The 57,671-nt window shown below is 29.9% G+C and carries 51 protein-coding genes (1 of these 51 only partly in view); 25 read left to right on the forward strand and 26 right to left on the reverse strand.

The features are described from left to right. Nucleotides 1–151 precede the first annotated feature (151 nt). The 4 genes from CX675_RS03100 to CX675_RS03115 all read right to left on the reverse strand — a co-directional run bounded on the left by CX675_RS03100 (nucleotide 152) and on the right by CX675_RS03115 (nucleotide 2,730). A complete protein-coding gene (locus CX675_RS03100) occupies nucleotides 152–1,339 on the reverse strand; it encodes a cytochrome-c peroxidase (RefSeq protein WP_240723579.1) in 1,188 nt (395 codons plus the stop codon). Nucleotides 1,340–1,415: 76 nt separating this feature from the next. Then, nucleotides 1,416–1,811, reverse strand: a complete 396-nt coding sequence (locus tag CX675_RS03105) for a periplasmic heavy metal sensor (RefSeq protein ID WP_165395961.1) — start codon at nucleotides 1,809–1,811, stop codon at nucleotides 1,416–1,418. Nucleotides 1,812–1,874: 63 nt separating this feature from the next. After that, a complete protein-coding gene (locus CX675_RS03110; RefSeq protein WP_130733755.1) occupies nucleotides 1,875–2,138 on the reverse strand; it encodes a hypothetical protein in 264 nt (87 codons plus the stop codon). 55 nt (nucleotides 2,139–2,193) lie between these two features. Continuing rightward, entirely contained in the window at nucleotides 2,194–2,730 is a 537-nt protein-coding gene (locus CX675_RS03115; RefSeq protein ID WP_130733756.1) for an RNA polymerase sigma factor, read from the reverse strand. 166 nt (nucleotides 2,731–2,896) lie between these two features. Between CX675_RS03115 and fabG the strand changes: the two genes are divergently transcribed. Together fabG and CX675_RS03125 are read left to right on the forward strand one after the other, a co-directional pair. Beyond that, nucleotides 2,897–3,643: a 3-oxoacyl-[acyl-carrier-protein] reductase gene (fabG, locus tag CX675_RS03120; RefSeq protein ID WP_130733757.1), complete on the forward strand. Its 747-nt coding sequence runs from the start codon at nucleotides 2,897–2,899 to the stop codon at nucleotides 3,641–3,643. A 61-nt stretch (nucleotides 3,644–3,704) separates the two neighbouring features. Then, entirely contained in the window at nucleotides 3,705–5,732 is a 2,028-nt protein-coding gene (locus CX675_RS03125; protein ID WP_130733758.1) for a hypothetical protein, read from the forward strand. Here the strand turns inward: CX675_RS03125 and CX675_RS03130 are convergent. Then, nucleotides 5,727–7,811 (reverse strand): LTA synthase family protein, encoded by a 2,085-nt coding sequence (locus CX675_RS03130; protein WP_130733759.1) that lies wholly within the window; start codon nucleotides 7,809–7,811, stop codon nucleotides 5,727–5,729. The two genes, CX675_RS03125 and CX675_RS03130, sit on opposite strands and share 6 nt — an antisense overlap. Nucleotides 7,812–7,962: 151 nt before the next feature. On the opposite strand from CX675_RS03130, the gene CX675_RS03135 reads away from it, so the two are divergent. The 20 genes from CX675_RS03135 (at nucleotide 7,963) to CX675_RS03230 (ending at nucleotide 29,028) form a co-directional block, all read left to right on the forward strand. Next, nucleotides 7,963–8,397, forward strand: coding sequence for a thioredoxin family protein (locus CX675_RS03135; protein ID WP_130733760.1), 435 nt, complete (start codon nucleotides 7,963–7,965; stop codon nucleotides 8,395–8,397). Beyond that, nucleotides 8,397–9,377 (forward strand): FAD:protein FMN transferase, encoded by a 981-nt coding sequence (locus CX675_RS03140; RefSeq protein ID WP_130733761.1) that lies wholly within the window; start codon nucleotides 8,397–8,399, stop codon nucleotides 9,375–9,377. Before CX675_RS03135 ends, CX675_RS03140 begins: the two co-directional genes overlap by 1 nt. Before the next feature lie 47 nt (nucleotides 9,378–9,424). Further along, a complete protein-coding gene (locus CX675_RS03145) occupies nucleotides 9,425–9,634 on the forward strand; it encodes a DUF4266 domain-containing protein (RefSeq protein ID WP_130733762.1) in 210 nt (69 codons plus the stop codon). A gap of 57 nt (nucleotides 9,635–9,691) precedes the next feature. Beyond that, on the forward strand, nucleotides 9,692–11,008 hold the full coding sequence (locus tag CX675_RS03150; RefSeq protein WP_130733763.1) for a DUF3570 domain-containing protein: 1,317 nt from the start codon (nucleotides 9,692–9,694) through the stop codon (nucleotides 11,006–11,008). Nucleotides 11,009–11,018: 10 nt separating this feature from the next. Beyond that, nucleotides 11,019–11,681 carry a response regulator transcription factor gene (locus CX675_RS03155; protein ID WP_130733764.1) on the forward strand — a complete coding sequence of 221 codons (663 nt, stop codon included), beginning with the start codon at nucleotides 11,019–11,021 and terminating at the stop codon, nucleotides 11,679–11,681. Further along, on the forward strand, nucleotides 11,674–13,074 hold the full coding sequence (locus tag CX675_RS03160; protein WP_130733765.1) for a HAMP domain-containing sensor histidine kinase: 1,401 nt from the start codon (nucleotides 11,674–11,676) through the stop codon (nucleotides 13,072–13,074). The genes CX675_RS03155 and CX675_RS03160 overlap by 8 nt, the downstream gene beginning before the upstream one ends. Before the next feature lie 92 nt (nucleotides 13,075–13,166). Further along, nucleotides 13,167–13,547, forward strand: a complete 381-nt coding sequence (locus CX675_RS03165; protein ID WP_130733766.1) for a hypothetical protein — start codon at nucleotides 13,167–13,169, stop codon at nucleotides 13,545–13,547. A gap of 94 nt (nucleotides 13,548–13,641) precedes the next feature. Beyond that, on the forward strand, nucleotides 13,642–17,979 hold the full coding sequence (locus tag CX675_RS03170; protein ID WP_130733767.1) for a CusA/CzcA family heavy metal efflux RND transporter: 4,338 nt from the start codon (nucleotides 13,642–13,644) through the stop codon (nucleotides 17,977–17,979). Nucleotides 17,980–17,992: 13 nt separating this feature from the next. Next, nucleotides 17,993–19,108, forward strand: coding sequence for an efflux RND transporter periplasmic adaptor subunit (locus CX675_RS03175; protein ID WP_130733768.1), 1,116 nt, complete (start codon nucleotides 17,993–17,995; stop codon nucleotides 19,106–19,108). 12 nt (nucleotides 19,109–19,120) lie between these two features. Continuing rightward, nucleotides 19,121–19,609, forward strand: a complete 489-nt coding sequence (locus CX675_RS03180; RefSeq protein WP_130733769.1) for a hypothetical protein — start codon at nucleotides 19,121–19,123, stop codon at nucleotides 19,607–19,609. A gap of 9 nt (nucleotides 19,610–19,618) precedes the next feature. Next, nucleotides 19,619–20,326: a VIT family protein gene (locus tag CX675_RS03185; RefSeq protein WP_130733770.1), complete on the forward strand. Its 708-nt coding sequence runs from the start codon at nucleotides 19,619–19,621 to the stop codon at nucleotides 20,324–20,326. A 257-nt stretch (nucleotides 20,327–20,583) separates the two neighbouring features. Continuing rightward, on the forward strand, nucleotides 20,584–21,441 hold the full coding sequence (gene hisG, locus CX675_RS03190) for an ATP phosphoribosyltransferase (protein WP_130733771.1): 858 nt from the start codon (nucleotides 20,584–20,586) through the stop codon (nucleotides 21,439–21,441). 12 nt (nucleotides 21,442–21,453) lie between these two features. Then, the gene (gene hisD / locus CX675_RS03195) at nucleotides 21,454–22,728 is read left to right on the forward strand and encodes a histidinol dehydrogenase (RefSeq protein WP_130733772.1); all 1,275 of its coding nucleotides are present in this window, start codon (nucleotides 21,454–21,456) and stop codon (nucleotides 22,726–22,728) included. Nucleotides 22,729–22,771: 43 nt separating this feature from the next. After that, nucleotides 22,772–23,839: a histidinol-phosphate transaminase gene (hisC, locus tag CX675_RS03200; RefSeq protein ID WP_240723580.1), complete on the forward strand. Its 1,068-nt coding sequence runs from the start codon at nucleotides 22,772–22,774 to the stop codon at nucleotides 23,837–23,839. Next, nucleotides 23,832–24,968, forward strand: a complete 1,137-nt coding sequence (hisB, locus tag CX675_RS03205; protein ID WP_130733773.1) for a bifunctional histidinol-phosphatase/imidazoleglycerol-phosphate dehydratase HisB — start codon at nucleotides 23,832–23,834, stop codon at nucleotides 24,966–24,968. The genes hisC and hisB overlap by 8 nt, the downstream gene beginning before the upstream one ends. Nucleotides 24,969–25,039: 71 nt before the next feature. Further along, on the forward strand, nucleotides 25,040–25,624 hold the full coding sequence (gene hisH / locus CX675_RS03210; protein ID WP_130733774.1) for an imidazole glycerol phosphate synthase subunit HisH: 585 nt from the start codon (nucleotides 25,040–25,042) through the stop codon (nucleotides 25,622–25,624). Nucleotides 25,625–25,637: 13 nt separating this feature from the next. Next, complete coding sequence (hisA, locus tag CX675_RS03215) at nucleotides 25,638–26,372, forward strand: 1-(5-phosphoribosyl)-5-[(5-phosphoribosylamino)methylideneamino]imidazole-4-carboxamide isomerase (protein WP_130733775.1); 735 nt, start codon at nucleotides 25,638–25,640, stop codon at nucleotides 26,370–26,372. Between the two features lie 25 nt (nucleotides 26,373–26,397). Beyond that, nucleotides 26,398–27,153 (forward strand): imidazole glycerol phosphate synthase subunit HisF, encoded by a 756-nt coding sequence (gene hisF, locus CX675_RS03220; RefSeq protein ID WP_130733776.1) that lies wholly within the window; start codon nucleotides 26,398–26,400, stop codon nucleotides 27,151–27,153. 33 nt (nucleotides 27,154–27,186) lie between these two features. Next, nucleotides 27,187–27,786 (forward strand): bifunctional phosphoribosyl-AMP cyclohydrolase/phosphoribosyl-ATP diphosphatase HisIE, encoded by a 600-nt coding sequence (gene hisIE / locus CX675_RS03225; RefSeq protein WP_130733972.1) that lies wholly within the window; start codon nucleotides 27,187–27,189, stop codon nucleotides 27,784–27,786. A 96-nt stretch (nucleotides 27,787–27,882) separates the two neighbouring features. Further along, a complete protein-coding gene (locus CX675_RS03230; protein WP_130733777.1) occupies nucleotides 27,883–29,028 on the forward strand; it encodes a T9SS type A sorting domain-containing protein in 1,146 nt (381 codons plus the stop codon). Nucleotides 29,029–29,099: 71 nt separating this feature from the next. On the opposite strand, the gene CX675_RS03235 is transcribed toward CX675_RS03230, so the two are convergent. Beyond that, nucleotides 29,100–30,116, reverse strand: a complete 1,017-nt coding sequence (locus CX675_RS03235; RefSeq protein WP_130733778.1) for a T9SS type A sorting domain-containing protein — start codon at nucleotides 30,114–30,116, stop codon at nucleotides 29,100–29,102. Nucleotides 30,117–30,308: 192 nt separating this feature from the next. On the opposite strand from CX675_RS03235, the gene CX675_RS03240 reads away from it, so the two are divergent. Continuing rightward, nucleotides 30,309–30,974 (forward strand): DUF2461 domain-containing protein, encoded by a 666-nt coding sequence (locus CX675_RS03240; RefSeq protein ID WP_130733779.1) that lies wholly within the window; start codon nucleotides 30,309–30,311, stop codon nucleotides 30,972–30,974. A gap of 12 nt (nucleotides 30,975–30,986) precedes the next feature. On the opposite strand, the gene CX675_RS03245 is transcribed toward CX675_RS03240, so the two are convergent. Continuing rightward, nucleotides 30,987–31,376: a glyoxalase gene (locus CX675_RS03245; protein ID WP_130733780.1), complete on the reverse strand. Its 390-nt coding sequence runs from the start codon at nucleotides 31,374–31,376 to the stop codon at nucleotides 30,987–30,989. A gap of 89 nt (nucleotides 31,377–31,465) precedes the next feature. Continuing rightward, nucleotides 31,466–32,722, reverse strand: a complete 1,257-nt coding sequence (locus CX675_RS03250) for an OmpA family protein (protein WP_130733781.1) — start codon at nucleotides 32,720–32,722, stop codon at nucleotides 31,466–31,468. Between the two features lie 124 nt (nucleotides 32,723–32,846). Between CX675_RS03250 and CX675_RS03255 the strand changes: the two genes are divergently transcribed. Continuing rightward, nucleotides 32,847–33,242, forward strand: a complete 396-nt coding sequence (locus CX675_RS03255) for an acyl-CoA thioesterase (protein ID WP_130733782.1) — start codon at nucleotides 32,847–32,849, stop codon at nucleotides 33,240–33,242. Here the strand turns inward: CX675_RS03255 and CX675_RS03260 are convergent. From CX675_RS03260 to CX675_RS03275, 4 genes are all read right to left on the reverse strand, one after another. Further along, on the reverse strand, nucleotides 33,239–34,483 hold the full coding sequence (locus CX675_RS03260; protein ID WP_130733783.1) for a mechanosensitive ion channel family protein: 1,245 nt from the start codon (nucleotides 34,481–34,483) through the stop codon (nucleotides 33,239–33,241). The genes CX675_RS03255 and CX675_RS03260 overlap by 4 nt on opposite strands. A gap of 7 nt (nucleotides 34,484–34,490) precedes the next feature. Beyond that, nucleotides 34,491–34,760, reverse strand: a complete 270-nt coding sequence (locus tag CX675_RS03265) for a DUF3817 domain-containing protein (RefSeq protein ID WP_130733784.1) — start codon at nucleotides 34,758–34,760, stop codon at nucleotides 34,491–34,493. Continuing rightward, a complete protein-coding gene (locus tag CX675_RS03270; RefSeq protein ID WP_130733785.1) occupies nucleotides 34,757–35,365 on the reverse strand; it encodes a YqaA family protein in 609 nt (202 codons plus the stop codon). Before CX675_RS03270 ends, CX675_RS03265 begins: the two co-directional genes overlap by 4 nt. Nucleotides 35,366–35,472: 107 nt before the next feature. After that, nucleotides 35,473–35,838 carry a hypothetical protein gene (locus CX675_RS03275; protein WP_130733786.1) on the reverse strand — a complete coding sequence of 122 codons (366 nt, stop codon included), beginning with the start codon at nucleotides 35,836–35,838 and terminating at the stop codon, nucleotides 35,473–35,475. Between the two features lie 190 nt (nucleotides 35,839–36,028). Here CX675_RS03275 and CX675_RS03280 point away from each other — a divergent pair, with 190 nt between their 5' ends. Continuing rightward, nucleotides 36,029–36,973: a T9SS type A sorting domain-containing protein gene (locus tag CX675_RS03280; protein WP_130733787.1), complete on the forward strand. Its 945-nt coding sequence runs from the start codon at nucleotides 36,029–36,031 to the stop codon at nucleotides 36,971–36,973. Between the two features lie 105 nt (nucleotides 36,974–37,078). On the opposite strand, the gene msrB is transcribed toward CX675_RS03280, so the two are convergent. The 14 genes from msrB to CX675_RS03350 all read right to left on the reverse strand — a co-directional run. Then, complete coding sequence (gene msrB / locus CX675_RS03285; RefSeq protein ID WP_130733788.1) at nucleotides 37,079–37,579, reverse strand: peptide-methionine (R)-S-oxide reductase MsrB; 501 nt, start codon at nucleotides 37,577–37,579, stop codon at nucleotides 37,079–37,081. 6 nt (nucleotides 37,580–37,585) lie between these two features. Next, nucleotides 37,586–38,266 (reverse strand): peptide-methionine (S)-S-oxide reductase MsrA, encoded by a 681-nt coding sequence (gene msrA, locus CX675_RS03290; protein WP_130733789.1) that lies wholly within the window; start codon nucleotides 38,264–38,266, stop codon nucleotides 37,586–37,588. 192 nt (nucleotides 38,267–38,458) lie between these two features. Continuing rightward, nucleotides 38,459–40,597, reverse strand: coding sequence for a T9SS type A sorting domain-containing protein (locus CX675_RS03295; protein WP_130733790.1), 2,139 nt, complete (start codon nucleotides 40,595–40,597; stop codon nucleotides 38,459–38,461). A 194-nt stretch (nucleotides 40,598–40,791) separates the two neighbouring features. Further along, entirely contained in the window at nucleotides 40,792–41,703 is a 912-nt protein-coding gene (locus CX675_RS03300; RefSeq protein ID WP_130733791.1) for an alpha/beta hydrolase, read from the reverse strand. Continuing rightward, nucleotides 41,700–42,461 (reverse strand): rhamnogalacturonan acetylesterase, encoded by a 762-nt coding sequence (locus CX675_RS03305; protein ID WP_130733792.1) that lies wholly within the window; start codon nucleotides 42,459–42,461, stop codon nucleotides 41,700–41,702. Before CX675_RS03305 ends, CX675_RS03300 begins: the two co-directional genes overlap by 4 nt. After that, nucleotides 42,448–44,460 (reverse strand): pectate lyase, encoded by a 2,013-nt coding sequence (pelA, locus tag CX675_RS03310; protein WP_130733793.1) that lies wholly within the window; start codon nucleotides 44,458–44,460, stop codon nucleotides 42,448–42,450. Before pelA ends, CX675_RS03305 begins: the two co-directional genes overlap by 14 nt. A gap of 1 nt (nucleotide 44,461) precedes the next feature. Continuing rightward, nucleotides 44,462–45,697: a glycoside hydrolase family 105 protein gene (locus tag CX675_RS03315; protein ID WP_130733794.1), complete on the reverse strand. Its 1,236-nt coding sequence runs from the start codon at nucleotides 45,695–45,697 to the stop codon at nucleotides 44,462–44,464. 2 nt (nucleotides 45,698–45,699) lie between these two features. After that, nucleotides 45,700–46,701, reverse strand: coding sequence for a DUF4861 family protein (locus tag CX675_RS03320; protein WP_130733795.1), 1,002 nt, complete (start codon nucleotides 46,699–46,701; stop codon nucleotides 45,700–45,702). Nucleotide 46,702: 1 nt separating this feature from the next. Continuing rightward, the gene (locus CX675_RS03325) at nucleotides 46,703–47,647 is read right to left on the reverse strand and encodes an alpha/beta hydrolase (protein ID WP_130733796.1); all 945 of its coding nucleotides are present in this window, start codon (nucleotides 47,645–47,647) and stop codon (nucleotides 46,703–46,705) included. A gap of 12 nt (nucleotides 47,648–47,659) precedes the next feature. After that, nucleotides 47,660–48,454, reverse strand: coding sequence for a T9SS type A sorting domain-containing protein (locus tag CX675_RS03330; protein WP_130733797.1), 795 nt, complete (start codon nucleotides 48,452–48,454; stop codon nucleotides 47,660–47,662). 102 nt (nucleotides 48,455–48,556) lie between these two features. Beyond that, on the reverse strand, nucleotides 48,557–49,897 hold the full coding sequence (locus tag CX675_RS03335; RefSeq protein ID WP_130733798.1) for a T9SS type A sorting domain-containing protein: 1,341 nt from the start codon (nucleotides 49,895–49,897) through the stop codon (nucleotides 48,557–48,559). Between the two features lie 9 nt (nucleotides 49,898–49,906). Continuing rightward, entirely contained in the window at nucleotides 49,907–53,137 is a 3,231-nt protein-coding gene (locus tag CX675_RS03340; RefSeq protein WP_130733799.1) for a pectinesterase family protein, read from the reverse strand. A gap of 165 nt (nucleotides 53,138–53,302) precedes the next feature. Next, the gene (locus tag CX675_RS03345; protein WP_130733800.1) at nucleotides 53,303–55,087 is read right to left on the reverse strand and encodes a RagB/SusD family nutrient uptake outer membrane protein; all 1,785 of its coding nucleotides are present in this window, start codon (nucleotides 55,085–55,087) and stop codon (nucleotides 53,303–53,305) included. An 18-nt stretch (nucleotides 55,088–55,105) separates the two neighbouring features. After that, nucleotides 55,106–57,671: the 3' portion of a TonB-dependent receptor gene (locus CX675_RS03350; RefSeq protein WP_240723581.1), read on the reverse strand. It continues 653 nt past the right edge of the window; only the last 2,566 of its 3,219 coding nucleotides appear in the window; its start codon lies beyond the right edge, outside the window; it ends in the stop codon at nucleotides 55,106–55,108.

Genomic DNA, 57,671 nt, shown 5'->3' on the forward strand with positions numbered 1-57,671 from the left:
AAAAACGTATCATGAGAGAAAATGGAATTCATGTGGTAGATTCTCCAGCTGAAATCGGTAAAAAAGTAAAAGAAGTTTTAGGATAAAATTTCTTTCAGATATAAAAATGTCCCGAATATATTATTATTCGGGACTTTTTTTATAATATGAATTATTCAAAAGGAGTACTCCATTTGCTATCTGTGTATACATTAGATCCTGCTAAAGTGAAAAGAAAAGATTGTAATGCATTCATTTCTGCTCCTGTCATATTTAATTGCTGACCGTTTCCAGCAGGACGTAATCTTGGATCCAAATTAGTATTCCCTGGTGCAATAGTAATCGAATTATAATGTCCTATAGCGGCTTGTAGTGTAGCTATATTTCCAGTATGCATCAAAGTAGAATTGATGGTGCCATCTTGTTTTACTAAATCTCTTAATGAAGGTGCTCTAGTATTTGTTATATCAATTCCTGTATTGTTAATGGTTCCAATTATTCCATTATTTAATGTATTGGGATCAATATCGAATTCTGGAGCTCTATGACAACCAGCACATCCTACACCACCACCAATACGAGAACCATTTGGATCAAACTGGGGTGGAGCTAAAAATAAGTTTTTCCCTGTATTTTCAGTTTGCGTAAAATTTGGAAAAGGTTGATTATCATTGTTTACTAATGCTCTTCCTGTATCATATTTAGAATCAAAAGATTGAATGCTTCTAATAAATTGAGCCAAAGCATTTTGTATTTTTACTTCTGTAATTTCATCATTTCCATATACAAATGTGAATAATTCTTTATAATAATCTATATTTTCCATTCTCGTAATTAAATCTGCAAAAGATAAATCACCATTTGTTCCACTAAATCCCATTTCACCATGATCTTTAATAGGCATAGTTGTTTGAATTTCGAGACTAGCTGCTCTCTCATCCCAGAAAAATTTAGTTTCTGTGGCAAAACGAGTATTAATTAATCGCATGGAATGTCTTCCTGTAGTTCCATTAACACCATTACTTGCCATAGCAGCATTATCTCCAAAAGCATTTTCTTGTTTATGACAACTCGCACAGGCAATGGTATGGTTTGCTGATAAATTGGTGTCATAAAATAAGACTCTTCCTAATGTAGCTCCTTTATTGGTTATCGGATTTGAAATGCTATTATCTTTTGTAATATAATTTGGAATCGATTGGCTAGCATAGTTTTCTAAATTATTCAGATCTATTGTATTTCCAAATGTAGCGGATACATATGGATATACAGGAATAGATTCATAAAGATCATCTGATTCTTTATGGCAAGAAAAAAATAGTGAAATTACTAAAAGGGATAAAATTTTGTACATTTTCATTTTAATTAGGTTTTAGTTATTGTCTATTAGTTTAGACGCCACTTTTTTTTTATTCTTGCGGTAATTTTTTATTTTTTTATTTTTTGGGTGGTTTATTTGAAAAAATTTTGGCTAATTCAGCTGTTAAGTTTTCATAATCAGCTAATTGTTCTTCTTTGCATATTTTTTTTATATCTAAAAAATGATTAAAATGCACTTTTTCAATCGCCATTTGTTTTTCTGTAATGGCTTGAAATAGAGAATCTGTCTTATTGGTTGGTGTTTCGTTCTCAATTAATGTTGCATATAATTCCCTTTTTAATTTTTTGATGGTGCTATCCAATGTGTTAATTGTGTTTCTATGCGTAGCTATAAGTGCTTCATATTGAGCTATTTGTTTTGAGTCAAAATGTAATTTTTCAATAATTATTTCTTTTGGCTCTTTTCTAGGCCCTCTAAAATCTTTTGGACCGTTAGAAAGATGAAATAACATAAAAATGTTAATTAAAAACAGACATATAATTATGAGAGTTAAGAATTTGGTCTTATTCATAATCTAGTATAATTGATTGTTCGTAGTTATTTCAAATAATGGAGAAACGCTAACAGGCTTATGCTCTGTTTTTTTATTTAAGAAAAAAACATTAATCGTTAACAATATAGCCACAGAAGCTGCTACTAACCATTTTGTGTAATTATCTATAGGCTTATTTTCTTCAATTTTAGCTTGAATTTCTTGAAATAGTTTTTCATTTGGAATTGCTTTTGTTATTCCTAAGGTACTATTTAATATCTTTTCTATAAATGTATCTTGTTTCATTTTTAAATTGAATTTTGTCAATTTAGAGTTAATGTACTCTATTAGACGATTAAAATTATTTTTTCTTGCGATAAGATTCAAATTTATCTGAAATTCTTTCTTTTAATGTGGTTTTTGCTCTAAAAATTAATGATTCAATGGCTGAAATACTTGTTTCCATTATTTCGGCTATTTCAGGATTGCTTAGTCCATCAATTTTAGATAAAATAAAAGCTGTTTTTTGATGTTCTGGTAAAGTATTAATAATAGCAAACAAAAGAGCTGCATCTTCTTTCTTTTCTAAGATTATTCCAGGGTGCTCAAAATTTGAAATTTGCACTATTTCTTGTTCGTTATGACTTTTGTTACCAAAAATAAAAAGCCTTTTTTTACTTTTCTTCTTTTTCAGAAAATCCAAGGATTGATTGATTGTTATTTTATAAATCCACGTTTTTAATGAGGCCTTTCCTTGAAATGAATGCAAAGTGTAATACACCTTTACAAATACATCCTGTGTTACTTCTTCAGCATCTTGAATGTTTTGTAAATAATGTAAGGCTACATTGTAGACGAGCACTTTATATTCGTTGTATATTTTTGTAAATGGTTCTATATTTTATCTAAATTTTAATGATATGACATTTAAAATCTCAAAAAGTTTAAATTAAATACGATAAGTTAGAAAAAAATTGTTAGTACTAAATTAGAAGTATTTTCTTAATCTTTTTTTTTAACTTTAAATTATTAATATATTTGACTTCAAATTTTAAGAAACAAAAATGAAATTATTAGAAGGTAAAGTAGCTATCATTACAGGTGCTAGCCGCGGTATAGGTAAAGGAATTGCCGAAGTTTTTGCAAAAAATGGAGCAAATGTTGCATTTACATACAGTTCTTCTGTATCTTCTGCTCAAGAATTAGAAAATGAATTAAATGCATTAGGAGTTAAAGCAAAAGGATATCAATCTAATGCAGCTGATTTTGACGAATCTCAAAAATTAGTAGATAATGTACTAGCTGATTTTGGTACGATAGATATTTTAATCAATAATGCTGGTATTACTAAGGATAATTTATTAATGAGAATGAGCGAAGAGGATTTTGACAAGGTGGTTGAAATCAATTTGAAATCGGTTTTCAATATGACTAAAGCGGTTCAAAAAACAATGCTTAAAAATCGCAATGGTTCTATCATTAATATGAGTAGCGTTGTAGGTGTAAAAGGAAATGCAGGACAAGCTAATTATGCAGCTTCAAAAGCAGGTATGATAGGGTTTACGAAATCTATTGCCTTAGAATTAGGTTCAAGAAATATCCGTTGTAATGCTATTGCGCCAGGATTTATTGAAACTGAAATGACCGCTAAATTAAATGAAGATGTAGTAAAAGGATGGAGAGAAGCTATTCCGTTGAAAAGAGGTGGATCACCTGAGGATGTTGCCAATGTTTGTGTTTTCTTAGCTTCTGATATGAGTGCTTATGTAACAGGACAGGTAATCAATGTTGATGGTGGAATGTTAACATAAGAATGAGTAACAATTTAAATCATTTTTTGGTTACTAATAGATTACAACACTAAATAAATGTATGACAACGAGTACTATTTTACTTCTTATTCTATCAGTATTTATAGCTACTGGTTTATCATATTATCAATACTTTTATAAAGCTAAAAGCAAGTCTAAGATTCATTTGCTTTTAGCTTTTTTACGTTTTTTAAGTTATGTGGGCCTTTTTTTATTACTTATTAATCCTATAATTTCTAACGCATCTTACGAAATTGTAAAAACACCTTTACCTATTATTGTTGATAACTCTAAATCTATCAAAGAGTTAAGTGGTAACCATTTAGATTCTTCTTCTATTAAGCAATTAACAGAAAATAAAACACTAAATGAAAAGTATAATTTACAATTGTATACATTTGATAAAGAGTTTATCCATAATGGAAAAATAGATTATTTAGGCAAACAATCATTACTAGATAATGTTGCTAAAAATTTAAAACAATTATATCGTAACATTAATTATCCTGTAGTTCTGTTTACTGATGGTAACCAAACACAAGGAAGTGATTATGTATACAGTTTTCAAAATAACACAAAGATATATCCGGTAGTTCAAGGAGATACAACTACTGTTTTTGACTTGAAAATCAATCAAATTAACGTTAATAAATATACTTTTTTAAAAAATAAATTTCCTGTTGAAGTTTTTGTACAATATAATGGCAATCAAAACGTAACTGCTAATTTTGCAATTACAACTGGAAACCAAACCGTTTTTAAAAAGAATATTACTTTCACATCCAAAATAAAAGCACAATCTATTTCAGTTTTATTAGATGCTAATGCTATTGGGATTCAAAAATATACTGCAACTATAACTTCCGCTGAAACTGAAAAAAACAAGAGTAATAATACTCAGAATTTTGTAGTTGAAGTAATCGATCAGCGTACAGAAATAGCTTTAGTTTCAGATATGGTTCATCCCGATTTAAGTGCTTTAAAAAGAAGCATTGAAGTGAATGAACAACGTAAAGTAAGTTTGTTGAAACCAAATGAGATTACTGATTTAAAAAAATATAATTTATTTATTTTTTATCAACCAAATGCTACTTTTAAAGCGTTATTTGAGGCAAATAAGAATGCTGAAATAAATTCGTTATTAATTACAGGAACGCAGACCGACTTTAATTTTTTGAATGCTTATCAAACTGATTTTAACTTTAAAATGGGCAATCAAAAAGAAGATTATTTTGCTTCTTTTAATACAGATTTTACTGTTTTTGCTCAAGAAAATATTGGATTTGAAAATTTTTCATCTTTAGAAAATAAATTTGGTACCATTACTGTTAAAGGAAATGCAAAAACATTGCTAAATGCAAGTATTCGTAATATACAAACTGAAAACCCATTGTTTACCTTTTTTGAAGAAGGAAAAAATAGGAGAGGTTATTTGTTTGGTGAGAACATTTGGAAATGGAGAATGGAAACGAATTTAAAAAAGAAATCGTTCCAAGATTTTGATTTTTTTACTGATAAATGGGTGCAATTTCTAACTTCAAATACAACTAAAAAATCATTAGAAGTAGATTTTAAAAAATATTACAATGAGGGAGAAACGATAGAAATTACGGCTCAATATTTTGATAAAAACTATGAATTAGATCAAAATGCACAATTAAATATTGTAGTAACAAATAAAGAAACAAAATTTAAAAAAACATACAATTTCTTAAAATCAAATATTGATTATAAAGTTGAATTTGATAATTTACCAAAAGGGAATTATTCTTTTACTGTTACCGAAAATAGTTCTAAAGCTTCTTTTTCAGGAAGTTTTGAAATTTTAGAGTTTGATATCGAGAGACAATTTGTTAATCCTGATCGAATTCGTTTAGAACAATTAGCAGCAACAACTTCTGGTAAATTATTTTATCCCAATCAATTAGATCAATTAATAAAAATATTATCAGATAGCAATTCCTATTTGCCAGTTCAAAAAGAAGTGATTACTAAAAAACCTTTAATAGACTGGAAATTACTCTTGCTTTTAATTGTTTCTTTTCTGTCTTTGGAATGGTTTATTAGGAAATATAATGGACTTTTATAATTTTTGATATTTTTTATTTTTCAATAAATAAGCGGCACTTTGATAAAAAGAAATTGTTTCTGTAGCTAATGTTGTATTTATCTTTTCTTTTGGAATTTCATCATAATACAATTCAAAAGTATTTGTATTTCCTTTGCTTAATTTTAAATCAAACTGTTTTTGTTTTTTAACAGGTGATATAATCGTTAACGTATTGTTTTTAATATATCCTAAATCTTCATATGTAGCTATAAAAGCTCTAGGTTGGTAATTGTTTTTCATTATATCTTGACCAAAAAATTTGCTTTGATAATTAAAATGTAATAAACCAAAAACAGTTGGCATTAAATCGATTTGAGACATAAGTATATTTTCATTTTTGGGAGATATAAAACCAGGTGCATAAACCATAGCTGGAATTCTATATTTATCTAAAGGCAATTCCGTTTTTCCAGAACTAGATGCACAATGATCCGCAACAATAACAAAAATCGTATTTTTAAACCATGACTGTTTTTCAGCCATTACAAAAAACTGACGTAAAGCATAATCAGTATATTTTACACCACCTTCTCTAGATTTTGAATCACATGAAATCGAAATTTTTCCATCTGGATAAGTAAAGGGTCTATGATTGCTTACTGTCATCCAATGATTAAAAAATGGTTTACCAGTTTGCGCTTCCTTATTCATTATTTGTATCGCTTTTTTAGCCATATCTTCATCACAAACACCCCAAATGTTTGAGAAACTAATTTCCTCAGCTGTAAACGAATTTTTATCAATTACATCATAACCATTTCCTACAAAGAAATCGTTCATATTGTCAAAATAAGCATCACCACCATACAAATATTTTACATCATAACCTTTGGATTTAAAAATACTTCCTGTACAAAATTTGTTTTTATTGTCTTCTCTTTTAACAACACTTTCACCAGGTGTTGAAGGAATACAAAGTGTTACAGCTTCTAAACCTCTCACGGTTCGATTTCCTGTGGCATATAAATTAGAAAAATTCAAACTTTGTAAGGCCAAAGAATCTAAAAACGGAGTAAGATTTTGTTGATTGCCATACATTTTCATAAAAGAAGCACTTAAGCTTTCAATAGTAATTAAGACCACATTCTTTTTTATTTCATCTCCTTCATTGGTTATAGTATGTGTAGATGAATCTTTCTCTATTTGAGGGAGTTGTTTTTGCAATAAAGCGAAGGCTTCCTCATTTTTAATAGTGTTGTAAAATTGGTAATAATCTAATTCACTATTTTTAAATGCAAGATAAAATTTAAAAATGCCATTAGCCTGCAATTCATTGGTATACAAATTTTTAGAGTTTTCTAAATAACTTAAGCCAGGAATAATAAATAATGAAAGGATAAAAAACAGACCGTATATACCTAATATTTTAATTTTAGTTTTAAAAGAAGGTAAATTATCTAAGTATATCTTTGAATTTTTAACTATAAAATAAGTAGCAATTAATGTGAGTATACCAACACAGGTAAATAATGGAATTACGGGATAAGACTCCATAATGTTACCAATAACTGTATTAGTATAAACCAAATAATCTACAGCAATAAAATTATATTTTAAACCAAATTCATTCCAAAAAAAGAATTCGCTAACCGCATTTTGTATAATTAGTAACGAAAATAAGAAAATAGTAAATGAATAAATAAGTAATCGTATGATTTTTCTATAGTTTGGTATAAATACAAGTAATCCTATTAAAACTGTTTTTATTCCAACAAAAATAAGTCCGATTTCAGGTAAAACACCACCATACTCATTTAAAATTGATTTGCCAGAAGCAATATAAATAAATAAAAAGGCGTATATTGAAAGTAAAATATAACCCCAAGGTTGTTTTAGTTTTGAATTAGATAAGAATAATAAATAAAGCCATAGAAATGCACTAGTTACTATAAAAATAAAAAAATCGGATAGCATGCCTAATAACACTATTTTTAGTATTTCTAGAATGGTGAAACTAGATTGTGTAATAGGATGAAAAAAGAGTATGATCCGTAATAATAAATTGATAATTAAATAAAAAATAACCAGATTTTTAAAAGGGGCAAGATATTTGTTCATAAGCTAATTAATTATGAATCAAAAGTATAGTTTGTATTAGAGGCTTTGCTTAAGTTTTACTTAAAACATTCTTAAGTTTCACTTAATTTAAAAGTATGACAATACTGTTAGATTTAAAAAATCGTTTAATTTGTATTAAAATTATTTAAAAATGAAGAAAATTGTAATCCTTTTGTTTTTATTAGTAACAACTATAGGTTTTTCACAAGATTGGAAATATAATTTTGAAGAAGCAAAAGAAGTGGCAAAAAAAGAAAATAAAGATATTGTTCTTATTTTTTCAGGATCAGACTGGTGTGCGCCTTGTATAAAATTAGATAAAAATATTTGGCAATCGGAAGCTTTTAAAAAAGAATCTTCAGACAAATGGATTTTAGTAAAAGCTAATTTTCCAAGAAAAAAAGCCAATCAATTATCCGAAGAACAAACGGAACATAACAGAAATCTAGCTGAAAAATATAATATTGAAGGAAGTTTTCCATTAGTAGTCTTGTTAGATAATAATGGAAAAGTTTTAGGAAAAATGGGGTTTAAAAATGTTTCTCCTGAAGAATATATTAAAATGATTTATGCCTTAAAAAAATAATGAAATACAGCGTTTTTTTTCTTTTCTACCTATATACAGTGCTTTCTTTTGGTCAAATTATCCATAAGAAGAAGGCTTCTTTATTAGGAAGTCCTTTTGAAATAACAGTCGTGGCAGATGATACCATAAAAGGAGAACAGTTTTGTAATATAGCTATTGAAGAGGTTAAAAGAGTGGAACATTTGATTTCAGATTGGATACCTACTTCGCAAATTTCAAATGTGAATCAAAATGCAGGAATAAAACCAGTTAAAGTAGATGATGAAGTGTTTGATTTGGTAGAAAGAGCCATTAAAATTTCTAAATTAACTAATGGTGCATTTGATATAAGTTATGCATCTATGGATAAAATTTGGAAATTTGATGGCAGCATGAAAAAAATGCCAACAGAAGCTGAGATTAAAAAATCTGTGGAACGAGTAGGCTACCAAAAAATAATTTTAAATGCCGAAGAAAAAACTATTTTCTTAAAAGAAAAAGGAATGAAATTAGGCTTAGGAGGTATTGGTCAAGGTTATATCGCGGATAAAATTAAAATAGTATTACAAAGTAAAGGTTGTCAGTCAGGTATTGTAAATGTTTCTGGTGATATTAATACTTGGGGATACCAAATTGATGGCAACCCATGGACAGTAGCCATTGTGAATCCATTAAATAAAGAAAAAGTGTTTGCTTCTTTTCCGTTAGTAGATAGTGCTATTGAAACTTCTGGAAATTATGAAAAATATGTTACATTTAATGGTAAAAGATATTCGCATATAATAGATCCAAGAACGGGTTATCCAGCAACAGGAATTATTAGTGTTTCGGTTTTTGCTAAACAAACGGAAATAGCTGATGCCATAGCTACAGGTATTTTTGTACTTGGTGTAGATATTGGTTTAGATTTAATTAATCAAATAAATGGAGTAGAATGTATTATTATTGATGATAAAGGAACTATCCATTATTCTAAAAACATTGACGTTAAAACAAATTAACCATTTAGAATTTAAAATAAGTTTAAAAAAAAATACGATATAAAGAGATGAAGAAAATTATAGTAGTACTCGTTTTGGCAGGTTTTGGAACTTCTTGCAATACAGTTAAAGAATATGATAAACAATATATTAATGACCCAGATATGAAATTAGCAGCACGATTAACAGAGCGATTTGAAACTAATTTTCAAGTGTATCGTGAAGCAGCAGCTGGAGCAAATGGTGGTAAAACAGGCGGTGGTTGCGGCTGTAATTAAACTATCAAAAAAATCAATCAAACTTACTTATAGGTACCAATTAAAAATAAAGGATATATGAAATTTAGAATAGGAATACTACTCTTATTGGTAACATTTTTTTCATTTTCTCAAGAAAAAGATTCTACTGAAGTCACTTATAAAAAAAGGGTTTTAGAAAGTATAGAGGTCGATTTTTTGGCCAGCTATTATAAACAAGATGGTATTCACTCTGCTGTTTCTGGAGGAAAAGGAACAGAAGATTTAACCGATATAACGCCTACAATTGTTGTGGCAGTTCCGCTTAATGATGATGATGTACTTACGGTAGATGCTGGTATTTCCGCTTATTCTTCAGCTTCATCAAGTAATATAAATCCTTTTGATACCAATACACCAAGTCCATGGCAAGCTTCTTCAGGAGCTTCTCAATCAGATGCTTTAACGAGTTTAGTGGTAAATTATAGCCACAGTTCAAATGATAGAAATACAGTTTGGAATGCACATCTTTCAGGTTCAATAGAATATGATTATTCATCATTTGGTTTTGGAGGTGGTTTAACCAAATTATTTAATGATAAAAATTCTGAATTTAACGTTTCTGCTAATGTTTATTTAGACACTTGGAGTCCTATTTACCCTAAAGAATTACAAGATTATAAATCTAATGGTAATAACCTAAATGGAGGTATTTTTAATAATTACACCATTACAGGAAATACAGCTTATAATCCTATCCAATTTTCTTTTCATGAAAATAAGAACAGAAATTCTTTTGCGCTCTCATTGAGTTTTTCACAAATTCTAACGAAGAAATTGCAATTTTCTATTTTCTTAGATATTTTGCAACAACAAGGATTATTATCAACACCTTATCAAAGGATTTATTTTTCAGATATAGCAGATTCATTTATTAATGATTTTCAATTAGCAGATGATATAGAACGTTTGCCAGATAGTCGTTTTAAATTGCCTGTTGGCGCCCGTTTTAATTACTATGTAAACGAACGTTTGGTTGTCCGAACTTACTATAGGTATTACACTGATAATTGGGATATTTCTTCACATACTATGAATATAGAATTACCCGTTAAACTTTCCGATAAATTTACGGTGTTCCCAATGTACCGCTATTATACACAACAACAATCGAAGTACTTTGCACCTTATGAGAAACATTTATCTACAGAAGAGTATTATACTTCAGATTATGATTTATCAACATTTGATGCCAACCAATTTGGTTTTGGATTGAATTATACAGATATTTTTACCAATGCAAAAATTTGGAAATTCGGTTTAAAAAACATCGATTTACGATATAATTATTATAAAAGAAGTGATGGATTAGACGCAAATATTGTGTCTTTCGGAGTAAAATTTGTTGAACAATAATATTACAATAATGCATATTCTTATAGTTGAGGACGAAAAAGGAATAATTGATTTCCTCAAGCAAGGTTTAGAAGAAGAAGGATATACTATCTCTTATGCCACTAATGGAAAGGAAGGCCTTGAAAAAGCATTACAATTAACAATTGATTTAATATTATTAGACTGGATGTTACCTGTCTTGAGTGGCATTGAAGTATGTAAGGAAGTTAGAAAGCAAAATACAACTGTTCCAATTATTTTTTTAACGGCAAAAGATACGGTTCAAGAAACCATAGAAGGTCTAAAATCGGGAGCCAACGATTATATAAAAAAACCATTTAGTTTTGAAGAACTTTTAGAGCGAATAAAAGTACATTTTAGAACAAATAAAGAGAAAGAAAAACTAACTTTAGGAACCATAACTATAGACAGAAATACCTTTCAGGTTTTTGTAGATAAAAAAGAGATTTCTTTAACTCAGCGTGAATTTGAATTATTATCTTATTTGATTGTAAATAAAGGTAAAGTATGTACCAGAAACAAAATTATAGAAGATGTTTGGGACATTCATTTTGATTATGATACAGGTGTTATAGATGTTTTTATGAATGCTATTCGTAAAAAACTAAACATTTCCAAAGAAGAAGAACTAATTAAAACCATACGTGGAGTAGGGTATATTGCCAATGACTAATTTTTTATCTTTTTCATTCAAAAACAGAATAGCATTCAATTATATAATTAGTGGCTCTTTTTTAATAGCCATTGTTTTTATTTTTATTTATTGTATTGTTCGTTATAGTGTTAATCAACACGTAAATAGCGAAATTTCGAATGAGTTGTATAAACATTTAGATGATGTTACGACCGATAGTAATGATACCTATTTAATCCAAGTCGATCAATGGAGAGCTAGGGAACATAATTCAATAAAAGTGAATCCCGTTTTTGTTGAATTCTATGATGATAATAAACAATTGATTGATAAATCGCCTAATTTAAACGATTCTAACCTTAACCTTTTAGAAGAAACTTTTAATGAAAAATTTATTAATTCTTCTTTAAATGGAATTCCGTTACGACAAACGCAAAAAACTATTTTAAACAAAGGAAAAGTGGTAGGCTATCTAGTAGTAGCTATGTCTTTGGAAGATTTTGAAATTGTAGAAATTTTGAAAGAAACTTTACTCATTTCTTTCCCCATAATTTTAATCATTTTGTTCTTAATAGCCCGTTTTTTTGCAGGAAGAAGTATTCGACCTGTAAGTACAATTATAGAAACATCAAGTAAAATTACGAAAGATAATTTACAAACTAGAATTCCGTTACCAAATAATAAAGACGAATTATATATCTTATCTGAAAATATCAATAATTTATTAAATCGAATAGAAAACGCTATTGAACGTGAAAAACAATTTACATCAGATGCATCACATGAATTAAGAACTCCATTGGCCGTAATTAAAGGGACAATGGAGGTTTTAATTCGAAAATCAAGAAGTCAGGAAGAATATGAATCGAAAATTAATTTTTGTATTTCTGAAGTTGATCGTCTCAATCATATGGTGGATCAATTGTTGCTTTTAGCTCGTTTTGAAAACCAAAAGCAAAATAGTAAAGAAGAATCTATCTATTTAAACGCTTTAATTTTAGATAGTTTAACACGCTTTTCTGAAAAGATAGAAACGAAAAAAATTCAAGTAAAAACACAATTTCAAGATGATTATTATTTCTTTTCAGATAATTATTTAGTATCAATTATTTTTAGTAATCTTATTTCAAATGCAATTAAATATACTAAAGATAATGGTTGGGTACAACTTAGTTTGGAACAAAATCATCACCAAATACTTTTTACTATTAAAGATAATGGAGTAGGGATTTCAAACGAAAATTTAGATAAAATTTTCAACTCTTTTTATCGTTCAGATATGTCACATCATCCTGAAATTAAAGGTACAGGACTCGGGTTGTCTATTGTAAAAAGATTATGCGACTTATTAAAAATTGAAATAACTGTTACAAGTACATTACATATCGGAACAGAAGTTAAATTAAGTTTTCCCTTAGAAAATCCTAAGTAGAACTTAAGTTATCGTATACTTTTAAATATTAATTTTGTAAATATTCTTGAAAAGAAGTCATGTAGTAATGACTTTTTTACTAAATTTAAAGTATGAATAAAATAATTGCCATTTTTTTAATCTCTATCTTTTTGTGTGCTAACACATCAATAGGGCAATTATTGAAAATACCAAACCTCATTGCACATTACAATGAACACAAAACACCAGGTTTTGCTGATACTACTGTTTCATTTTTTCAATTTTTGAAAGAACACTATTCTAAGAACGCAAAAATACCACATAAAAAACACCAAGATTTACCGTTTAAGAATTTCGACACTTCAGCTAACCTTTTGTTTACGGTTACTTTTATGCCAATGCAAATTGTACTTAAAACAGTGTTTTTTGAAACAAAAAATCGTTTTTTTTATAACAAATCGTTACAATCGAATTTGTTTTTTTCCATTTGGTTACCACCAAAAATTGCCTAACATTTTATTTTAAAATTATTGAAATAATTTTCAATTGCCTAATGTATTTGTCAGTTAATAGACAAATGCTACTTCATATATTTAATTTAAGAACATGTTAGAAAAAATAATTTCCTTTAGTTTAAAGAATAAACTTATAATACTACTATTTGTTATAGGTATGGTAGGTTTTGGTTTGTATTCTTTAACCAAAATACCTATCGGTGCTGTTCCTGATATTACTAATAATCAGGTTCAGGTTATCACAACTTCACAAAATTTGTCTACACAAGACATAGAACAATATATTACCTATCCTGTAGAATTAGAGATGGCAAATTTGCCAGGTGTTGAAGAAATAAGATCAGTTTCAAAATTTGGATTATCTGTTGTTACTATAGTTTTTAATGATGAAATGGGCACTTACTTACCGAGACAGCTCATAGCTGAAAAAATAAAGTCAGCTTCAGAAAAAATTCCTCAAGGTTTTGGCACCCCAGAAATGGGACCAATAACAACTGGGTTAGGTGAAATTTATCAATATACACTTGAAGTTCAACCAAAATTTAAAGAAGAATATTCGGTTACAGATTTAAGAACCTTACAAGATTGGGTGGTAAAAAGACAACTTTCTGGCGTTAAAGGTGTGGTTGAAATTAATACTTGGGGTGGTTATTTAAAGCAATACGAAATTTCTGTTGTTCCTGCTGTATTAAAATCAATGAATCTTACAATTAATGAAATATTTACAGCTTTAGAAAAAAACAATAGCGTGGCAGGTGGAGCTTATATTGAAAAAACAAACCAAAGTTATTTTATTCGAGGAGAAGGTAAAGTAAATTCACTTGAAGACATCAATAATATTGTTATAAAAACGGTTAATGGTAATCCTATTACTATAAAAAATGTTGCTCATGTAGGTTTTGGTGCTGCTAATCGTTTTGGTGCTATAACAGGAAATGGTGAAGGAGAAAAGGTTTTGGGTCAGATTATGATGCTAAAAGGAGCTAATTCAAAACAAGTTATTGAAGATGTTAAAAATAGAATTACTGAAATCAACACTACTTTACCTAGGGGTGTTTATATTAACGGATTTCTAGAACGAAGTGAATTAGTTGCTAAAACAACTTTTACAGTAGCAGAAAATCTAATTTTAGGATGTTTAATTGTAATTTTTGTTGTTGTGTTATTATTAGGGAATTGGCGTTCTGGTTTAGTTGTAGCTTCGGTAATTCCTTTATGCCTTTTATTTGCTATTTCTTTTATGAATATATTTCATATTGATGCTAATTTAATGAGTTTAGGAGCTATCGATTTTGGAATTATAATTGATGGTGCTGTAATTATTGTTGAGTTTATTGCTTTTCAAATAACACAACAATCTGAAAAGCTTCAACATTTAAATAAAGGCAATCAACAAGAAAAAATTGATGAAATTACACAACGAAGTGCTTCAAAAATGATGAATTCAGCAGTTTTTGGACAGCTAATTATCTTAATTGTCTTTATACCTATTTTATCATTATCTGGTGTAGAAGGAAAGATGTTTCAACCGATGGCATTAACTTTTAGTTTTGCATTAGTAGGAGCTATGTTACTTTGTTTTACCTATGTACCAGTAGTTTCTTCTTTGTTTATAAAGCCATCTAAAAAAAACAAAGACCCTTTTTCTAATAAGTTAATAGATAAATTAAATAAATGGTATTTACCTTTAATCACATGGTCCTTAAAAAATACAAAAAAAGTATTATTAGGAGCGCTAGGTCTATTACTTACTGCAATTGTAATTTTTGTAACTATGGGAGGTGAATTTATTCCTACTCTAGACGAAGGTGATTTTGTAATTCAACCCGTTTTAAAAACAGGAACTTCTTTATCTAAAACGATTGAAACAACCACAAGAATTGAAAAAATTATTCTGAAAAACTTTCCAGAAGTTTCTCAGGTAGTCAGTAGAATTGGAGCAGCAGAAGTTCCTACAGATCCAATGAGTATGGAGGAAAGTGATATTATTATTAAATTAAAACCAAAGTCGGAATGGATTTCTGCAAATAATAAAGACGAATTAGCTGATAAAATTAAAATAGCAATTGAAAAGAAGATTCCCAATATAGAGATTGAGTTTACACAACCTATAGAGATGCGTTTTAACGAGCTCATTTCTGGAACTCGTTCTGATGTAGCTATTAAAGTTTTTGGAGACGATTTAAAGCTCTTAGCACAAAAAGCAGATGAAATTGCTAGCGCTATTAAAAATATACCAGGTGCTTCTGATATTATTATAGAAAAAACAGAAGGATTACCACAAATGGCAGTCACGTATAACCGTTCTAAAATAGCTCAATATGGTATGAATATTGCAGATTTAAACGAAATTTTATCCTTGGCTTTTGCTGGTAAAAACGTAGGTACTGTTTTTGAAGGTGAAAAACGCTTCGATATGGTAATACGTCTTAATAGCAATTATAGAAGAGATATTCAAGATATTGAGAATGTGTTTGTAAGTACTCCCACAGGAAATCAAATTCCTTTGCAAGAAGTAGCCCAAATAGAATATACTACAGGTCCAGCTAAAATATCGAGAGACAATACAAATAGAAGGGTAGTAGTAGGTGTAAATGTTAGAAATAGAGATTTACAAAGTGTGGTAGACGATATACAAAAGGCAATAACTTCTTCTATCAAACTGCCTACAGGTTACAGGGTTACTTATGGAGGACAATTTGAAAACCTGCAAAGTGCAAAGCAAAGACTCATGGTAGCAGTTCCTATTGCATTAATTCTCATTTTTATACTGTTGTATTTCGCGTTTCATTCTATTAAAGAAGCCATAATGGTTTATTCGGCAATTCCTTTAGCAGCTGTTGGTGGTATTTTATTGTTATGGATTCGCGATTTACCATTTAGTATTTCTGCAGGTGTCGGTTTTATTGCTCTTTTCGGAATAGCAGTTTTAAATGGGATTGTTTTAATTGAGCATTTTAAAGAATTGAAACAACAAGGATTTACTACTTATGATGAACTCATTTTAAAAGGCACAACAGATCGATTAAGACCAGTGCTATTAACGGCAGCCGCAGCCGCTTTAGGCTTTTTACCTATGGCTGTTTCATCTTCAGCTGGTGCAGAAGTACAACGTCCTTTAGCTACAGTTGTTATTGGGGGGTTAATTACAGCAACATTGTTAACTATGCTTGTATTGCCTGTTTTGTATAAAATATTGGAAACTAAGGATTTAAAAAATAGAACTTTTTCTAAAGAGAAAAGGAGTGCTTTGATTTTTTTATTAAGCTTATTCTCAACTCAAAGTTTTTCTCAAAATAATACACAAGAACTAGATTCTTTAATAGCTATAGGATTGAAAAACAATCATAATATCAAAGCATTACAACTGCATGTAGATAAGGCTGAAATAGCTATAAAAACTGCCTATGCATTGGATAAAACGATGATTTATTATAGTTATGATCAAAATAATCTGGCAGCAAATAACGAACCACTTAAAGTTTTTGGAATACAACAAAACTTTGCTTTTCCAACGGTTTATAGTGCTCAAAAGAAGCTTTTGAAAAAGGATTGGGAGAATGAAAAAGCAAAGTTGAAAATACAAGAAAATCTATTGATTAAAGAAATAACTTCAAAGTATAATCAAATAGTTTATTTACAGCACAAGCAAAAATTATATTATTATTTAGATAGTTTGTACCAAAATTTCTCAAAAGCAAGCGACAGACGTTTTGAACTAGGTGAAAGTAATTATTTGGAAAAAATAACTGCTCAAGCTAAATTTCGTCAAATTAATACCAAATTATCACAGTTGGGAAAAGAAAAAGAAAGTGTCTATGAAGCGTTACATGCAGTATTACAAACGGATAAAAAAGTTGTGATTAGGACTTCTAATTTGATAGAACAAAACGATTTAACTATTACTGTTAATAAAGGAATTTATAATTCCTATTTTCAAAGTGTTACAGATTTATATAAAAGTAAATGGAAACTTCAAAAACAACAAGCTTTGCCTGATATTCATCTGCAATATTTTCAAGGAAAAAATACTGGATTATCATCATCATTATATGGTTTTCAAATAGGGGTTTCTATTCCAATTTTCTTTAATGGGACAATTTCTAAGAATAAAATGGTAAAACTAGAGTGGCAAAGTTGGGAAATGGAAAGAATGAATAAAACGATGCAAATAGAAGCTTATGTAAATCAGAAAAACAAAGAATTGGAAAAGCAAAAAGAAAGTATAAACTATTATAATAACTATGGGAAAAAACTTTCAGAAGAAATTTTAAAAGTAGCAAACATGAGCTATAAACATGGGGAAATCGATTTCTTTCAGTTTATACAAAGTTTAGAAAATGCAACTGCTATTCAATTGGAATATCTAGATGCCTTATTAGAATACAATTTAACGCAATTACAATTGCAATATATTACTATAGAATAAAAAAACCAATAAAATGAGAAAAATCATTTATATAATTGTAACAATAATACTTTTTGTTTCTTGTAAAGAAAATACAACAGAGAAACCAAATAACTTTAAAGAGGAAAATATTTCAGTAACCAATGAACAATTTAAAGAATCACAATTTGAAGTAGGTAATCCAAAACGTCACTCTTTTAAAATTGGTGCAAAAGTTACTGGTAAAATTGATGTTCCTCCTGAAAATAGAACTAAAATCACCTCTTTTTTAGGGGGGTATGTTAAAACAACTCATTTGCTGATAGGGGATAAAGTTACTAAAGGACAAGCTTTGGTTACCCTAGAAAACACTGCTTTTATAGACCTTCAAAAAGAATATTTAGAAGTTGCTGAACAAATCCATTATTTACAATCAGAGTACGAAAGACAAAAAACACTATATACTGAAAAAATTACTTCGCAAAAGAATTATTTAAAAGCAGAAAGTGATTATAAGAGAGCAAACGGTATGTATCAAAGTCTACGAAAAAAACTAGAATTATTACATATTTCTCCAGCACAGGTTCATAAAGGTAATTTAACAGCAACGATTACAATTTATGCTCCTATTTCAGGAGATGTAACAGTAATGAATGCAAATGTAGGAATGTATATGTCTCCTTCCGATATTATTTTAGAAATTGTAGATACAAATCATTTGCATGTGGAATTAACGGTCTTTGAAAAAGATATTTTGAAAATTCATGAAGGACAACAAATTCAGTTTACAGTACCTCAAGCATCTAATGAATTATTTAAAGCTGAAGTAGTTCTCGTAGGCAAATCTATTGAAACACAAGATAGATCTATTATGGTGCACGGACACTTAGACGAAAACATTAAACAACGCCTTTTAACAGGAATGTTTGTGGACGCAACAATTATTACGGGCTCCAAAGAAGGACTAGCTGTTCCAATAGACGCGATAATTACTGAGGATGATAAAAATTATGTCTTAGTATTGAAATCAAATTCAAATGGAAATTATATCTTTGAAAAAGCAGTAGTTCAAATAGGAGAAAAAACGACTGATGCTATTGAAATTATTGCAAACAAAAAAATAAACAAAAACTCAAAACTTTTATTAAAAGGAGTTTATGATGTTTACTAATAACAAAATACGATGAATAAAGCACATTTACACATGGTTTTTAACCATTTCCCTATTATTGGTTTATTTTTTGGTATAGGGATTTTACTTTACGGAATTGTAAAAAAGCAAACCATTTTGACTAACACGGCCTATGTTATTTTTATTATTTGTATGATTATGGGTAAAGTAACTATGATGACTGGTGAAGGTGCTGAAGAAATTGTTGAAAAACTTGGAATTTCCCACCATATGATACATGAACACGAAGAAATTGCTGAGACTTTCATGAAAGTGTTATACCTTTTAGGGCTAACTTCAATTGTAGGTTTGTTTGCCAATGCGAAAAAGCATGCTAAAGCACATTTTGTGACTTATTTTGCAATTGTAGTTGCTATTGGTGCAGCTATTCTATCTAAATCTGTGGGTACTTCAGGTGGTGAAATTCGTCATACAGAAATTAGAGAAAATGTGGCAAACGATGGTATAAATATTAATCATGAAGCAATTGATGAAGACTAAAAACAAGTTATGGAAAATGAATTAGAAAATTATTTAGACAATCATTACATCCATAAAAGTAATTGGTTACGTGCTGCTGTTTTAGGTGCAAATGATGGTATTTTATCAACATCGAGTATTGCTATTGGTGTAGCAGCAGCTAGCGACTTCAGAGAACCTGTAATTCTAGCAACTTTGGCAGGTTTAGTAGCAGGAGCATTATCTATGGCTGCTGGTGAATATGTGTCGGTTAGTTCGCAAACTGATGTTGAAAAAGCAGATATTGAAAGAGAGAAACAAGAACTACAGGAAATGCCTGAAATTGAATTAGAAAGATTAGCTGCTATATATGAATCTCGAGGTTTAAAAAAAGAAACCGCACTAAGAGTTGCTAAAGAATTAACAGCTCATGATGCATTGGGAGCTCATGTAAGAGACGAATTAGGAATTACCGAAATTAATCAGGCAAAACCTTTACAAGCGGCATTGGCTTCAGGAGCTTCATTTGTTTTTGGAGGTATGTTGCCTTTTTTAGTTACCTTATTTTTTCCTGTAAAAAACTTAGAATATTACTTGTATGTTTTTGCTATTATTTTTTTAGGTTTTTTAGGAGCATTAGCCGCTAAAACTGGAGGTTCAAATATTTTGAAAGCGGTTTTAAGAGTTACATTTTGGGGTACAATTGCTATGGTTTTAACTGCAATTGTCGGTCATGTTTTTGGTGTAAATTTGGCTTAAATTAAAAAATAATTTATATATTTTTTGTTAAACAGTTGTTTTTTAAAAAACTTTGTTTTTATATTTGTACTGTTAAAAATAACACAAAACTATGTTTTTAAATCAATTACATCATCATCATTTTTTCCACGCTCAAGCGAGGCAATGATGATTTTGTAGTAATCCAAAATAATTATAAACCCGTTTGAGTAAATCAAACGGGTTTTTTCTTTTCTAAAAAAGCAATATGATTTACTCAGACATTTTAAAACAAACTAATGAGTATCTTAAAAATTGCAATTCAAAAATCTGGTAGGCTTTATGATGATAGCATCCAGTTGTTAAAAGATTCTGGTATTTCTGTTTACAATGGAAACGACCAATTAAAAGTTACCGCATCAAACTTTCCACTCGAAGTTTATTTCTTGCGAAACTCGGATATTCCACAATATTTAATTGATGGAGTAGTAGATGTTGCTATTGTAGGAGATAATTTGCTAGTTGAAAAAGGCAAAAATATAAGTGTCGCGGAACGATTAGGATTCTCAAAATGTAAAGTATCAGTGGCTGTTCCAAAATCATTTTCTTATTCTTCTTTAAAAGATTTAGATGGGTTAAGAATAGCTACCTCTTATCCCAATACGGTAACAGATTATTTTTCATCCAAAGGGATGTCTGTTGATATTCACCAAATCTCTGGATCAGTAGAAATTGCACCAAACATTGGTCTTTCAGATGCTATAGTTGATATTGTATCTAGTGGAAGTACATTGTTTAAAAACGGACTAAAAGAAGTGGAAGTCATTTTAAAAAGCGAAGCTGTTTTAGCTGTATCTCCTGAAATTACAACTGAAACCAAAGCTCTTTTAGATAAGTTACAGTTTCGCATCCAAGCAGTACTGAGATCGAGAAAATCAAAATACATACTCATGAATGTACCTAATGAAAAAATCGATAGCATCACCAAAATTTTACCAGTTTTAAAAAGCCCTACAGTAATGCCTTTGAGTGAAAAAGGATGGAGTAGTTTACATTCTGTAATTGATGAAGATACTTTTTGGGAAGTTATCGATCAATTAAAAGAAGCTGGAGCAGAAGGAATATTAGTTTGTCCAATAGAAAAAATGGTGCTTTAAAAAGTAAAAAATATGTATAAAATAGAAAATCCCTCACAAAGCGAATGGTCACAATTGTTACAAAGACCTACTGCAACTTTTACGGATATTGAAGAGACTGTAAAAGAAATTTTTAAAGAAGTGCAACAAAAAGGAAATCAAGCCATTATAAAATATACTTCTTTGTTTGATGGAATTACCCTATCCAATTTTGTAGTTACTTCTGAAGAGTTTCAACAGGCTAGTAACTTAATTTCTAATGAATTAAAAGAAGCGATTCAATTGGCAAAGAATAATATTGAAAAGTTTCATTTTGCTCAAAAAACAAATAAAATTGAAGTAACTACTACTGAGGGCGTTTTATGTTGGCAAGAAAAAAGACCGATTCAAAAAATAGGGTTGTACATACCAGGAGGTTCAGCGCCTTTATTTTCAACCGTTTTAATGCTTTCCATTCCGGCTAAAATTGCAGGCTGTAAAGAAATTATTTTATGTACACCTCCAGATAATAAAGGAAATATAAATCCAGCGATTTTATATGCAGCACAATGTTGTGGTGTTACCAAAATATATAAAATAGGAGGTATTCAAGCTATTGCAGCCATGACTTATGGTACAGAAACAGTTGAAAAAGTATATAAAATTTTTGGACCTGGAAATCAATTTGTGACAGTTGCAAAGCAATATGCATCACAATTAGGCGTTGCCATAGACATGCCAGCTGGACCGAGTGAATTGTTAGTTTTTGCCGATGAAACCGCTGTGCCAAGTTTTGTAGCATCCGATTTATTAAGTCAGGCCGAACACGGAAAAGACAGTCAAGTTATTTTAGTAACAACTTCAAAAGAAATGGTATATAAAGTAGAAGATGAAGTTGCCAAACAATTAGAATATTTACCTAGAAAAGTAATTGCTCAACAAGCAATAAATAATTCTAGATTAATTTATGTTGACTCAGAAGAAAAAGCGATGGCATTAATTAATGAATATGGTCCGGAACATTTTATCATTTGTGCAAAAAACGAAGATTTTTTTGTAAACGCTATTCAAAATGCAGGATCTGTATTTATTGGAAATTATACCCCAGAAAGTGCGGGTGATTATGCTTCCGGTACAAATCATACTTTACCTACAAACGGTTACTCTAAAAGTTATAGTGGCGTTAATTTAGATAGTTTCTTAAAAGCAATGACATTTCAGAAAATTACAGAAGCAGGTTTGCAAAAAATTGGCAAGGCAATAGAAATTATGGCAGAAGCAGAAGGATTACAAGCACACAAAAATGCAATACGTATTCGTTTACAATAATAAAAAATACTAACAGATAAACCTCTAACAAAACAAAACTTGAATGATGCGAGTCACAGAAAAGAAATTTAATCTAAATCTATTAATTCGGGATAATATAAAAGCAATGCGCCCTTATTCTTCTGCAAGAGATGAATTTAATGAATTGAATAGCAATAATATGATTTTTTTAGACGCTAATGAAAATCCTTTTGAAAATGATGTAAATCGGTATCCAGATCCACATCAAAAAGCATTAAAAGAGGTTTTAGCAACCATAAAAAACGTAAATTCAGCTAGCATTGTCATAGGTAATGGTAGCGATGAAGTATTGGATTTGTTGTTTAGAGCTTTTTGTGAACCTAATGTTGATAATATTATTACATTACCACCTACATATGGTATGTACGGTGTTTTGGCCAATTTAAACGCCATTGAAAACAAACGAATTCTTTTAACAGATGATTTTCAACCCAACGTAAGTTCGATTTTAAACCGAGCAAATGAGCATACTAAAATGATATTTCTTTGTTCACCTAATAATCCTACTGGAAATACATTTTCTGAGACCGAAATATTAAAAATATTAAAAGAATTTAAAGGGTTAGTAGTTATTGATGAAGCTTATATCGAGTTTTCAGAGAAACCTTCTTGGTTAAAACGAATCAACGAATATGAGAATCTGGTAATTGTTCAAACCCTTTCTAAAGCTTATGGAATGGCAGGCTTACGATTAGGATTACTTTTCGCTTCGCCTGAAATTATTGCTGTTTTAGAAAAAATAAAACCACCTTATAATGTAAATAGTATTTCACAAAAAATAGCCATTGAAAAATTGGCAAGTATGAAATATATTTACGAAATAGAAGAATTAAAATCGGAAAGGGAGAGAGTCATGAAAGCTTTAGTTCGCTGTAAAATTGTAACTGAAATTTTCCCCTCAGAAACTAATTTTATTTTATTTCGAGTTGATAATGCTACTTTTCAATACCATCAGTTTTTACAAAATGGCATTGTAGTTAGAAACCGTTCTAATGATTCTTTGTGTAGAAGCTGTCTACGAATTACCATTGGTACACCAAAAGAAAATGATAAAGTAATTGAATTACTAAAAAACCTAAAAAATGTCTAAAAAAGTATTATTCATCGATAGAGATGGAACATTAATTAAAGAAACAATCGACGAACAAATCGATTCGTTTGAAAAAATGATTTTTTATCCAAAATGTATTCCTTTTTTAAGTAAAATAGCTCAGGAATTAGATTATGAATTGGTTATGATAACCAATCAAGACGGTTTAGGAACAGCTTCTTTTCCTGAAGAAACTTTTTGGCCAGTGCATAATTTTATTATAAAAACGTATGAAAATGAGGGTGTTATATTTGATAAAGTGCTTTTAGATCGTACTTTTCCTTATGAAAATGCACCTACTCGTAAACCAGGAACGGGTTTACTTACTTCTTATTTCTCAGAGACCTATAATCTAAAAGAATCTTTTGTAATTGGAGATCGTTTAACCGATGTAGAGTTGGCGAAGAATCTAGGTGCTAAAGCCATCTTTATTAATGATAATACAAATTTAGGAACCAATGAAATTTCAGTTAAAAGAGAAATATTAACCCCGGTTATTGCTTTAGAGACTAATGATTGGCAACAAATATATGAGTTTTTAAAACTCAAAGAAAGAACGGCCTCTATAACAAGAAAAACAAATGAAACGGATATTACCATTACTTTAAATTTAGATGGTACAGGAAAGAGTAATATCAATACAGGCCTGGCTTTTTTTGATCATATGTTAGATCAAATTGCACGTCATGGTCAAATGGATTTAACAATACAAGTTATTGGTGATTTAGAAGTAGATGAACATCACACTATTGAAGATACTGCGATTGCGTTAGGAGAAGTTTTTGCATTGGCTTTAGGTAATAAATTAGGTATAGAACGTTACGGCTTTTGTTTACCAATGGATGACTGTTTGGCGCAAGTGGCTATCGATTTTGGAGGTAGAAACTGGTTGGTTTGGGATGCCGAATTTAGAAGAGAGAAAATCGGTGATATACCAACTGAAATGTTTTTTCATTTTTTTAAATCATTTACTGACGGAGCAAAAGCCAATTTAAATATAAAAGTAGAGGGGACAAATGAACACCATAAAATTGAAGCTATTTTTAAAGCGTTGGCCAAGGCTATTAAAGCAGCTATTAAAAGAGATGCAGCTAAAATGATTTTACCAAGTACCAAAGGAATGCTTTAAACTTACTGGAAAGTCATAAAGTTTAAGGAGAAAAAAATGATATTCTATATTAAAATTTCAATTCAATAAAAATGAAAATAGCCATTATTGACTATGGAGCAGGTAACATACAAAGTGTGTTATTTGCTTTAGAAAGAATTGGTTTTCAATCTTTTGTTACAAACGATTGGAATCAAATTAAAACTGCTGATAAAGTAATTTTTCCTGGTGTAGGTGAGGCAAGTAGCGCTATGAATAAGTTAATTGAAAGCGGTTTGCATGTCTTAATTCCTACTTTAAAACAACCTGTTTTGGGGATTTGTTTAGGAATGCAATTATTATGCAAGAGTTCAGAAGAAGGAAACACAAAAGGTTTAGGCATTTTTGACATTGATGTGATTAAATTTTCTGATAAAGTTAAAGTACCACAAATGGGTTGGAACACTATATATAACTTACAATCTGAACTTTTTAAAGGTATTTCTGAAAATGAATACATGTATTTAGTACATAGTTTTTATGTTCCAAAGAATACAAATGCCATTGCTTTAACAGATTATGATACAACATACGCAACAGCTTTGCGTAAAGATAATTTTTATGGAGTACAGTTCCACCCTGAAAAAAGTGGAGCTTTGGGAGAACAAATTTTGAAGAACTTTTTACTACTAACTTAATTAAGTTAAAATAATGAGAATTATACCAGCAATTGATATTATAGAAGGAAAATGTGTGCGTTTATCTAAAGGCGATTATGATACTAAAAAAATATACAATGAGAATCCACTTGAAGTAGCCAAATCATTTGAAAATCATGGTATTGAATATTTGCATTTAGTAGATTTAGATGGAGCCAAATCAAGTAAAATAATAAATTATAAGGTTTTGGAACAAGTTGCTATAAAAACAAATTTAAAAATTGATTTTGGAGGTGGCTTAAAATCAGATGAAGATTTACGAATAGCTTTTGAAAGTGGGGCAAATCAAATAACCGGCGGAAGTATAGCGGTTAAAAACCCTGAAATATTTCAAAAGTGGATAACGCAATACGGTTCAGATAAAATTATTTTAGGAGCTGACACAAAAGATGGAAAAATTGCTATTACAGGTTGGTTAGAAAATAGTGAAAAACAGATTATTCCTTTTATTCAAAACTATCAAAATGAAGGTATTAGTTATGTAATTTCAACCGATATTACTAAAGATGGTATGCTTCAAGGACCAAATTATGGGTTGTATCAGACTATTTTAAGTCATTGTCCCAATATTAAGTTGATTGCTTCTGGAGGTATTTCTTCTTATGACGAATTACCAAAATTGGCAACTTTAGGTTGTGAAGGGACTATTATTGGTAAAGCCATTTACGAAAATAGGATTAGCTTAAAGCAATTAGAAGATTTTATTATTAAAAGTATTAATTACTAGTTACTACTACCTAATTCCCAAAATTATGCTTACAAAAAGAATTATTCCTTGTTTAGATATAAAAAATGGACGTACAGTGAAAGGAGTTAATTTTCTAGATTTAAAAGATGCTGGAAATCCTGTTGAATTGGCAAAAAAATATTCAGAAAATGGAGCAGATGAATTAGTTTTTTTAGATATCTCTGCTACAGAAGAGCGAAGAAAAACATGGGCAAATCTAGTAAAAGAAATTGCTAAAACGATTAATATTCCCTTTACAGTAGGAGGAGGTATCTCGTCTGTTGCAGACGTTGCCTTACTTTTAAATAATGGTGCTGATAAAATTTCCATTAATTCTTCTGCTTTGCAAAATCCACAATTAATAAATGAATTAGCATCAAAATTTGGTAGCCAGTGTATCGTTGTGGCTATTGATGCAAAACAAGTTAACACTGATTGGATAGTGTATCAAATGGGTGGTAAAATACCTACAGAACAAAGACTATTCCTTTGGGCAAAAGAAATAGAAGATCGAGGTGCAGGCGAAGTACTTTTTACATCAATGGATCATGATGGTACAAAAAATGGTTTTGCTAACAAAGCATTAAACCAATTGGCAAAAACAGTAAATATTCCAATAATTGCATCGGGTGGAGCAGGAAATATGCAACATTTTGTAGATGCTTTTCATTTAGGAAATGCTGATGCAGCTTTAGCAGCCAGTGTTTTTCATTTTCAAGAAATAGAAATACCTGTATTGAAGCAGTATTTAAAGAATAAAAAATTAGCAATACGAATGTAAAAAATAGATACAATCTAAATTGAAATGAATACAATGACAATAGATTTTACAAAAAACGAAAATGGGTTAGTTCCTGCAATTATTCAAGATAATGAAACAAAAAATGTTCTAATGTTAGGTTATATGAACCAAGCTGCATTAGATACCACTTTGATGACAAAAAAAGTAACCTTCTTTAGTCGTTCTAAAAACAGATTATGGATGAAAGGTGAGGAGAGTGGTCATTTTTTAGAATTGGTTTCCATAAAAAAAGATTGTGACAATGACACTTTGCTACTACAGGTGAATCCAAATGGGCCAACATGCCACACAGGTTCAGATACTTGTTGGGATGAACCCAATATATCAAATTATGGCTTTATCACGAGATTAGAAAATACTATAAAAAAACGTAAAGAAGAAGCGAATACTCAAACCAGTTATGTAGCGAACTTATTTGAGAAAGGGATTAATAAAATAGCACAAAAAGTGGGTGAAGAAGCTGTAGAACTTGTCATAGAAGCAAAAGATAATAATGAAAACTTATTTTTAAACGAAAGTGCAGATTTATTGTTTCATTTTCTTATTTTATTACAAGCAAAAGGATTTGAGTTACATGATGTTGTAAATATGTTGAAAAGTAGAGAAAAATAGCGCTATTTAAAAAAAAATATAAATCACTATTTATAGTGATTTATTCAAGTAGGGCTATGTAATATTTTTGCATTTTTAAATATCATAAATATAAAAATGAAACAAATTTTACTTATTCTATTTACTATTTTTACATTTAGTATGCAAGCTCAAACCACCTACACATATAATGGAATAGGTGATTGGACAGATCAAGCAAATTGGAGCCCTAGTTATCCAGGAACAGTATTAGCTGCCACAGATGAAATTATTATTACGGTTGGTTCTGAAGTAGAAGTAGTATATTATACTATAAATGGAAAATTAACCAATAGAGGAAAAATAACCAGTAATTCTTTTTTTACAATTAATGGAAGCATGATCAATATTGGAACATTTCAAAGTAATTCTTTTTTTACAAATAATGGAACATTGACTAATCTAGGAACATTTCGGAGTAATTCTTTTTTTGATAATTTAGGTACATTTAATAATGAAGGTACCTTGATTAATAATTCGTTTGGAACAAATATAGGAACAATAAATAACACGGGGGTTTTTACTATAAGTACTAGTTTTTATAATAATAATATAATTCTAAATGATGGATCTATTGTAATTAATTCAACTCTTTCGGGAAATAATATTTCGCATAGTAATAATTTTAATTTAACAAATGGTTTAAGTCCAGGTGAAAGTAGCAGTTTAAAATTAGGAACTTATGTTTTTGATGCTGATTTATTTTTTGAAAATAATGCAAAATTATACATCGATATAAATAGTACCGAGAATGATTTAGTAGCAGTTTCTAATGTAGCAACTTTAAATGGTAGATTAGATGTTACTCTTTTAGATGATTATGATCCCGTCATAGACTCAGAATTTACTATTTTAACCGCAAATACTATTACGGGTACATTCAGTGCTTTAAATTTTCCAGATTTAGGAAGCGATAAAGAATTTGTTATTATCTATAATCCAACTTCAGTCGTTTTAAAGGTTGTAGATAGTACTACATTATATGCAGGAAATTTTAATTCAGAAGACTCAAATTTAATTTTGTATCCAAATCCAACTACAGATGGCGTTTCTATCATAGGAATAACACAACCCGAAAAAGTAGTTATTTATTCTACTTTGGGTGTTAAAGTAGCTACATTTACTGTTGATCAGATAAACAATACTATTACTATTAGTCATCTAAAAGAAGGAACTTATTTTTTAACTATTGGTAACAATAAACAAAAATTAATTAAAAGATAATTGTTTTATTAAGTATAAAAACCGCTCTATTTTTAATAGAAAGGAGCGGTTTTTAATAGGTGTATTAAGTTTTAATTTTTTAAGAAAGTATTAGAATGTTTATCTAGCATTAATACATATTCTCCTTTTGATAGATGCGAAATACTAATTCTGTTATTTGTAATAATTTCATTTTCAATTAATTTCCCTTGAAGATCATAAATTTGATATTTTTCAAAAGTATATTGACTTTCAATTTTAATCACATCAGAAGATGGATTTGGATATACTTTTATTTTAGGATTAGTAGTTACAAAACTTGTATGTCCTAAGAAAGAATTAATAGGCATTTTAGAAATTTTTCCTGTAATAGTTTGTACAAAAACTAAGTCGTTACCTATTAAAATAACGCCATTTGGCCATGAATTGACAGGTAATTGTACCATTTCTTGAAACTGAAAATCTGGTTTTGTGTAAATAGAAATGGTACTTGCCGAACTTTCACAAACAAAGAATAAATCCGTATTCATTACAATTCCAGATGCATAGTTTAAGTTGTTTAAAACTACTTCTAAACTACTAGTAGTTACATCTAATTTGTATAGTTTATTGGTATAATTAGACGTAAAATACAAATGTCCTTCAAAAGCAGTAAAAAAATTAGGTTTATAACCCACTAACACATCACTTTGTAAGTTGGTTGTTAAATCTACTTTTACAATTTTAGAATCAGTATATTGTCCAATATATAAATCTCCATTAATTTGTGTCATTGGGCCAGCAACATTTGCCAAAAATTGAGGTTGAAAATTCTCTGAAGATAAATCTATTTTATACGTTTTATGCGGATTTTCAACACCTACATATAAAAAATTATCCTTAGCATATACAAAATTGGGGTTTTCATTCAACTGCAAAATTAATTCAGCAGTAGGGTTCGGTAAGGAATAATCAAAGCGAAATATTTTTTTTCCAGAATACGAATTAAAATAAACGTAATTATCCTTGTAGGTTAGGTTTGAAGCAGTGTTCAGGTTGGTTAATAAATCAGTTACTTGACAAAAAACAAAATTGGTAAATAGCAGTAAAATAAGTAATTTAGTTTTCATAATATCAAGGTTTTAAGTTAATTTGGGATAATAAATATAGACAATTAAAAATTAAAACACGTTGAAAAATAAATATTTTTTAACAATTCTTTAACGTATATAAAATCTTGTAATTCTTTTTTTACTAAAGTTATTGTTATCTTAGATTAGTATTTTTGAAAAAGAAATTTTACTTAATAACGATATAATATTATGCTAAAGAAAGAGATGTTTTCTTACTTGTTAGATTTAAAAGAGAACAACAATAGAGATTGGTTTGCAGAAAACAAAAAGCGCTATGAAACGGAAAGTAAATTAACCAAACAATTTTTTAATGAAGTAGGTGAAGCATTAGGTAAGATAGATAATATTGAAAATATCCAAATTTTCAGAATATATAGAGATGTGCGTTTTTCAAAAAATAAATTACCTTATAAAATTAATTTTAGCGCGGGTTATAGAAGGACAAAGCCTATTTTAAGAGGTGGCTATTATCTTCATATTGAAAATGATGCCAGTTTTGTGGGTGGTGGTTTTTGGGAACCCAACACAGAAGATTTGTTACGTATTCGAAAAGAAATTGCTCTTGATGCTTCAGAATTAAGAGAAATAATTGCTGAAGAAAACTTTGTTAAATATTTTGGTACTTTACAAGGAGAAGAATTAAAAACAGCACCTAGAGATTTTGATAAAAATCATCCAGATATTGATTTAATTAGAAAAAAACAATACTTAGTAACTCGATCTTTTACAAACAAAGAAGTTTTAGATGCTAATTTCAAAGATGAAGTAATTAAAACATTCCAAGTCATGAGACCTTTTTTTGATTATATGACTGAAGTTTTAACCACAAATTTAAATGGGGAAAGCATCATCTAAAATTAATTTATTTTATTCAAATAATTGAATCTGACTTTTTAAACGCTCAATTAACAAATGCATCATTCGTTTGTTAATATTTGAGGAATTTAATATGTATTCTTTGTATTCAGAAATAGTGAACATTCCTATTACAATTCCTTTTAAAGAATTCCTAAATTTGATATCTCTTTGAATGGCATTTTCAATGTAATTCATTTTTTTTTCAGGATTTAAAGTAAAGAACACACCTTTCTGTTTTATGGCATAATTTCGAAAAACTTCAATAAAAAGATCATTTTGAAATTTTAGAATTGGTCTTAAAGTTAAATTTTGAAATTTTTCTTCTAAACTTGATGCGTCTGTGACAGTTCCAATAGATTCTCCTCTTATTTCTAGTATCGCTTCATCTTTAGTTTTCATAACCCTTTCATTTATATATAACTAAAGTTAAAAAAAAATAGCCTTCAATTTTGAAGGCTATTTTTTAGTTATTAAGATAGTATTGTTAATTACTTCAATTTAAAAGTAACACGTCTTACTAATTTTCTTGCGTATGGAGAATTTGCATCAACAGAATTGTCTTCCCCTTTACCAACTTCAATTAAGCGAGAAGCATCGATTCCTGCTTTAACGATTACATCTTTTACAAATGCAGCTCTAGCAGCAGATAATTTATCGTTATATTCTGAACTACCAATTTCATCAGCATATCCAATAATTTCAGCAGTTGCTTTTGGATTTGCTTTTAAAAATTGCGTTACAAATTGAATTGCATTATACGAAGCAGCTGTAGGTTTACTCGAGTTAGTATCAAAATAGACATTAACATATCCACCATTAATCATTTCTTCAATAGATTGACCATCTTTAGAAACCGGTTTGTCATTTTTAATGTTTTCGATATATTTTTCAATTTCATCTGGTACACCATTGTTATTCATGTCTACTGCACGACCTTTTGTATCCACTTGAACACCTGTAATACTATTTGGTTCAGCATCTAAATAATCAGGCACACCATCACGATCAGTGTCATTCATCATTGTTTCTAATTCAGCAACACGTGATTCTAATTCATCTAACTGTTTGTTTCTTGGAATGTACCAATCTGCATGTTTTTCATTTTTACCCAAATAGAAAGAGAAACCAATACTTGCATTGTAGATAGTACTGTTAAAACCTCTGTCATTTGCAACAGCTGGATCATCAATTCCATCAAAGGTATATCTTTGATTTACATTGTTAATCATGGTAAAGTCTGTATTCAATGCAATTCTGTTAGATAATCTAAATTGAGCAGTAAGACCTAAAATAAAATTTGTCATATCGTCATTACCATCAAATTTATCATTTGTCATGAATGAAAAACCAACACCGGTGTGCGCTTGAAGATTGATAGTATTCGTCCAATCTTCAAAATTTAAAACTCTTCCAAGATTAATTACCCCTTGTAAGTTTGTTCTGTAATATTTTCCTTCAAATTCAAAACTCTCAGATTTGTTTTTAAAAGAGTCAAAACCTGCATCTAATTTTAAACCAAACTTGTTGTTAAACATATACCTTAAACCCAAGTCACCATGGATAAAATTGGTATTACTTGCATAATAATTTGTAGAAAATGGAGCAGTAGGTTTGCTTAAACCAGCATTTAAATCAATAGACCATCTGTTAAAATCTATTTCAACTTCTTTTTTAGCCTCTTCTTGCGCACTTACAAATGATGTAATCATCAATGAAAGTGATAAAAAAGCAATAACTTTCTTCATAATGTATTTGAATATTAAATATTGGGCAAAAGTAGGTATTTTTAATTTGATACAAAATAAATTATACGTTATTATATCGATAAATTTAACAGTTTATGTATTTTTGCAACTTAATTTCCCTGTTATGAGATTTAATACAAGAAAATGGGTTAAACCTGAAGACCTAAATCCTAATGAAACTTTATTTGGTGGTAGGTTATTAGCCTGGATTGATGAAGAAGCTGCTCTTTATACTATTATACAATTAGAGAATACAAGAATAGTTACGAAACACATGAGTGAAATCAATTTTATGAGTTCGGCTAAACAAGGAGATATAATAGAATTAGGTATTGAAGTAATTCAATTTGGGAAAACTTCTATTACTTTAAAATGTAAGGCAAGAAATAAAATGACTCAAGAAACCATTTTAACTGTAGATTCTATAACTATGGTTAATTTGGACGAAAACGGAAAGCCAAAACCACATGGGAAAACAAAAGTTGAATTTGTAGATGATAGGCTAAAAAATAGAATTTAGTTATCTAATATACTCATTCCATTATCTAATTCATATAGTTCTAAGCCAAAGAAACTCACGGAAGCAATAATATGGTCAAAAATATCTGCCATAATATGTTCGTAATTTTCCCAAGTTTTATCTTTTGAAAAACAATAGATTTCTACAGGAATTCCTTTTTCTGTAGGTTGTAAATGTCTTACCATTAGCATCATTCCTTTGTTAATTCCAGAATGATTTTTAATATATTCTTCTATATATTTTCTAAACAAACCTAAGTTCGTAAGATTTCTACCATTAATAACTAACGATTTATCAATATTATTATTACTATTATATTTATCTATATCATTTTGTCTATGATTGATATATGAAGTAATATTTTGAATTTTTTTATAATGTTCTAATTCATCAGTTTGAATAAAACGAACCGATTTTGCTTTGATTAATACGAAACGTTTAATTCTTCTACCATCAGAATTTTGCATTCCTCTCCAGTTTTTAAAACTATCTGAAATTAAACTATACGTAGGAATTGTAGTAGTTGTATTATCAAAATTTCTAACTTTTACTGTAGCTAAATTAATTTCAATAACATCTCCATCTGCACCAAATTTTTCCATGGTTATCCAATCCCCAATGCGAACCATGTCGTTTACCGATACAGAAATACTTGCTACAAATCCTAAAATCGTATCTCTAAAGACTAAAATAATGATAGCGGAAACCGAACCTAATGTAGTAATGAAGGCCGTTTTATTTACACTAAAAAGAATAGAAATAAAAGAAATAACACCAAAAATCCATAGCATTATCATAATTACCTGAATGTAGCTATCTATGGGTTTATCACTATATCTGGGTTTGTGTTTTAGATAATCTTTTAAGGCATTAAATACAGATCTTATAATCCATAAAGTGAGAATAATAATGTATATTTTAACGCTTTTTTCAAAGAAAACTTCCCAATATTTAAATTCAGTCAAAATAATAGGAACTGTTTTATATACAAAAATTAAAGGTACTAAATGGGCTATATATTTTGCTGTTTTATTGGCTACTAAAAAATCATCAAAAGTAGATTTTGTTCTCGCAGCAATAATTGCTAAAATAACAATGAGTACCTTTTTAAATAGATAATCTAAAAAATAAGCAATAAAAATAAGAATGATAATATTTGTAAAAACATTAGTATATACTGCTATATTTTCACTTACATCAAGGTTTTTAAGTATTTTATAAGTCCAATTAAAAACAGTCATTATTTAACTACAAGTATTTTTTTTCAATGTAAAATGTTCCAAATGGAATGATTGATGCTAAGCATATAATACCAAATTTCTTCATTTCCCATTTTTGTTCTATTTTGAGTAAAAGAGCTAATGCAATATATAAAATAAATAATAACCCGTGTACCATACCAATATGTTTTACAAATATAGGGTTATGAAAAATATATTTCATTGGCATGGCAAAAAACAACAAGGCAAGCAATGAAATACCTTCTAACAAGGCAATAATTTTAAAAATTTTAATCATGATAGGGCAGCATAAATAATGTAACCGTAAATTACAAATCTAAAAATTCTAAGTGAGGCAAAAATAAAGAATTGTTTTTGCGGAAATTTAATCATTCCAGCAGCTAAACAAGCAATAGCAAATGGAAGCGGTAATAAAGCACCAACTGCAATTAAAAAACCACCCCATTTTTGCATATTTCTAATGTGTTTGGTCATTCTGCCTTCTAAATAATCATTAATTTTTGGAATTAACAACAAAGTTCTGCCTTTATAATAAGATATAACTCCTCCTAAATATGAAAGAGCCGCAAGAATGGATAAATAGAGTAGAGGTGAAGCACTGTTCTTCGTCCAAGCAATAAAAATATCTGGAGGTAATAACCCTAAAATACTTTCAGAAACTAAAAATAAAGTAAAGATTGATACATCACTAAAGGTTTGAGTAACATGGTATAGCATTTCGTCTATAGTTATTACTCTATAATTAATATATAATAGGATTCCAATTATAACAGCAAGTGGAAGTAATGCTTTTTTTGAATTTTCCCAAATAAAAGCATAAAAGCCTGTATATTTATAATATTGATGTAGTAATTTAACTCTCGATTTTTTAGGTTTGGACATAAAGGGTAATTTAGGAATACAAATTTACTAAGAATTTTAGGTTTTTTTGTTAAAGTATAGATAAAAAAAAGGGTCAAAAAAGACCCTTTACAATAAAAAAATATTTTTTAAAAAGCAATAAAAGCTTTATTGTATTCTCTAATGTCTAACAAATTATTTTTCTTAGATAAATCGTGTAGAAGTGATAAGAAATATTCAAAACTTTCGATATCATTTTCTTCAGAAATATTTTGAGAAACATCGTTGTCTTCGTTAATAGGTTCATCGTCTGGAATACCAATTAAAAAGGCTCTATTGGCTTCTAAATGTTCATAAGCTAAACGTAAAGACTTAGTAACTACTGGGTTTTGCTCTTCTAGAGAATACTCCCTAATTTTCTTTAAATCAGTAATAATTGAGTCTACATCAAACTTGTTTTGTAAAACTTCTTTTTGAATTTTCTCAATTAATTTTTGTGCATATTTATTTTCCATAGACGTAATAGTTAAAGGGACGCAAATCTAAGATTTTATTCAATGGTATACAATATTTTGTTTCGTATTTTTATCCTCTTTAGTAATTTTTATCAGGTAGAAATACCTGTTTATGGGGGTTTTTACCTGATAAATTGTTGTTTTTTCAATCTTTTTTGTACATTCGTTAATAATTTCTAGTTGTACATATATGAAGCAGTATTACTTATTTTTAATTTTCTTGCTATTTAACTACAATTTTTATTCACAAAACACTTACATACCAGATAATGGTTTTGAGCAGTTGTTAATTGATCTTTCGGTTGATTTTGGCCCATTGGACAACTATGTTCCAACGGCAAATATAGCTGGATTAGAAGATTTGTATATTGTTAGTAATTACAATATTTCTGACTTAACTGGATTAGAGGATTTTGCATCAATCGAAGCACTTTATATTAATAACAATCCAATTACAACCATAGATTTAAGTGGTAATCCAATTTTATATGATGTAAGTTTAACCAATTTGAATTTAACTTCTATTAATCTTTCTAATAATTCTATTTTAGGTTTTTTAGATTTAACGAATAATTCGCTTACAAATTTAGATTTAAGTAGTTTGACTAATTTGCAATATTTAAATTTAGAAGGAAATTCAATAACAGATTTAGACTTAAGTTCAAAAACAAGTTTAACTACTTTAAATGTAAAAAATAATTCCTTGATAAGTTTAAATGTAAAAAGTGGTAACAATATCATTTTAACAACTTTTGATGCTTCAAATAATCCTTCTTTGACATGTATTGAAGTAGACAATGACAGTAATGCAACTGCTGGTGTTGGAAATTATGCATCTTGGATAAAAGATGCAACGGCGAGTTATTCGGTTAATTGTAATCCTTTAAGTATTCCTAATCAAAGTTTAGAAATAAGTTATTTTTATCCAAATCCAATTGGTTCCAATGAAATCCTAAATTTTAAAAACATAAATAATGATTTTACTTTTTCTATTTATGATTATGCTGGGAAATTAATTGATAAAAAGAGTATTTCTACTGATTCTTATCAATTAGGCAATTTAGCTAAAGGAGTTTATATTATTCAGATTCAAACTGATTCGGAACTATTCACAAATAAATTATTGGTAAAATAAGCTAAAATGATCAATAAATGAATGTTAATAGTAATAATATATTATGAACTATAATATACATTATGTAAAATAGAAAAATACAAGCAAAACATTTGCCTGTATTTTTTACTTAGATTCTATGAATTTTAAAGCAGCAGAATTAATACAATATCTTAACCCTGTTGGTTTTGGTCCATCATTAAAAACATGACCCAAATGCAAACCAGTACTTTTTTCCACCACTTCTTCACGAACCATTCCGTGGCTATTGTCTCTAATCCATTCGACAGCATCTTCTGAAATTGGTTTTGTAAATGATGGCCAACCCGAACCTGAATCATATTTGTCGTCAGAACTAAATAATGGTTTTCCTGTTGCGGCACTCACATAAATACCTTTTTTATGATTATTATGATAAGCATTATTAAATGCTGGTTCTGTACCACGTTCAACCATTACATAATATGTATTTGGAGCTAATTTCTCTTTCCATTTCTTTTTTACAGATGCTTCTTTGCTTGCCGTATTCCTCTTTTTTGTTTCTTTTTTTTCTTGACATGAAATTTGTGAGATACTCAAAAAACTAAGTATAAAAAATACGCATAGATTATATTTTATCTTTTTCATTTTAAATTATTTTAAATAGTTAGAAAATTTATTTTTGAATCGATTGATTCTAGGTACTGATACATTTTGTATATACGAATTATTGGGATGTAAAGATTCATAATTTTGATGATAGTCTTCCGCAGGATAAAATTTAGTGAATTTTTTTATTTCTGTAGTAATTTTATTTTTAAAAGAATGCTCTTTTTCTAAGGTGTCTATATATTTCTGAATCATTTCTTTTTCCGCATCATTTTTGTAAAAAGCAATAGAGCGATATTGTGTACCAATATCTGGACCTTGTTGATTTAAAGTAGTTGGATCATGAGAACCAAAGAAAATGATGACTAAATCTCGAAACGAAATTACTTTTGGATCATAATAAATTTTTACCGCTTCAGCATAGTCTGTTGTACCACTACTCACCTTTTCATAATTGGGATTAGATTGTGTACCACCACTATATCCAGAAACAACTTCATGTACGCCTTTTACACTTTCAAAAATAGCTTCCACACACCAAAAACAACCTGCTGCAAAATAGGCCGTTGCATATTGATCTAGATTTTGATCTTCTTTTGTTATTTTAGATTCTAAGACATTTGGTAGTTCTTGCGTGTTTTCTAAATTCTTTTTTGAGTTTTTAGATTCGCAATTTAAAGTTATCAAACTAATCAGAATCAAACTTATTGTTTTTATATTTTTCATTTTCACTACTAATTTTATTGGTATTACAAAATTACTAATGATATAAAGGAACAAATGTTAACTATCTTACATTTGCTGTTAAAAATCTATTAATTTTTGAAAGAACTTAGCTTATTTGAGAGTAAAATTTTAGAAACCTGGATTTTATAAAAAATGTAACCCGATAGTTTGTTTATCGGGTTACTCATTTACTTATTCTTTAATAAATGGTTTGGTGTAGGAACCATTATTGCTATTTATTTTGAGAATATAGACTCCTGATTTTAAATGACTAATATCTACTCTACTTTGATCGTTTTGAATAATTGTTTTTAAAATTTCTTTTCCTTCTAAATTTATTACCGTAATAGTTCCGTTTACATATTGAGTTGGAAGATTTATTTGTAATTCATCTTGCGCTGGATTGGGATACACTACAATATCAGTTTCATTGTTACTCTCTTTTTCTGTTTCATAACTCATACGATTGGAATTAAAAATTGAACTTATATAATATAGATTGGCTACATTATCCTTCGTTATAGTATGAGAACCACTTGATATACTTATAGTTGCAATTCCTGAACTAGCTGCATAAGAAACATTATCGACTTTTATATTCCCAGTAAAATTACTGTCAAATACTAAGGTTAATGTTGCTGAAGTTGTTGTGCTAAAAGCAATAGAAGTACTGGATTCAATTTTCAATCTTCGTGTTAAGTTGAGTCCGTTATAATTTACAGAACCATCAGTTGCATTCATATTTCCTGAAATACTATAAAAAGAACTATTTTTTTCTGACACAGTAAAATTATGAATTTGATTGCTTGTTGAACCACCTCCATTGGAACCAGCTGGAGTTGCAGAAGCAGCATTTGAATTAATACTTCCATTGGCTTTTATCCAATAATAATAGGTAGTTCCATTTGTTACATTGCTATCAGTGTAATTTCTTGTAGTTGTTGGAACTTGAGCTATACGCACTCTTCCACTTGGATTAGAATCGGTATCTCTATATACTTCTAAACCAGTTACTGTAAGATTTGAAATACTCCAATTTAAATTTACTGAACCATTTGTTCCTGTAGCCGTTACTATAATTTCGACTGTACCTCCTCCTCCATTTGTTGTTCCGGATTCAATAGCACCTAAATCGGGTTTTGAACCTGAATAAATAATTCCTGTAGAAGTGACACCCACATCAATTAAATCGCTATTTGTATTTAAATTAAGAAAACCATTTCCTGTAGGATTTGCATTGGCTCCCATAGTTAAAGTTACAAAATCAGAACTAGTTACGGTAAAACCACCTGTTGCTCCAACAAAAGAATTTGGAGCAGTGCTATTGCCTCTAATACGGTCATTGGTTCCATTATCAAAAGAAAGATTATTTTTAAAAACATGACTTGCACCGTCTCTAGTATGCCAATTATATCCATCGTTGTTGTAGGATGTATTATTTGTAAATTCTATAGCCCCAATATTTCCATTGTCGGTAAAACCATGTTTTCCATTGTTAAATGCAATACATCTTCTTACAATATGATTAATTTGGTGCGCAGATGAGCCTAATTTATACCCATTTTTATCACCTCCACCAGAAGTGCCACCACTAGTAAGAGTACCATTATGATGCGCAATACAACCTTCTAAAACAATCACACCAATTGGTCCAGTATCACTTTTCGTATATAAATCCCAGCCATCGTCTATATTATGATGTGCCACACAATTTCTAAAGATATTTCCAGTGCCACAAGTTAATTTTGCTGCAAATCCGTCTGCATTTTCATTTCCACTATCTTTGTTGTCATACGATTCACAACCTAATATTAAATTATTTGTTGGCCATTGACTAATACTACTTGCGTTAGTACTGTATCTACTTAATTGAAGACCTGTATCTTTATTATTTCTAAAAATGCAATTTTCAATGGTATTATTATTTCCAGATAAAAGCATTCCATTATCTCCGGCACCTTGAATGATAATGCCTTTCCAATGCCAATAATCCCCATCTAAAACAATACCTCTATTAGAAGAGCCTTCACTCATATTAAAATTTAAAATGGGAACTTCATTTCCATAGGCAAAAATGTTGATGTTTGCACTTGAAGAACCATTTTTAGTAATCACTATAGTGCTGCTGTAATTGTGAGTACCTCCTCTAACATAAATTGTATCACCTGATGATACTTGATTGATTGCTTTGGTTAGAGTTTTGAAAGGATTACTAGTTGAAGTTCCTGAATTTGAGTCGTTTCCATTTGTAGCAACATAATAATTTGTTGCCCATGACGATGCGATACTTATATTGAATAATATAAGCATCAAAAAGATGTTTTTTTTCATGATTTCTGTTTGTTTGAATTTTTAATTACTGTTTTTACCTAAAAATTGGATTAACTTCAAGGTATTCTGCTTCTTGCTTTGCAATTTTGAATTTGGTTCATAACCTTTGATTTAAAGTTTAAATTATAAGGTTAATAGGCAGTAATTTATTTTCGTAATCGATTACAATTTTATCTAAATTTTTTTAAGATTCTTTAAAAATTATGCATTTCCATCCAAATAATACAAGTATTGAACCAATTGGAATTGCTTCTTGTATTTCCCAATCCAAAACCATGTCCACCAACATCATAAAGGTGCATTTCAGTTTTAATCCCATTCCTATTTAAGGCATAATAGTAATTCAAACTGTTTTCTATTGTTACAGATGCATCGTCAACACTATGAATTATAAAAGTTATAGGAGTTTGAGTTGTTACATTTTTATCTAAGGAATATTTTAGAATATTTTCTTTTTTTGGATGCATCCCTAAAAGATTTTTTTGAGACCCCAAATGTGTTATTTCATTTTCCATAGAGATTACAGGATAAATTAGAATTGAAAAATTAGGCTTAGCACTTAGATTTTCATTAGAATCTGTAAGTTTTTCATCATAATAATTGCATAAGGTAGCCGCTAAATGTCCTCCAGCTGAAAAACCGATTACGCCAATTTTATCAGTATTAATATTTAATTTTTTTGCTTCTCTACGCATGTAACGCATGGCTTCTTGTGCATCTTGTAAAGGTCCAATTGTTTTATCAGGCATAATACTATCCGATGGCAATCGATATTTTAAAACGACAGCAGTAATTCCATTTTTTTGAAATGCTGTTGCTACTTTATACCCTTCTTTATCCATACTTAAATGCGCGTAGCCACCACCAGGACAGATAAGAACGGCTGTTCCATTTGGTTTTTTAGGTTTAAAGATGGTTAATGTGGGTACTGAAACTTGGCTAACACGAACTAATACTGAATCTTTATAGGTTTTGATTTCAGTATACCTGTTATTTTCAATACAATTAGGAATATCCATTTTCCATAAGTTTACTTCATACGATTGCGCATATACATTAGTCATTAGTATACAAAGGAAAAGAGCTATTTTATACCCAATTCTCATTCGTTAAGTTTACTATATTTTTTTAATGAAGGTACTTTTTTTGACAGTTCTTTTACGGCTAAATTAGCTACTTCATTGGCTCCTAACTTAGACAGATGTGTATTATCTTCAATACCGTCAGGAAAATATTCATTTTCACCTTTTTTGAAATGTAGATGCAATTTTTTAGACTCTTCAACACCATAGGTTATCTCTAATTGCTCTGTTTCATATTGTAAATCGATAAAAGGAACATTCATTTCTTGAGCAACCAAACGAGTAATCAAGGTGTAATTACCATGAGAATCTAATAAAACTCCTTCTTCATTGAATTTTCTTCGAGCTATAGATGAAAACAAAACAGGAATTGCTCCTTTTGCTCTTGTTTCTTCTACATAACGCATTAAATTATAACGATAGGAAGTTTGTGGATTGGTATATCTTTTTGGATCTGTATCTTTTGAATCGTTATGGCCAAATTGTATGAATACATAATCTCCCTTCTGTAAAGAATCTAAAACCGCTTTCCAATGTTTTAAATCTCTAAAACTTTTTGAGCTTCTTCCATTTACAGCATGATTTTTTATAATCACATTTTCAGTAAAAAAAATAGGTAAGACTTGTCCCCAACCGTGCTCTGGATTGCTATTTGGATTTTTTTTATTGGCCATAGTAGAATCACCAATCATATAAATAGTTATGGATTGGGTATCATTCGTTTTTAAAGTTGAACAACTCCAAAAAAATAGTATTATAATTATTAAATTACTCAGTTTCATACCAATTGGATTGACTTTTATTACTTCCTAAAATATTTTGTAAACTATACTTTTTTATTTCTTTTTTAGTTAATTGATGCGACCAAGCCACTCTCTTTGAATAAATTGCACCAGTTCCTTTATTTTCAAATTCAGCATAAAAAGTGGTTTTCTCGGCTTCAGGTTTTGACCAATTGTGCCATCCTTCCGGAAGAATATGTTGGTCTAAAGTACATTGAATAAAAACAGTTTTAGCATAAATTCTCCAAGGTCTTCCTAAATACACTTGTGAAGTTGCACTTGATGCGGTTAGATGACAATTTTTAAAAACATAACCAAAGTTGGTATCCTTAGGTGTTGAAGCGGCAGTTATATAGGAATCTTTTTTAGAATGAATCGTACAATTTTCAAAATAAGCAGTTGCACTGCCAAAAATAAAATCGGTTGTACCTTCTATATAACAATTTTTATAATATTGTTTACCAATGCCTGATGCATATAACGTATCTTGATTTCCTAAAATATTGCAGTTTTCTACCACTACTCTATTTGAAAAAACTGATAAGGCTACCGCTTGTCCTACATCGCCCGCAGTATTTTCTATAGTTAAGTTTTTTAAAACAATATCATTTGCTTCAACTAAAAGCGTATAGGTATAAAATGTACTATTTCTTCCTAAGCTAATTTTATTGAAATAATCATCAAATCGAACAATAGTTTTTTCTTTGTTTTCTCCAATTAAGTTGATATTCGTATTCCATTCGTGTATTTTTACTTTTTCGTTGTAAATCCCCTCTTTAATAAAAACGGTAATTTTTTCATAAGGAAATGCCTTTGCGTTATTTATAGCTTCTTGAATTTTTGTATAATCACCACTACCATCTTGGGAAACAACCATATAGTACTTATCTTCAGTTGGTGTTTTTATAGCAGTAATACCGTGCTTTTCTTTCCATTTAGGATATTTTTTCAGAACTTTTTCAGGTGTGGTAATATACCAAGCATATCCATTTCTTCTTTCGGGACCAATTTCTGCTAAACTGTATTTTTTAATCCCATCTCGATCACAAAAGAAAGGTTTGTTATCGTCTAACTCCATAAATCTAGCCCAAAGAGGTTTTGCTTTTTCATCATGAATCAGCTTTTTATCAATTACCTTACCTTCATCATTATAAATTCGTTCTTCTCTTAGGTTATTTATTTGTACTTTTTCAAACCAAGCCACTGCAGCATGTATTGCTTGTATAATTTCTGGAGAAGGATTTTCTATAGCCATTAGTAATAATACAATATTAGCAGATTCATGACCACTTAGTGAAGGTAATTCATACGTTCTAGCTTTAGCGGGTAAAAATGTTTTTTCATCGTGCTGGGCACACCAACTCGTTAAAACACCATTTTGTTTATATTGTGTTCTTAAAATACAATCAATTCCTTTATTGAAAGCAGTTTGCGCTTTTGAAACAATTACTTCACTTGGTTTTATGGAATAATAGTCAGTTTTATCTTTAATTTCTTTTAAAAGAGAAAGAATATTAACCATAGAATCATCATTATACGTAATATGTGTATAATAGCCTTTTTTTAAAGGATAAAACTGTGGCCAACCACCATTTTCATATTGGGCTTCTAAAAGATAGTTTATGCCCTTTAAAAAAGCTTCTTTATAACGATCATCTGGAACATTTTCATACATTTTAGATAAAAACTCCATTTCTTGAATGGTTGCTCCATTATCTGTAGTAACTTCTTTTGTACTCGATTTTAAGGCACGTAATACATCTTTTTCATCCTCAGATAATTGCTGTTGCATCTGAATATTTTTGGGCCAACCCCCAATATTTCTTTGATATAAAAGCACATTTTCAGCTATTTCTTTTGCTTCAGTAGTACTAAACCAAGCCGATTCACTTTTATGAATAATATCTTTCCATGATTTATTTAAAACCTGACCACTTACTAGGGAAACAAAAAATGCTAGTATAAAGGTTGCAATATGCTTTTGTTTATTATAATTCATTTTATCGATTTAATTCAATTGCTGCTAAAATAAAAGGTCCTGTTGCTTTAGGATCGTTATCTTTCTTTTTTTCGTTAATATAATATTCGTAAGAGCCATCTCGATAAGGATTACCACCTAAACCTGCAACAGCACAAGCTTGTGTAATGATAACGTTACCATTTTCAGAAATTTTTACTAATTTTTCAGTTAAACCATCAAAAGCTTTATTAGCCTTAGTTTTATATTCGATAGGTAAATAGCCTTTATTAGCTCCTTTAGCAAAAGCATACGCAAACATGGCAGAGCCAGATGCTTCTAAATAATTCCCTTCTTTATCTCCTAGATTCGTTACTTGATACCATAAACCTGAAGGATGTTGTTGTTTCGCTAAAGCTTTTGCTAATTGATTTAAGTATGCGATTAATTCTTTTCGTTTCGGGTGATTTTCAGGAAAATAATCCAAAGCATCAACTAATGCCATTGCATACCAGCCTAGAGAACGTGACCAAAAATTGGGTGAAGTACCTGTTTCTTTATTTGCCCAGTCCATTTTTTTACTTTCATCCCAACCGTGGTACAATAAGCCTGTTTTGGAATCATATGCGTGTTTTTGAATGAGTTCGAATTGTTTTGCAACATCGTCTAAATTCGTTCCATTTTCAAACTTTGTTGTATAATGCGCATAAAAAGGTTCTGCCATAAATAAACCATCTAACCACATTTGAGAAGGATATCTTTTTTTATGCCAGAACCCCCCTTCTGTAGTTCTAGGATGTTCTGATAATTGTTTCCTAAGAAGTTGCATGGCTTTCAAATACTTATCATCTTGAGTAGTATCATACAAATTGAATAAAATATTCCCCGCTTCAATCATATCGATATTGAAGTTTTCATATTTGTAAGAAGCGATTACACCCGAACTATCGATTGTTGCATCCGCATAACCTTGAATGTAGTCATAATACTTTTTATCTTTTGTTTTTTCATATAATTTTTCAAAAGAGGTTAATACTAAACCATGTACATAGTCCCATTTTGGTTCCTCTTTATCGTCAATTTGATAGGCTTTAGGATGTTGCTCCATAAGGGTTAAAGCCATTCGTTCTGACCATTTTAAGGTGTCTGAAATAGTATATGTTTTATTTTCAGAATTAGTTAAAACGGTTTCTTTTTTTTCCGTTTTACATTGAAATAAAAGACATCCAATTGAAAATAAACCTATGATTTTGCTTATGTAGTTGAAATTATTTTTCATTCTTATTTTAATTTATCTGTAGCGTTTAATTCTGCTAATTTTTGATTAAGATAAGATAAAAATTCCTCTTGAGATTGAATTCCATTGCCCTCTTGTTCCCAAGCGCCTAAAAAATAAAAGGTTATAGCTGAAGTTGTAGGTTTGAAAACAAGTACATGATCGTAATTACCTTCTGTTATTTCGCTTATAGTTTCTTTTTTATAGAAGATAGCCATTCCTAAATTATCTGGTACTAAAGATTGTTTACCATAAGTAGCTATATATCCCCATTTTTTATTCTCACTTTCTTTTTGAAGTAACGGTAAATCACTAAGTTTTACGATACCAGTACAAATTCCTTCTAGTGCTTCAGAACTTTGGATAGTGTGTTTTGTGTATCTTTCGTCTGCTGAAATGCTTAGATTAGAAGTAAGATTTGTTTTTTGATTATTGGTTTTCCAACCAAAATAATTCACTTTCACTCCAGATTTAGTATCAAAATTTTCAGCTTTAGCAAATGTAGAATCTACTTCATTGAAATGCAATACTTCTTTATTTATATAACGACCAATAGCACCAATACCTAAACCTTTGCCCGCTTTTAAAATATCGGAACCCCAGTTTTGCATTTCATGGTAAGAATCGAAGCCATCTAAACCAACTTTAGAAAGTACCATGGTGTCTGTCTTTTTACCAAAAATATCAATTGCATTTCTCCAGTCTAAATAGAGTCGGTAACCAATTTTATTGCTTTCCCAACCTGGTCCTTCATAGCGAATATACCATGAATGATCGGTATGTGCAGCAGGAACTTTTACACTGTCCACATTTTTAAATGTACCTTCTAAGTATTTTCTTCCTTCCCAATGACCACCTTCTTTTATAGAAATTTCGGCATAAGTTTTTACTTCAGTTGCTTCTTTTTTGGGTTGCTCTTCTATTGTAGTTTCGGGTTCGATATTTTTTTTACAAGCGGATAAATTCAGTAGCAATAGCATACCTGTTAGAACTGTTATCTTTTTCATTTTATGGATTTGATTTTAAAATTTTATCTAAAAATTGGGTGATACAAATGGTGGTTTCATTAAACCATGGATGAAACAACCAAAAAGTATGTGGACTATTTTCAATTTGTTTTATTTGATTGTAAATGTGATATTGATTTAAAATTTGAATCATATCATCTCTTCCTGCATGAAAACGTTCAAATTGACTGTTAACAAATAAAATGGGCGGTGTATTTTCATTAACATGAGAAAGTGCGGATGCTTCTTGCCAAATCTCAGGTTTTTTTTCATAAGTTCCGCCTAACCATTGAGCAGCTAATTTGCCTTCTTTTGATTCAGGATGATGAAAGGCTAAAACACCATCTAAATTAACAATTGCTTGAAATTTATCAGGAAATTTAGTTCCAATTAGACTTGCCATTTGACCACCAGAAGAACAGCCTAAAATCACTGTTTTTGAAGTGTCAATACTAAATTTTGCAGCTTGTTTTTTTACAAAGGTTATGGCTTCCAAAATATCATCAATAGATTGAGGGTATTGTACTTCATCAGAAAGTCTGTATTCTATGCTAAAGCATTGGTATCCTTTTTTACAAATGGATTGTGCTAAAGGTTCTAACATGGATTTATTTCCTGATTTCCATCCTCCTCCATGTATTAAAAAAACAGCAGTTAATTTCTCTTTACTTTTATTGTAATATGCATCTAAATGCAAAGGTCTGTTATTCTTTCTACTATAAACGATGTTATGAATTTCAGAAATAACATTGTTATTTGTATCAGGTTTAACAATAGTTATTTCAGGATATGTTCTTTTTTGTTTTGCATATTCAGAATGAATGGTGTAAGATGTATCTTTTTGAATCACTTGTTGTGCAAATAAAAACATAGCGTTACTGTTTATCAAGCTGAAAAACATCATGATAATGCTATTTTTAAGTATTCGCACAACAAATAATTTCATGAATATCTTACTTTAAATGATTATTTTAAAAGATTTTTTATTCCCTTCTGATGATACAACATTCACAATATAAAAACCTTTATTTAATTCAAAATTTATATCTGTAGAGGTATTTAATGACCTAACTAATTGTCCTGTTAATGTATAAATATTAATTTGAGTATTTGAAATAATATTTGATATGAAAATTTGACTATTCGTTGCATAAGCGTTTACATTTAATCCATTTTTAAATATATCTGTATCCAAAGTAGTAGTTCCTAAGGCACCAGTTACTTCAATTTTATAAAGATTATTAGATTGATCTCCGTATATATATAAATTAGTAGCACTTCCTGTATACGTTGCTTCTAAAATTAATGGATCACCTGAAACATTACTTCCTAGAGAACCTATTGTCGAAGTTCCATCAGTTATATATAATGTTCTTGTTCCCGAACCACCAGTTCTAAACCAAACTTTAATAGTACAATTACCTGCTGTAGCAAAATAGACATAACGTTGTGTTGGCATAACTTGAAATGTAGACCCACTATATCCAGCTCCATTTAGTTTAAATCTATTTGCACCAACGTACCCATCTGTAAAAGTTTTTGGGCTTGATTCTATCACACCTACATTACTAGCTGTTGGACTATTAACGTTCCATTCAATTCCTAAATTATCAACAATTGTGTTTGTGTTATAGCCATTACCTATAGGCCAAGTTGTTTCATCATTACCAAAATCCCAAGTTTTGGTTTGCCCAATTATTGTTACAGAATATAGTAACAATGAAATGCTTAAAAAAAGTAGTTTTGTTTTCATAAGTAATATTTTTAATGTCTCGTAATCGATTAAGTAAATTTAAAATATTTTTTATTTTAGTTGTAAATTATCACGTTAAAGTTTTATAAAAGTCGCGTTAAATTAGTTTTTGATAAACTTCCAAGATTCTATTTTGTTATCATATTTTATATTACAGGAATAAGCGCCTTCTTCTAAGTTTTCTATATTAATTTTTAAGATTTCATTTGCTAAAATATTTTTATATTGATAACTTTTAATTTTTTGTCCATTTAAAGAATAAATAACCACTTCTAATGTATTTGTAATTGACGAAGGAAAATAAATTCCAATATTTTTATCAATCATAGATGTAAAAAAACGAATGGTTTGCTCATTTATTTTTGGGTTTGAAAGTGTCGAACAATTACTAGGTGAAATAATTCCTGATGCGGAGACTTGTAACGTAGCTCCAGCACCACAAGTAGGGTCAGTTAATAAGTTTTCAACTTCATTTACCGGAACTGGTGTGGTACTATAAGAAGGTACTGTTACAGAACCTACATTTGTTGCTCCATTCATACAGTTATCAAAGGCAATAGCAACCGTACCTCCATCTCCGCTGTAATAGGTATACACATTTGTAATATTGGCAAAATTTGTATTTTGAACATAACATGTTGAATTATTATTTCCGCCACCTAATCCAATTGCTTTTGCACTAGCTACAGAAGTATTGTAATAACAACTCAGCAAGTGTAATTCTGCATTACGTGCTCTTGGCATTCTTTCTTTGCAACCATTTGCCCAATAACAATTTTGAAAGGTAATGCTGTAATGACCATCTGCTGTAACATCACTAGCAGAAGATCCTACTAAATTAGTAAAACGATGATCATTGGAACCACCTGAACCACCAGCAATTGGTGCTTTTAAATAGGTAAACTTACACCAAGAAATAGTAATATTATCTGCAGCTCCTTTATTATCAAAATTACCATCCATCCCATCTTGAAATTCACAATGATCTACCCATATATTGGTGCCTTCATTGGTTAAATTATCTCTCCCATCTACATCGTAAGCTCCTGGTCCTTCAAAAATAAGGTTTCTTATAATTACATTATTAGAGTTTGGTTTGATATTTAATATTCCCGAATTGGCCGCAGAGGTTGTTGAATTACCTACAGTAATTTGTATGTTTCTTAATTTGGCTCCTGGTAATCCAATGATTGATTTATTGTTTAATTGCACACTTGTATAATCACATTCTATGGTTCCAGATACTAAAATAACAGCATTTGCAGGAGAAGTTGATAAGAGTGCATTTTTAAAAGCGGTATAAGTTGATACGGTTACAGGTGTGGCATTACCTCCTCCTGTTGTGTTTGCACCAAAACCTTGCGGTGTTGCCATATAATAATTCTGTCCAAAAGAACTGATAGAATAAATTAAGGAGCAGAAAATTAAAAGGTAAGTTTTCATATTTTAATTTTAAAAAGTTATAACTTTAAATGATTGATGATTTGTACCATCTTTTACTAACACAATCCAAATTCCTTGATTCATTTCTATTTGTGTATCTGAATTGGTTTCAAATGACTGTATCAATGCGCCATTTAGTGCATAAATTTTCACATTAGTGGGAGCGTTAATATTTGTTAATTTGATTAGATTTTTAAACGAACTAACATGAATAGTTGTATTTTGCCCAAAAGAAGTATTTCCTAATAAATCATCAGCTATTAATTGAGGGAATGGATCCCAATCATCGTTTCCTTTAGTAAAGTTGAAAGTAGTAATTTCTGTACCATCGTTTAGGTAAGGAGTATTTAAAGTGGTTGACCAAGAAGCTCTATTTGGAGTATTATTTACACCAGATTGTTCTATTGTTCCATATTCATACATCCCGTTTGAATTACCCCCAAGTGTATTTTGCCAACCTAATGGCATAATCAATGAGTTTCCAACAAAACCTGGATAGTTAGACGTTTCAATAGTAGTATTGTAAAAAACTACTTCACTAGTATTGGCTTGCCATGGACGACCAAAATAACCTGGTTTTGCTCTATAAACGGAAGCCGTTTCTATACTTGGTTGAGCGGTTGTAATGATACATTCATACATTAAAAAACCACGCCCTGAGCTTTGTTGAGCAGCAGTAATATAAGCGGCATCGTTTGAAGTATCACTTACATTCATGCTTAGTTTAGATTGATAAAATACCACATCCATAGCTCCAAAAATATAATCGACAGCACCCATCATTTCTCCTTTATAAACAGCTACTCTTGCACCAGTACCTCCATAAAAAGAATCTTGCCTACCTACTACTCTACATTTATTTAAAACTACTTTTTGTACATTGTTTTTTATTGCAATAGCTGCAGCTCTTTCAACAAAACTTCTATCTTGAACAGCAGTATTTCCAGCATTTGTAGGTCTATTTCCTAGACTTCCAGTTGTCCACGCTAGAACCACATCTTGAGATTCTTTATTCGAAATATATTGATTAAAAGAATTTTCAAAAATGATATCTTCTGCTTCAAAACCATCAGCAGCAATAACTACAGTTGCATTCCAGTAGGAACCATTTGTCGTTCCAGCACCAGCATTTTGATAAGAGGCATATCCATTTTGAATATTTACATTTAAAACATCTTGATGCCATTTTTGATCAGTTGACATACTATAATAAGTGTATCCATGCCCATAATATGAAGTTATTCTCACTGCATTTGGTTCAATGTCAACTCCTGCATTTAAAAGACCTATACTAGGATTAGTTGCAGCATTTTTTAAAGTGACCAAGGGTTGATTTATAACCAACATTTCTTCATAATTTCCAGGGTCTATAAGAATAGTAACTCTTTCAGCGTTTGTTCTTTCCATTTGAGAAACAGCTGTTAATGCTTCATTGATTGTCGCAAAATCTTTGTTAACCCCAACTGTAATTGTTGAACTATACGGTATTGTTTCTCCTACTTCAATATTAGTGAAATAAGTAGTTGCATTGATATCAATAGTAATATAACCAGAATTTGAACCAGTGTAAGTGTATGTTAGACTATCTGTCGTAGAAGTTGTTCCAGTTGAATTTATAGTGCTAATTGGAGTTCCGTTTTCAATTGAAAAATTAGCAGCATAATAATATTTAATTGTAATTTTATCTCCCACATTAGCAGGTATTTGTATTGAAGAACCGGCTTGAGCAATTAAATGTCCTTGACCCATCGAATTGGAAATGTTTCCTGAAAAAAGTAATCCTTTATATGCTGTATTAGAAGTTGTTATAATTTGGTCATTAAAAGGCCAATTAGTAACTGGTTCGAAAACTATATTCTTTGAAGTACCGTTACCATTTACAACAAGATTAGAATTTAAAGCCATTTGTACCGGATAAAGATCTAAACCACTTGATGCAATAGAATAAACACCATCTCTCAAATTTATTGCATTAATTGATGAAAATTGATAGCTATAATTTGGCTCATTTAAGTTAGAGAAAGTAAGCTGTAAATTGTTTTCTTCAGTAGTTGTTAATCCTGTTGTAGTAATTGAAATTGGATACGTTGGTTTTGGAGAAAAAGTAATATTTGAACTTGTGTTTGAATTTGAAATAGTAATTGTGTTTGTATCCAATACATAGTCATTTACTCCATTGGAAGAAATTGAATAGGCAATATTAGCTTCAAGTTGTACTGAATAAGTAGCATTGGAAAAGTTAATTTGTGGTGAAGGAACATATACCGTATTACTTGAAGGATCAGCGGTGTATAATAGTTCTAGGTCATTTATGTTTGTACCTAAGCCAATTATGGAACCCGTTACTTCATATAAAGAGACTTCTAGAATAGTAATGTCATGTGTATGAGTAGGATTAATTACAGTTGAAAGGTCTAAAATATCACCACTTGTAATGATAAAGCCATTGGCATCCATTAAACTAACTTTATAACTAAATCCCTGTGGCAAATTAACTTGATAGGTATCATTTGCATTCATTTGTGAAACCCAAGATTTACCAGCGAGATTAGTAAAAACAATGGTATAATTATTTGGTATGGCAGCTGCTTGAGATAGGTCGATAGTTCCAGAAACTGTAGTATAAATAGCGGGTTTTCTATAAATTCTATAAAAACTAGCTTTTCCATCTGCAACATAAATTTTAAAGGAGCTGGCATTTTTAGCTACAAATTTTGCTTCAGTAGTGGCTCCACTTGTAGCAGTTAAATTTAAAATATCAGTTTGCGAGGTTGGATTATTTTCATCCATAAAAGTTAAAGAACCTCCAGCATCAGTTCTTGATATAATACTAACTTCATCGTCTTCATTCAAAGTTAGTTGCATAAATCTATTGGTAGGAATTCCATTCGTCATATTTGGAGTTCCATTGCAATACACTCTGCCAGAAAAATTACTAACACTTGCAATGTTAGCATCATATCTGGTTAAATTTGTATTGGTAGTTCTCAATCTATCACCACTATTACCTGTCCAAGATAAACTACCAACTGTAAAACTAACTGGAAAATTAATGCTTGTACTACCTGGAGCTATGGTTCCATCATACCAAGAATTAATAGTTGTTTCATCTAAATGATTGTTGTAATTGTTTGTATCTAATGGTGTAGCCCCAAAATCCCAAACATCAATATTTTGTGATTGACTTAGTGAAATGGAGAGCACAAAGCAAAGCCATAAAAAAGGTATTTTTTTTGACATAATATTGTATTTGATTGTTTTTTAATTGTTTACAGAAAACAAATGATTTTGGTTTTGAAAATAATTTGCCTTACCGAATAAATACTTTAACCTCTAAAAAAGGATGATGTTTATTCGGTAAAAACAAATTATAAACTATAACTAACTCAAAGAAAATCTATAGGTTTAATACCCATAATCATTTACAAGAGCTCCATTACTAGAGTCTAAGAACACTTGCCAAATAGGCCAATACTGTCTATTATCTGGATTTGTAGCAGAGCTATATAATGCATTAATTTTAGAATCGGTAAGATTATCCCATTGATAAGCAGTGTAATCTGGACCAGGTACGGTAGTTTCATTTCTATTTAAACCATAAATAATTAAGGTTTCGTTGTCTGCTGCATATTTATAATACAATGTAGAAGGAACATCATAATAATTTCCTACTCTTTGCTGAAGATCAAACATTTTTGATTTCGCTTCGCTTAATTTTGTACCTAATAAATTCCAACGTATCAAAGCTTGTTTGCGCTCCATTTCTCCTGTGAATTCAAATTTATGTTCTTCAACGATCGCATCAAACATTTGTTGTCTACTTCCTAAGGCATCTACATACGCATCTACTTTTACAGCATGCTGAGACGCATCAAAGGCTCTCATTCGTAATTGCTTTAAATACGGAGCAGCAGCACTAGGTCCATCTAATTCATTTGCCGTTTCAGCTGCCATTAATAAAATTTCAGCATAGCGCATATATATTTTATTTACGCCATCGTCGTTTGTAGAAGTAACAATTCTATTCATCCATTCATAGCGATATTTTCCAAAATACCATTTATTTAAAGCGCCTAGTTGTTGTTTTGCAAAATTATTTGTTGCCGGTCCCCATAAATAAGGCACACAGGTTACATCTCTACGTTGATCTTGTTCATCATAATCATAAAAAATGAAAGGTAATGGTCCAGCTTGACCCCCTCTGTTATTTCCATTTGAATGATATTGATCATTGTTTGTATGTCTGACAGCAAAAGTAAACAACATTCTACCTCTACCCGCTGAGAAAGGAATTTCCCATAATGACTCTCCACCTGCCTGAGTATTTTCTTCATTATATTTTCTCCATAAGCCCTCAAATGTAGGTTCTAAATGAGCAGTTCCACTATCGATAATCGATTTACATTCGTTGAATGCTAAAGTGTACATATTTTGTACAGAAAGTGCTGGATCATTACTTCTTCTAACTGCATCAGGATATTGTTGGTAACCAGACGCTGCTAAAGCTAATCTAGCTCTTAATCCTTTAACAAAAGCTTTATTTACACGTTCTACACTAGAAGTAGCAGTATTTCCATTTGGCCAAGGAACTAAATCGGAAGCTTCACCTAAATCTTGAATTAATTGTTTGTAAATAACATCTCTACTCGATTTTGGCAAGTATAAAGTTTCAGAAGAAATAGGCTCAAACCGAGCGGGTACATCGCCCCAAGCTTTTAATAAATCAGCATAATAAATTGCTCTCAAAGTAAGCGCTTCACCTAATAAATAACCTAATTCCGAACCTGATGTAGGGTTGCCATAGGTACGCAATCCTCGAATACAAATATTAGCTCTTTCAATACCTTGATACATTTTATCCCAAGCATTGTTAGAAGTATTCATTTGCGTATTATTTGGTAAGGCATTATAGTTACACAAAGTAGCATTATCGTTTGATGTAGATTCAGAAGCATTATACCATTCAATATCAGTATTCATTCCATACCAAGGTAAAAATCTTCCTCTGTAAGAATTGGTTTCACCAAATGGAACTTTTATACCATCTACAGCACCTTGTGCTAATCCTGGTGTTGAAAAAATCACAGATTCATCTAAGGTTGATAGCGTTTGAGAATCGAGATAATCATCGTCACAAGAAATTAAAAATGAACTTATGATTATTGCAAAAGCGACTATTTTATTTTTCATTTTACAATATTTTATTTATTAAAAAATTAAGTTTAATCCTAACAGAAGTTGTCTGCTTTTTGGATATGGTGAATAATCTACTCCAGGAGTATAAGGAGTTTGCCTTCTTGTAGATACTTCTGGATCAAAACCTGAATATTTTGTCCATACAAATACATTACTTACTGTACTATATAATCTTAATTTTGATATACCAATATTTTTCAACATATCTTGAGGTAAGCTATATCCTAAAGTTATTGTATTTAATCTTAAGAAAGAACCGTCTTCAACTGCCCAATCAGAGAAAACATAATTAGAAAATGGCGACCACATGGTAGTGTTGGCATTTAAGGCAGCTAATTGAGTAGGATCAGTAACTAAACTTCCAGTTGCAGGATCAATATTTGTCCATCGTGTTCCTTCAGCCATTGTCGTTAATAAATTTCTAAATTGTCCCCCATTAGGTGTTGCAGTAGAATGTTCAATTTTAGTAGCATTATAAATATCGTTTCCATAGCTCCAATTGAAACCCGCTGAAAAATCAAAGTTAGAATAATTAGCATTAATAACGATACCACCTGTATGTTTTGGATTTGCATTTCCTATGACAGTTCTATCATCTAAATTTACAACACCATCACCATTAACATCTTTTAGCTTCATTGAACCTGGTACTACAGTAGTTCCAATCACTGAAGAAGCATCGGCTACGCCACTTTTTAGCGTATAAGTTCCTCCAGCATAGTCAAAATCAGACACCTCATAACGACCATCACTTTGGTAACCAAACATTAAGCCTAAAGGTTGTCCTACATTTACAAGAAAATCATTATTTATAGCTGTAGAAGCCCATCTTGAAGGTGCTCCGAAATTATCTAAATCTCCTAAAGAATTGATATTGTTTTTATTAAGGCTAATATTAAATGCAAAACTTAAATTAAATTTGTCTTTTTTAATAGCATCTACATTTAATGAGGCTTCAATACCTTTGTTTTGAATTTCACCCATATTTCTGTATTGCGTATTATACCCTGTTCCAGGAATTGGGAAATTAATTAATAAATCATTAGTTAAGTTTTTGTATGTATCAAAAGTACCACTAATTCTTCCATTAAAAATTTCATAATCTACTCCTAAATTTTGTGTAGTAGTCGTTTCCCATTTTAAGTCTGGGTTTGCCAAAACATTTGATGCTGCCCAATAGCTATTTACATTATTTATCCAAGATGTAACCGAAGATTGAAATGGTTGAATGGTTTGCCCCACAGGAATATTGTTGTTACCAGCTTTACCATAACTAATTCTTACTTTTAACAGATTTAACCAGTCATATTCTTTTAAGAAATTTTCTTCTGAGATTTTCCAAGCGGCAGCAACAGAAGGGAAATATCCCCATCTATTTTTACCTAAGAATTTGCTAGAACCATCGGCTCTATAAGTAGCAGTTAATAAATATCTGTTTTTAAAATCATAATTAATTCTACCAAAAAAAGATAATAGTTTGTCTTCTGGTAAGTTGTAATTTTCAGTTGAAAATGGAACACCTTGTGTCGTTAAATTGATTGCATTTTCAAATGTAAAAAACTCAGGATATGCATGAATGGTATTAGTTAAAGTATTGGATTTAAAGTTAATTGTTTCCGCACCTAATAATACTTTTAAGCTATGATCTTTTCCTAAAGATTCTTTGAAATCATAATTTAAAGTTGTGGCGTTTCTAAATCTTTTATCTTCTCTATTACTGAAAATTAAAGCTGGCATACCTTGATCTTCAACTGCGGGAGCATTATTTACATAATAGGTGCTTTTTCCATAAAAACGATAATCTGAAAATTTATAATAATCTAAACCAAAATCTGTTGCTAATTGAATTTTATCAGTAATGTTCCATGAAATGCCTCCAAGCATGTTGAAGTTTCTTCTCAATTGACGTCTATTGTTATCTGCAACAGTAACATATGGATTTACTAAGTTACTGGCTAAGTCTTCATCTGTACTACTACTAGTTACACCTTCTATTTCAAATGGAGCATAGCCTATAAAATGTTTCATACGTGAATCTGCGGTAGATTTTTCGTTTTGTTCATTTGCTCCACCTCCATTAATTTCAGTATCTGAATAACGAACAGTATACGTTAAATTGATATCATCATTTGGTTTACTTTTTAATCGAAGGGCTAGATTGTCTCTTTTATAATCAGAACCAATCATAATTCCTTTTAAATTATAATGCGTGTAATTGAAATTATAATTTATTTTTTCAGAACCGCCACGAATTCCTAAATCATGATTTTGTACAATTCCTGTTCTTCCAAAAATATTATCTTGCCAATTAGTTGTTGGGGTATTATTATATTGACTAATATTTGACCATGGTCCTAAATAATCTTCAAAAGAAGTAAGATCATTGCTTAATAAAGCGTATTCATATTGCCAATTCACATAATCTCTCGAATTATTTATATCAAGCGTTTTACGTATTTTATTAAAACCAGTAAACGTATTATAGGTAACTTCAATTTTATCTCCTTTCGTTCCTGATTTTGTGGTAATTAATATTACACCATAAGCCCCTCTTGAACCATAAATAGCTGTAGATGAA

This window comes from Flavobacterium sp. J27 (assembly GCF_004303025.1).
Taxonomy (GTDB): domain Bacteria; phylum Bacteroidota; class Bacteroidia; order Flavobacteriales; family Flavobacteriaceae; genus Flavobacterium.

What these genes read in the sequence shown, in the direction of transcription:
- CX675_RS03345 (WP_130733800.1), bottom strand. Translation starts at nt 55,087, where the DNA reads ATGAAAAATAAAATAGTCGCTTTTGCAATAATCATAAGTTCATTTTTA.
- CX675_RS03265 (WP_130733784.1), bottom strand. Translation starts at nt 34,760, where the DNA reads ATGATTAAAATTTTTAAAATTATTGCCTTGTTAGAAGGTATTTCATTG.
- CX675_RS03330 (WP_130733797.1), bottom strand. Translation starts at nt 48,454, where the DNA reads ATGAAAACAAAACTACTTTTTTTAAGCATTTCATTGTTACTATATTCT.
- pelA (WP_130733793.1), bottom strand. Translation starts at nt 44,460, where the DNA reads ATGAATTATAATAAACAAAAGCATATTGCAACCTTTATACTAGCATTT.
- CX675_RS03320 (WP_130733795.1), bottom strand. Translation starts at nt 46,701, where the DNA reads ATGAAAAAGATAACAGTTCTAACAGGTATGCTATTGCTACTGAATTTA.
- CX675_RS03300 (WP_130733791.1), bottom strand. Translation starts at nt 41,703, where the DNA reads ATGAGAATTGGGTATAAAATAGCTCTTTTCCTTTGTATACTAATGACT.
- CX675_RS03245 (WP_130733780.1), bottom strand. Translation starts at nt 31,376, where the DNA reads ATGAAAACTAAAGATGAAGCGATACTAGAAATAAGAGGAGAATCTATT.
- hisF (WP_130733776.1), top strand. Translation starts at nt 26,398, where the DNA reads ATGCTTACAAAAAGAATTATTCCTTGTTTAGATATAAAAAATGGACGT.
- CX675_RS03160 (WP_130733765.1), top strand. Translation starts at nt 11,674, where the DNA reads ATGACTAATTTTTTATCTTTTTCATTCAAAAACAGAATAGCATTCAAT.
- CX675_RS03130 (WP_130733759.1), bottom strand. Translation starts at nt 7,811, where the DNA reads ATGAACAAATATCTTGCCCCTTTTAAAAATCTGGTTATTTTTTATTTA.
- CX675_RS03140 (WP_130733761.1), top strand. Translation starts at nt 8,397, where the DNA reads ATGAAATACAGCGTTTTTTTTCTTTTCTACCTATATACAGTGCTTTCT.
- fabG (WP_130733757.1), top strand. Translation starts at nt 2,897, where the DNA reads ATGAAATTATTAGAAGGTAAAGTAGCTATCATTACAGGTGCTAGCCGC.
- CX675_RS03125 (WP_130733758.1), top strand. Translation starts at nt 3,705, where the DNA reads ATGACAACGAGTACTATTTTACTTCTTATTCTATCAGTATTTATAGCT.
- CX675_RS03170 (WP_130733767.1), top strand. Translation starts at nt 13,642, where the DNA reads ATGTTAGAAAAAATAATTTCCTTTAGTTTAAAGAATAAACTTATAATA.
- CX675_RS03105 (WP_165395961.1), bottom strand. Translation starts at nt 1,811, where the DNA reads ATGTTATTTCATCTTTCTAACGGTCCAAAAGATTTTAGAGGGCCTAGA.
- hisG (WP_130733771.1), top strand. Translation starts at nt 20,584, where the DNA reads ATGAGTATCTTAAAAATTGCAATTCAAAAATCTGGTAGGCTTTATGAT.
- CX675_RS03240 (WP_130733779.1), top strand. Translation starts at nt 30,309, where the DNA reads ATGCTAAAGAAAGAGATGTTTTCTTACTTGTTAGATTTAAAAGAGAAC.
- CX675_RS03250 (WP_130733781.1), bottom strand. Translation starts at nt 32,722, where the DNA reads ATGAAGAAAGTTATTGCTTTTTTATCACTTTCATTGATGATTACATCA.
- CX675_RS03175 (WP_130733768.1), top strand. Translation starts at nt 17,993, where the DNA reads ATGAGAAAAATCATTTATATAATTGTAACAATAATACTTTTTGTTTCT.
- CX675_RS03325 (WP_130733796.1), bottom strand. Translation starts at nt 47,647, where the DNA reads ATGAAATTATTTGTTGTGCGAATACTTAAAAATAGCATTATCATGATG.
- CX675_RS03135 (WP_130733760.1), top strand. Translation starts at nt 7,963, where the DNA reads ATGAAGAAAATTGTAATCCTTTTGTTTTTATTAGTAACAACTATAGGT.
- hisA (WP_130733775.1), top strand. Translation starts at nt 25,638, where the DNA reads ATGAGAATTATACCAGCAATTGATATTATAGAAGGAAAATGTGTGCGT.
- hisIE (WP_130733972.1), top strand. Translation starts at nt 27,187, where the DNA reads ATGACAATAGATTTTACAAAAAACGAAAATGGGTTAGTTCCTGCAATT.
- CX675_RS03180 (WP_130733769.1), top strand. Translation starts at nt 19,121, where the DNA reads ATGAATAAAGCACATTTACACATGGTTTTTAACCATTTCCCTATTATT.
- CX675_RS03100 (WP_240723579.1), bottom strand. Translation starts at nt 1,339, where the DNA reads ATGAAAATGTACAAAATTTTATCCCTTTTAGTAATTTCACTATTTTTT.
- CX675_RS03305 (WP_130733792.1), bottom strand. Translation starts at nt 42,461, where the DNA reads ATGAAACTGAGTAATTTAATAATTATAATACTATTTTTTTGGAGTTGT.
- CX675_RS03165 (WP_130733766.1), top strand. Translation starts at nt 13,167, where the DNA reads ATGAATAAAATAATTGCCATTTTTTTAATCTCTATCTTTTTGTGTGCT.
- hisC (WP_240723580.1), top strand. Translation starts at nt 22,772, where the DNA reads ATGATGCGAGTCACAGAAAAGAAATTTAATCTAAATCTATTAATTCGG.
- CX675_RS03270 (WP_130733785.1), bottom strand. Translation starts at nt 35,365, where the DNA reads ATGTCCAAACCTAAAAAATCGAGAGTTAAATTACTACATCAATATTAT.
- CX675_RS03110 (WP_130733755.1), bottom strand. Translation starts at nt 2,138, where the DNA reads ATGAAACAAGATACATTTATAGAAAAGATATTAAATAGTACCTTAGGA.
- hisD (WP_130733772.1), top strand. Translation starts at nt 21,454, where the DNA reads ATGTATAAAATAGAAAATCCCTCACAAAGCGAATGGTCACAATTGTTA.
- msrB (WP_130733788.1), bottom strand. Translation starts at nt 37,579, where the DNA reads ATGAAAAAGATAAAATATAATCTATGCGTATTTTTTATACTTAGTTTT.
- CX675_RS03150 (WP_130733763.1), top strand. Translation starts at nt 9,692, where the DNA reads ATGAAATTTAGAATAGGAATACTACTCTTATTGGTAACATTTTTTTCA.
- CX675_RS03275 (WP_130733786.1), bottom strand. Translation starts at nt 35,838, where the DNA reads ATGGAAAATAAATATGCACAAAAATTAATTGAGAAAATTCAAAAAGAA.
- hisB (WP_130733773.1), top strand. Translation starts at nt 23,832, where the DNA reads ATGTCTAAAAAAGTATTATTCATCGATAGAGATGGAACATTAATTAAA.
- CX675_RS03255 (WP_130733782.1), top strand. Translation starts at nt 32,847, where the DNA reads ATGAGATTTAATACAAGAAAATGGGTTAAACCTGAAGACCTAAATCCT.
- CX675_RS03155 (WP_130733764.1), top strand. Translation starts at nt 11,019, where the DNA reads ATGCATATTCTTATAGTTGAGGACGAAAAAGGAATAATTGATTTCCTC.
- CX675_RS03295 (WP_130733790.1), bottom strand. Translation starts at nt 40,597, where the DNA reads ATGAAAAAAAACATCTTTTTGATGCTTATATTATTCAATATAAGTATC.
- CX675_RS03335 (WP_130733798.1), bottom strand. Translation starts at nt 49,897, where the DNA reads ATGAAAACTTACCTTTTAATTTTCTGCTCCTTAATTTATTCTATCAGT.
- msrA (WP_130733789.1), bottom strand. Translation starts at nt 38,266, where the DNA reads ATGAAAAATATAAAAACAATAAGTTTGATTCTGATTAGTTTGATAACT.
- CX675_RS03185 (WP_130733770.1), top strand. Translation starts at nt 19,619, where the DNA reads ATGGAAAATGAATTAGAAAATTATTTAGACAATCATTACATCCATAAA.
- CX675_RS03280 (WP_130733787.1), top strand. Translation starts at nt 36,029, where the DNA reads ATGAAGCAGTATTACTTATTTTTAATTTTCTTGCTATTTAACTACAAT.
- hisH (WP_130733774.1), top strand. Translation starts at nt 25,040, where the DNA reads ATGAAAATAGCCATTATTGACTATGGAGCAGGTAACATACAAAGTGTG.
- CX675_RS03145 (WP_130733762.1), top strand. Translation starts at nt 9,425, where the DNA reads ATGAAGAAAATTATAGTAGTACTCGTTTTGGCAGGTTTTGGAACTTCT.
- CX675_RS03230 (WP_130733777.1), top strand. Translation starts at nt 27,883, where the DNA reads ATGAAACAAATTTTACTTATTCTATTTACTATTTTTACATTTAGTATG.
- CX675_RS03235 (WP_130733778.1), bottom strand. Translation starts at nt 30,116, where the DNA reads ATGAAAACTAAATTACTTATTTTACTGCTATTTACCAATTTTGTTTTT.
- CX675_RS03315 (WP_130733794.1), bottom strand. Translation starts at nt 45,697, where the DNA reads ATGAAAAATAATTTCAACTACATAAGCAAAATCATAGGTTTATTTTCA.
- CX675_RS03340 (WP_130733799.1), bottom strand. Translation starts at nt 53,137, where the DNA reads ATGTCAAAAAAAATACCTTTTTTATGGCTTTGCTTTGTGCTCTCCATT.
- CX675_RS03260 (WP_130733783.1), bottom strand. Translation starts at nt 34,483, where the DNA reads ATGACTGTTTTTAATTGGACTTATAAAATACTTAAAAACCTTGATGTA.